The following is a 57,023-nucleotide window of genomic DNA, read 5'->3' on the forward strand; positions in this document are numbered from 1 at the left end:
CGCCCCACACGACCCAGCTCCAGCCCTGGCCGAACCACGCCTCGCCGACGACGTAGAGCAGGACCGCGAGGACGAACTGCGGGACGTAGTGCCAGCGGTCGAACCACCGCATCACCGGGTCGCGCAGGAGGTCGCGGGCGAACGCGCGCTCGGCGTCCTCGTCGGCGCGCATGAAGACCCACAGCATGTGGGCCCACAGCAGGCCGCGCCTCGGCGAGTGCGGGTCGTGCTCCTGATCGGACCAGCGGTGGTGCAGGCGATGCTTGCCGACCCACAGCACCGGGCTGCCCTGCCAGCTCAGGGTGCCGAACAGGACGATGACGTACGTCAACAGCCGCGGGACCGCGAAGCTGCGGTGACACAGCAGGCGGTGATACCCGAGGCAGATGCCGACGCCGCCGGCGAGCCACCAGAGGACGAGCGCGACGCCGAGGCCGCTCCACGAGAAGGTGAAGGGGGCCGCGACGACCGCCAGGTGCATCAGCCCGGCGCCGATCACGTGACTCCACATGAGTCCGCCGACTTCGGGCGAGCTGGTGGCCGGCGGAGGGACGAACTCTTCGACTTCGACTGCCGTGGACAAGGCGACCGCAGGCTAGCAGCCGCGAGCGCAGGTCTCGACGGCCGGGCCCTGCCGGCCGTGCGCGTCGACGCACGTCGGGTCCGCCGCCCGTGCCGGGCCGGAGGCGATGAGAGACCTCCCGTGCGGCCGGCGCCGATCGAGCCCGATGCCCGCGTCGGCGGGTTATTCTGCCGTCCATGCGAACTTCGTCCTCGCCCGCTATCGCGCTCTCCTGTCTGCTCGCTTGCGGCGACGGCGGCGCGGCCCAGACCGTCGGAGCCTCGATGTCCTCCAGTGACACAACCATGACGGACCCGTCTTCGACCTCGACGACCCTCGGGCCGACCAGTGCGACCTCGGAGGACACCGGGACGGCGGGCGAGTCGGAGTCGGGGACGCCGACGACGACGGCGCCGACGACGAGCACCAGCACGAGCACGAGCACCAGCACGAGCACCACCACGGGCACGACGGAGCCCGATCCGGGCACGAGCACGAGCACCGGCACGACGGAGCCGGTCGATTCGACCACCGCCGAGACGACGACGACGACGACGACCGGCGAGACCGGCGAGACGACCGACGACTCGACCACCGGCGAGCCCGAGCCGTGCGCCTGCCCGGACCTCGAGGTGCCGCTCGACGACGGCATCTTCGTGCTGTCCGACGACGCCGAGCTGTGGAAGTACTTCCCCGAGACGAACGAGTTCACGATGCTGGGCGCGATCGGCTGCGGCATGACCAATACGTTCTCGATGGCGGTCGACCGGCTCGGCTACGCGTGGGTCCAGTTCAACAGCACCGGCGCGCTGCGCAAGGTCGACGTCACCAACGTCGCCGACTGCAGCGACCCGGGCTTCGCGCTGAACCAGCAGGGGGTCAAGAATTTCGGCATGGCGTTCGTGTCGAACAGCGAGAGCGACAAGTGCGACCGGATCTACGGCAACACGTACAGCGGCTTCGGCGGCTACAGCGAGGGCCCGAACATCGGCGACTTCATCACTATCGACCCGAACAACCTGGGCCTGTCCAAGCTCGGCAAGACCAACTTCGACGGCGCCGAGCTGACCGGCACCGGCGACGGGCGGGCGTTCATCTTCGGCGGGCAGTTCCCGTCGAAGCTGGTCGAGGCCGACAAGGCCACCGGCGCGGCGCTGTCGGTGCTGCCGCTCAACGGGCTCGAGATCAACAACGGCGCGTTCGCGTTCGCCTTCTTCGCCGGCGACTTCTACTTCTTCACCGACAGCGACAACGACCTCTTCAACTCCGAGGTCACCCACCTCGACTATGACGACAGCGACATGAACGGCCAGCAGGACCTCACCGTGCTGACCGAGAACGCGCCGCTGCTGGTGGTCGGCGCCGGCGTGTCGACGTGCGCGCCGGTGATCCCGATGTGAGCCGAGGATGACGGACGCGAAGCAGCGGGCGGCGACGGCGGCGCTGGCTCACGTGTCCGAAGGGACAGTCGTCGGCGTGGGCACCGGGTCGACCGTGGCCCACTTCATCGACGCGCTGGCGTCCTGCAAGATCGCCGGCGCGGTGGCCAGCTCGGAGCAGACGGCCGCGCGCCTGCGGGCCCGCGGGATCGCGGTGCTCGACCTCAACGCCACCGGGCCGCTGCCGCTGTACGTCGACGGCGCCGACGCCTGCGACCCGCAGCGGCGCCTGATCAAGGGCGGCGGCGCGGCGCTGACCCGCGAGAAGATCGTGGCGGCGGCGTCCGAGCGGTTCGTCTGCATCATCGACCCGGGCAAGCGGGTGGCGCGGCTCGGCGGGGTGCCGCTGCCGGTCGAGGTCATCCCGATGGCGCGCGAGCTGGTGGCGCGCACGATCGCCAGGACGACCGGCGGCACGCCCGTGTGGCGCGAGGGCGTGGTGACCGACAACGGCGGGTGGATCCTCGACGTCCACGGCCTGGTGATCGACGAGCCCGCGGCGCTCGAGGCGGCGCTCGACCAGATCGCCGGGGTGGTCAGCGTCGGCCTGTTCGCCCGCCGGCCGGCCGACGTGGTGATCGTCGGCGACGACCCGCCGTGGTCGTGGTGATGGATGTGTTTTGGGGACATGTCTGAATCGACATGTCTGAAGAGACCTGGATATCGGGACACGCTCACTCGGGGTTGTCCTTGAGCCAGGCCTCGTAGGCCTTGAGGTCGACGTCGCAGACCTTGGCGTACTCGGCGGCGATCTGCTTGCGCTCCCGGGCGCGATCGGCCTCGGACCGGCCCTGCTGCTGGCGCAGGGCGTCGAGGGCCTCGAGCACGTTGCGGAAGTAGGTCCAGCGCTTGGGCTCGTCGACGGTCGGCGGCGGGGTGCCGGCGCAGTAGCGGGCCAGCCAGGCGCGGGCCTCGGGCAGCTTGCCCTGCTCGCGCAGGGCCGTGGGCATGGCGGGCAGGCAGCTCTGCAGCATCAGCGACACCCGGTCGGGGCCGCGCGCCTCCTCGGCGAAGCAGCGCTCGCTGAAGCGGGCGTGATCGCCGACGAGGAAGGCGTCGCGCACGTAGGTGTCGCGCTCGAACTCGGAGCGCGACGGCTGGGCGCGGTCGCAGCCGTACATGTCGACGAAGATCTTCTGCAGTCCCTCGGGACATGGCACTTCGTACAGGTCGATGATGTGGCCGTCCTTGTTGGGGCCGACGTTGCCGCGGCGGGCCCGCATGCCCTTGGGGATGTCGCCGTCGAACGGGCGAGTGCCGTCCTCGCACTCGGCGTCGGCGACCGCCACGTAGGAGCCGGTGGTGCCGCAGGTCGGCAGCGGGTGATCCTTCGACGAGCCGGGCGGCCCGGGGGGCGGCGCGGAGCGATCGGGGGCCTTCAGGTCGGCGATCCGCTCGCGATCCTCGGCCCGGCTGTCGCGGCCGGCTCGCGGCCCCCCGGGGTTGGCGAAGGCGCCCGACGTGGTGGTGGTCGGATCGAGGGGCGAGTCGTCCGCGCCGGCGATGGGGGTGCCGAAGGCGCCCGACTCGGTCGCCGCGGGGCCCTTCGCCCGGCCCGACCCCGACGTGGTGGCGGTCTTGCAGGCGGGCAGGCAGGCGAGGGCGAGGAGCAGGAGCGGACGTCGCATGCGCGGGCCAACGTAACACGGGGCCGGGCGAACAGCCCCGATGCGGGCGGGTGAGCCCGCGGGCGGGGGCGGACGGGCTCGCGCGGCGGAGCGCAGTCGCGGGGGAGCGGGCCTCGCCGGATCGACGCGTCGGGCGGGCCCGGCTGGCGGCTCGCATGGCCGCGAATGCGTCAATGCGGGTGCTGCGGCAGGTCGTCGGTGATGTCGTAGTAATCGCCCTTGTCGGCCACGTGGATGTGCATGGCCAGGCGGGCGTGCGTCGGCGGATCGAAGGCGCCCATGGCGACGGCGATCTTTTTGCTGTGGATGGGGTCCCAGAACAGCCACGAGCCGCAGGTGGAGCAGAAGCCGCGGCGCACCTTCTCCGACGAGCGGAACCAGGTCAGGCGGTCCTCGCCGCGGATCGTCAGGGTGGTGCGCGGGACGTCGGTCGACGCCCAGTAATGGCCCGACTGCTTGCGGCACTGCGAACAATGGCACGCGTTGGGCGGGGGCAGCGTCCCCGTGACCTCGAAGGTCACGGCGCCGCAGAGGCAAGATCCGTTGTGCATGGCGCTCCTGTCGTTGCGGCTCTCGTCTAGCACGGGCGACGGTCAATCGGGGCAGGCGGCGAGGTCGGCGATCCAGGCGTCGATCAGGGCCGCGCCCTCGCTGTCGACGACGCCGGAGCCGACGGCCGGCATGCGGGTGCTGCCGAGAGTGTGCATGCGGGCCGAGAGGATCGATCGCGCAGGATCGCCGGGGGTCAGCAAGGTGGCGTCCTCGAGGTCGAGGTCGCCGGAGCGCGGGGTGGCCTCGCACAGGTTCATCATCGCGGCGGGGACGTCCCGGCGGAGGTCGAGGCGGGCGCGGCCGCTGGGGGCGTCGGGGCGGTGGCACTGCGAGCAATTGGCGTGCAGGTAGGCGCGGGCGCGCTCGGCCAGCGGGGCGTCGCCGGCGGTCGCGGGCAGCGGCGAGACCGCGGGCGGGTCGGTCAGGACGCCCTTCGAGGCCAGCAGGAGCAGCTGATCGACCGGTTCGCCGTCGTCGCCGGGGACCTCGCGCGCGAGCTGGGCCAGCTCGAGGCCGAGGGTGCGGCCGGCGGCGCGCGAATGGCAGTACATGCAATCGGCGCGGTCGGGGAAGATCCACGTCCGGTCGCCGATGACCCGCGTCTCGCCGGCCTCGAGCAGGCGCGCGTCGCCGCCGTCCTCGTCCCAGGCGTAGCTGTAGCCGGCCCACTCGCCGTCGCCGTGGTGCACGAACAGGCGCGTCTCGATCGGCGCGCCGGCCAGCTCGAAGGTCTTGACGACCACGCTGCCGGTCGGCAGCGCGAGGTCGCCGTCCTCTGCGACCTCGGCGGCGCGGCCGGGCGGCAGGAACATCCACCGCGTCTTGTCGGCGCCGTCGGACCAGAACGGGACGTTGAGCGCGTAGGCGGCCGCGCCGGCCGGCGGGCGCCGCGGGTCGGCGACGTCGAGGCAGCCTGTCTCCGAGAGCATGTCCGGAAGGCCAGGGCCCGTGGACGGGGTCGCGGCGCGCAGGCGGTAGATCCCGCCGCCGTAGGCGAGGGCGTAGAGCTCGCCGTCCTGGTCCTCGGCGAAGGCGACGGTGCCGCGGACGCCGGCCTCGCCGAGCACGACCGGCGCCGCGCCCTCGGCGACGCCCCACAAGGTCTGGCCGTAGAAGTCGGTGTAGACGAACAGGCCGGCGGCTTCGGGGACGGCGGTGCCGCGGTAGACGAAGCCGGCGATGACGGAGGCGCCGCCGGTGTTGCGGTACTGGGCCACCGGATCGACGAGGCCGGCGCCGGCGCAGACGTCCTGGCCGAAGCAGTCGAGGCCCTCCTTGATGTTCCAGCCGTAGTTGCCGCCGAGGACGATCTTGTCGACCTCCTCCCACACGTTCTGACCGACGTCGCCGGCCCACAGCTCGCCGGTGGCGCGATCGAAGTTGAAGCGCCACGGGTTGCGCAGGCCGAGCGCGAAGATCTCGGGGCGACCGCCGCCGGCCGCGTAGGGGTTGTCGGTCGGGATGGCGTACGGCTCGCCGGCGTCGACGTCGATGCGGAGGATCTTGCCGAGCAAACTGTCGGGGTCCTGGGCGCGGTTCTGCGGGTCGCCGCCGGCTCCGCCGTCGCCGAGGCCGAAGTAGAGGAAGCCGTCGCGACCGAAGCCGATGTCGCCGCCGTTGTGGTTGGTGTAGGGCTGATCGACGACGAGGATCGACTCCTCGCTGTCGAGGTCGAGGCCGAGGCCGTCGTCGGTGTGGAAGCGAGACAGGCGCGACTCGAACACGGGGCCGCCCGGGCCGGTGTACGACAGGAAGAGATCGCCGTTGACTTCGTAGTCGGGGTGAAAGGCCATGCCCAGGAGGCCAGCCTCGCCGCCGTCGACGAGCTGCGCGGAGAGGTCGGCGAACAGGGTCGGCGCGGGCGGGTCGGCGACGTTGGGGAAGGTGTAGATTTGCCCGCTCTGGGTCGCGAGGTACCAGCGATCGCCGGTCGGGGCGAGCAGGAGGTCGACGCCACCCTCGATCGCCACCGAGGGGAACACCCGCGAGAGCTCGACGACGTCCCGCGAGGGCGGCCGCGGGAGGTTCAAGCATTCGGGACCACCGCTGCTCGAGCTGCAGGCGCTCGCCAGCGCCGCGGTCGCGAGCAGCAGCGACCGGGACCTACAAGCAAGAATAAGGAGCATGGCTCAGGATACGCCGGGCGCGGGCGTCGGCACAGGCCCGCGAGGGAGCGGTCGAGCCCGCGCCGGCAATGGGAGCAGGACAGGGAGCGTGATGCGAGCTGCGGACAGGCGTCGGGGATGGTCGGGCACACGACCGTGCTCACTCCTGTAGCGTCGATTGCGCGGCTGGAAATGCCGGCCTCGTTTTCCTATGTTCCGCGCCGCGTGACCCTCCGCGACCTCATCCCCCCATGTTTCACTCTGGCCGCGTGCCTGAGCCTTGCCTGCGCCGACGAGAAGGACCCGCTCGACTCGGCGACCAACCCGACCGTCGCGTCGACGAACCCGAGCGACGGCTCGAACGCCAGCAACGCGAGCAACGCGTCCAACGCCTCGAACGCGAGCAACGCGACCGACGACTCCGACGGCAGCACCAGCGAGGCGACCGACACCGGCGTCGACGAGACGACCGGGCCGACGACGTCGGGTGAGCCGACGGCCGGCACGACGGCGGCCGAGACGACGGCGGCCGAGACGACGGCGGCCGAGACGACGAGCACGACCGAGCCGGCGCCGACCGACGGCCCGGGCGTGCTGCCCGGCGAGGACGGCATGCAGGCGTTCTGCCGCCGCTACAAGGAGTGCGGCGGGACCTACTACGCCGACCAGCAGGAGTGCCTCGACGAGACCTACGGCTACTGGGGCGACTGCCCGTCGCGCAAGGCGGCCCTCGACGCGTTCGGCGCCTGCATGTCGGAGATCGACTGCGGCGACTGGAACCCCGACGCCTACAACCCGAACAGCACGCCGTGCGCCGAGCAGTGGGGCGAGGTCGGCGCCGCCGATCCGTGCTGACGGTCTGAAAGGACATGTCCCCCGGGACCGGTCCTCAGGGGCATGCCTCCGGGGACATGTCCGCTTCGCCATCTTCGATCCGGAAGCAGCGGAAGCCGCCGCCGCCGGCCCAGCCGGCCGCCGCGGTGACGCCGCTCGGGTCGCGGCCGTCGACCACCGCCCGCAGCCGCGGGGCGATCAAGGTGTCGCAGTGCTCGCCGCGCTCGACGAGGATCCACCGCCGCCGCAGCTTGTGGGCGACCGCGCCGGTGGTGCCCGAGCCGGCGTAGACGTCGAGGACCCAGTCGCCCGGGCGGGTCGACAGCTCGAGCACGCGGCGTAGCAGCGCCTCGGGCTTCTTGCCCTTGGGGAAGGCGACGCCGCCCTCGTTGTGCAGGTTGTTGGACAGCAGGTCGTCCCAGATGGTGGTGAGCGGCTCGCCGGCGACCCGCTCGCCGTCGATCAGCTTGAGCTTGGCGGCGTAGAAGAGGAGCCGCTCGCCGCGGACGAAGTAGAAGTCGTCGTGGTCGTCGCGCGCGAGTCGCAGCACGACGTCGGGCGCGGCCTTCGAGCGATCGATCATGGCCCGCGCGGCGGCGCTGACCGCCTGGTAGTCGGGCCGGGCGAGGCGGACGACGGCGTCGGCGTGGTCGCGGACGAAGCGGTCGAGGCGCTCCGGCTCGGCCCTGGCCAGCCGCTGGGCGGCGCGCTCGGACAGGCCGCCAGCGTCGGCGAAGGCGCGCATCAGGGTGACGAGCCGCCACTCGGCGTACGGGGCGTCGCGGTTGACGATGAACTGGGCGTACCGCGGGTCGCGCTCGCGGGCGGTGTACAGCCGCTGCGGGCTCCACTGTGCGCGGTCGCGGGCGTAGACGAGGACGAAGTTGGAGGTGGTGACGCAGCCGGGGTTGATCGCCTTGTGCCCGGTCGGCGCGCCCTGCTTGAAGGTGACGACCGAGGCCCGGTTGGCCCGGCCGAAGATGTCGTCGAGCAGGACGATCAGGTAGCCGAGCTCGTTGTCGTCGATGTGCACGAACAGGGTGCCGTCGGCGGCCAGCAGGCGGCGCAGGACCTCGAGGCGCGCGCGCATGTCGGCCAGCCAGCGCGCGTGCTCGATGCCGTCGTCGTAGTGGGCGAAGGCGCGGCCGGTGTTGTACGGCGGGTCGATGTAGACGCAGCGGATCCGGCCGGCGAACTCGGGCTCGAGCGCGCGCAGGGCTTCGAGGTTGTCGCCGCGGATCAGGCGGTTGTCGTAATGGTCGCCCGCCACCTCGGGACCGGCCGCGCGGTGGGACAGCGCGTGCTCCTCGACCAGGGGGCGCGGGTCCACGAGGCCGACGCTAGCGCACGCGCGCGGCGACGACAAGCTGGCCTTCAGGACAGGTCACTGGATCGCCACCTGGGCGGTGGCGCCGCGGCAGACCGGCTCGCATCCGGGCCCGTTGGGCCGCGACTCGACGTAGGTGGGGGTGATGTCGCCGGCGTAGATCGTCTCCTCGCCGCGCCGGATCTCGAGCTGGACGGCCGCGGGGCTGCTCGGGATCTGGATGTCCGCGAAGCCATGTTGCTCGGGCGGCAGGGCGCACCCGGATTCGCCGATCTGGACGCGGTCGGGGACGTCGCAGGTCAGCGAGGGGCCGGCGTCGCAGGCGCGCAGCGGCAGGGCGCCCTTGCAGGTGACGGGCACGCCGTCGAGCGCGAAGGCGAACGTGTAGTCGCCCGCCGGCCAGCCGCTGCTCGGCTGCAGCTCGATCCGCAGGCCGCCGATGCAGCCGATCTCCGTGCACACCTTGCCGCCGCCGCCGGGGTCGGTGGGCTCCACCTGGCCCTTGGAACATGCACCCAAGAGCAGGAGGGCGAGGACGGGGACGGGGGCGCGGAGCAGGGGCATGCCGGAGCTTGGCACGGGTCGCGGCGATGCGCACGCGCGCGGAGGCTTTACAGGCGTCGGCCCGGTCCCGTAGCCTGCGGGCGTGTCGCCCGTGTTCGCGCTGATCGCCCTGTACGGGCTGGTGTTCGTGCTCCACCTGATCGTGCCGGGCCGCCGGGTGACCGGCTACGTGCGCGACGAGGCCACCGGCGCGCCGCTCCGCTACCGCCTCAACGGCCTGCGGGTGATGGCGCTGACCGTGGCGCTGTACTTCGTGGCGGGGGCGACCGGCCTGGTGCCGTGGGACTGGCTGTACGTGCACCGGGCGGAGACTCTGGCCAGCGCGTGCGGGCTGGGGCTCCTGTTCACTCTGGCGATCGTGCTGCCGGCGGCGCCGCGGCGCGGCTTCCTGGCCGACCTGTACCTCGGGCGGCTGGCCAACCCGCAATGGCTGGAGGGCCACGTCGACGCCAAGATGTTCTTGTATCTGATCGGGGCGGTGATGCTGCAGCTGAACCTGCTGTCGTTCGCGGCCCATCACCTGCTGCTGTACCCGACCGACCCGTCGCCGGGGGTGCTGCTGCACGTGGCGCTGTTCTCGTTCTTCCTGTGGGAGTACCTCAACTTCGAGGAGGTCCACCTCTACACCTACGACTTCGTGGCCGAGCGCGTCGGCTTCAAGCTGGGGTGGGGCTGCCTGACGTTCTACCCGTTCTTCTACGCCGTCGGGCTGTGGACCACGGCCGCGCTGCCGAACCCGCACACGCCCGCGCCGCTCCTGGGGCTGTGCGCGCTGCTGTTCTTCTCCGGCTGGATGCTGGCGCGCGGGGCCAACATGCAGAAGTTCTGGTTCAAGACGCAGCCGGACAGACCGGCGTTCGGGTTGGTCGAGCCGGAGGTGCTGAGCGACGGGGAGAAGAAGATCCTGGTCAATGGCTTCTGGGGGCTGTCGCGGCACATCAACTATCTGGGCGAGATCACGATGGCGTCGGCGCTGGCGCTGTCACTGGGTCATCCCGGCGAATGGGGGCCGTGGCTGTATCCGCTGTATTACCTGGTGCTGCTGGTGCCGCGGCAGATCGACGACGACCGCCGCTGCCGGGTCAAGTACGGGGCGCTGTGGCACCAATACGAGCGGCGGGTGCGCTGGCGGATCGTGCCCGGGATCTATTGAGGAGTGCGGTGAATCGATGGACCCGCTGACGGTGGCCTACGTCGTCGGCGCCGGGATGTCGGCGTGGCTGGTGCATCGCTATCAGCGCGGGGTGGCGCGGCAGCTCCGCGAGCAGGAGCCGCGCTACGCGGAGGACGCGGAGGTGGTGATCGCGGTGGCCGGTCACGCGGGGTACTCCCGCGATCACCGGTTCCTGTGCCCGCTGCACGTGCTGTACGGGCTGCTGCAGGACCCGCGGATCGCGGCGGCGGTCGGAATCGAGGGGGCGGAGGCGGTCGAGGCCGCGGCGCTGAACGAACTCGACCGCGGCGAGCCGCCGCGGGCCGAGGCGGTGGCGCTGTCGCAGCTCCTGGCGCACGCGGACGCGGGGGCGCGGGGGCGCGGGGGCATCTCCTGCGTCGATCTGTGGGCCGGCCTGACGCGCTCGGAGACGGCGGCGTCGCAGTTGTTGAGGGGTTGTGGGGTCGACATGGTGGCGGTGCTGACGAGCCTCTGTCACGGCTCGGCCGAAGCGCCGGCGATCGAGGCGTTCGCGGGCTCGGTCGCGGTGGTGCTGCACGACGACGACTACACGCCGCAGGAGCTGGTGGTGGCGGTGTTGATGCGTCACTTCTCGCTGTCGCGCGAGAACGCGGTCGCCTGCATGCACGCGACCGAGGCGGCGGGCCGGACGGTGATCGGGCGCTTCGCGTCGGTCGAGGCGCAGCAGCGGATCGCGGCGGCGCGGCGATTCGCGCGAGAGCAGCGAGCGCCGCTGTGGATCGCGGCCGAGCCGTGAGGGGCGAGCGAGCCGTCGGGGGTCGTGGCTCGTCGCTACGATCGCGGCGAGAGTGCTGATTCGCGTCAGTCTCGCGCGTGGAGGCGGGCGGTCTGCGAGCCCATGAGGGCGACGGCCTGCTTGCGCGGGAACAGGCGCCCGAGGACGAAGGCGGCGAGCTTGTTGAGGCGGCCGGGGACGAGGCTGGGCGGGCCGCCGAGGGCGCTCAGGGCCTCGGCGACGACGGCGTCGGGCTCCATGGCGCGCGGGCCGTCGGGGCCGCTCGAGCGCTCGAAGCCGGGGGTACGGGTGGCGCCGGCGCAGCAGACCAATACGTCGACGCCGCGCGGGCCGAGCTCGTACCACAGAGCTTCCCCGAGAGACAGGTTGAAGGCCTTGGTGGCGCCGTAGGTGGCGACCAGCGGTGAGCCCCAGAAGGCGGTGAGCGAGGACATGAGCAGGAGGCCGCCGCGGCCGCGCCGGACGAGGCGCTCGCCGAACACGTGGGCGGCGATCAGCGGGCCGCGGCAATTGACGTCGACGACCTTGAGCTTGTCGGCCAGGGGGACGTCGAGGAACGGGCCGATCCGCGACAGCGCGGCGTTGTAGACGCAGAGGCCGAGGTCGAGGTCGTGGGCGAGCTCCGCGAGGCGATCGGCGAGGTCGGGGGCTGCGAGGTCGAGGGCGGCAGTGCGCACGTCGACGCGCGCGCGCAGGGGGGCGGCGACCGACTCGAGGACGTCGGCCCGCCGCGCGACGAGGAGGAGGTTGAGGCCGCGCTCGGCGAGGCCGCGCGCGAAGGCGGCGCCGAGGCCCTCGGAGGCGCCCAGGACGACCGCCCAGGGGCCGTACTTGCGAGCGAATGCGGTGAGATCGGTGGAGCGGCTGGACACGCGCGACGAGGAGACCACGAGGAGGGCGAGCGGGCAAGGGTCTGCGGCGGATGCGGTACGTCGAGCGCGACGAGGCGGCGGCCTCGAGAGCTGGCCGTGAGGGCATGTTCTTTAAAACATGCCTGAAAGAACATGGGGCTGCCGGGCGGCCCTGGAGAGCGCGTCGATTCAGGCCGAGACGACGACGAGGGTGAACATCTGCTCGGTGACGCCGCCGTGGCCGTCGTCGACGCTGAGGACGACGGGGTGCTCGCCGATGTCCTCGCTGGTGACCGACCACGACAGCACGTTGCTGACCGGGTCGAGGAGCATGTCGGGCGGGCCGGACACGAGGGAATAGGTGAGTTCGTCGCCGTCGGGGTCGGTGGCGACGAGCTGGTAGAACCACGAGACGGGCGGGTCGCCGGCGAGGACGGTGCCGGAGATGGCGAGGCCGAACGGGCCGAACAGGCCGGGGTCGTTGGCCGAGGTCAGCGGCTGGCCGTCGGGGGCGAACTTGAAGATGTCGGCCGGCAGGGTGCCCTGGCCGTTCTCGTAGTCCGCGGTGTAGATGTTGCCCTCGTTGTCGACGCGCAGCGGGACGGGGAAGGCGTCGTTCGGCTGGTCGAAGGTGCCGAGCTTGGCGGCGGTGTTCACGTCGTAGCGCACGAGGTCGCCGGCGGCGGCGACGAGCTCGCCGTTGGCGTTGAACTGCAGGCCCTCGAAGTTGCCGGGGTTGCCGGCGCCGCTGAGGGTGTTGATCCACGGGAACGAGTTGAAGTCGGCGAAGTCGGCGACGTGGATGGTGTTGTCGGTCTGGCTGGCGAGGTAGAGCCGACCCTCGCCGTCGAAGGTGATGCCGGTCAGCTGACCCGCGCCCGCCGGCAGCGGGATCTGCTGCTCGAACACGTAGTCCTCGGCGTCGTACTTGTTGAGCTTGTCGGTGCCGCCGGTGGCGGTGGTGGTGTAGAGATTGCCGCGCGGGTCGAAGATGACATTCTCGGTCGCCTCGCTGGCGATCTTCGGATACACCTTGTATTCGACGCCGTAGTCGCTGAACTCGACGAAGCTGCTGTAACCGGCGACGACCAGGTTGCCGCGCGAGTTGAAGGAGGCGCCGTTGGGGCCGTAGGTGTAGAGCGGCGAGTCGACCTCGCTGAACACCGGGTGGGTGAAGGCCTGGACGAACGCGAGGCTGTTGGCGTCGTAGACGCGGATCTCGTCGGTGCGCGAGGAGGCGAGGAAGATCTGGCCGGGGGCGAAGTTGCTCTTGTAGAGCTCCTCGATCACGATCTCGGGGGTCGGCTCGGACTCCCATACCGGCGGGTTGTTGACGCCGGAGTCGGTGGTGCTCGTGTCGGTGGCGACGGTGCCGGTGGTCGCGTCGGTGGTGGTCGCGTCGGTGGTGCCGGTCATCGTCTCGCCGGCGGTGCCGGTGGGAGCGGTGGTGGTCGGCTCGTCGGTGGCGCCGCCGGTGGTGGTGGTCGGGCTGTTGGTGGTGGTCGTCGCCTGCGTCGCCGAGCCGCTGTCGCTGGTGCGCCCGCCGTCGTCACCGCATCCGCCGAGCACCGCGCCTGCACACACGAGCATCCCCATCCGTCGCCTCACCATCGCGTCCTCCTTCGAGAGCGGCGAGGGTACCCGATCGCCGCGAGGCCGCTGCTGCGCAGGGGTGTTCGCGTCTGCAGGCGCGTCACCTCGGTCGCAGGACTAGGCGGTCGGCGGCGAGAGGTCGCCGACGGGGGCGTTCATGAGCCACTTCTCGATGCAGGCCAGCAGCTCGGCGAAACTCTCGGTGTCGAAGCTGGCGAGCTTGTGGTCCCAGTCGGGGTCGAGCAGGTCGACGCGATAGCCGGTGCGGTAGAAGCCGGCGTCGAGGTGGAGCTCGCGCCAGGGGCTGTCCGGGCCGGTCTGGTAGTCGCCGCCGACCGGCGGGAGCTTGACGAGCCACAGCAGATCTTCGCTGTCGTTGATGTCGAGGCTGCCGTCGGCGAGGCGACGGGCGTACAGGCCGTTGTGGCGCACGCCCCAGCTGCCGGGGATCCGCAGGGGGACGAGCTGCCAGTCGGGGCCGACGAGGTCGAGGACGTGCATGTGCCGAGAGTAGCCCGAGGCGCGGGGGTGCGCGCGGCTGTCGAATGCGCGAAACTCCGGACCGGAGGCCCGATGACGCTCATCACTCACGCGTATGTGCGCGAAGCCGACGGCGGGATGCGAACGCTGGACGCGGAGCCGCCGCGCAACGATCTCGCCGGGCCCGAGCGCTGGCGAGTGACCGTGTACGGCTCGGACGCCGCGCGCGCGCTGGGGCTGACGCTGCTGCCGACCCTGGCGACGGAGGACGTGTACGCGGAGGGAGAGGAGCTCGACGTGCTCGAGCGCGAGATCCAGGTGATGCTCGCCAACACCGCGCGCTGGCCGGCGATCGGCCTCGAGCAGCTGCGCTTCCGCTTCTTCAACATCCTCGAGGCGATCCGGCTGGCGCGGGCGGAGGCGCACGGCGGGGTGTACGTCGGTTGAGCCGGCGACCGGGCGCGGATGCGTCGCGGGGAGCACGAGGATTGGTTCTTCGAGACATGTTGTGGAGGACATGTCCGTAGGGATGGGCGACGGGCGCCGAACGGCCTCGAGTCGATTCGAGGCTGTTCGAGCGAATGTCTTCGAGGACATGTCCGAACGGAGGGGCCGCTCGGGCGTGTCACGTCATTGGCCCAGGAACCACGGGGTGGCGACGGCGGAGCGGCACTGCCAGTTGAAGCTGCGCATGTGCGGGACCTCGCCGAGGTCGCCGAAGCTGGCGGCCAGGTCCTCGGCGGTCTGGCGCAGCTCGGCGTCGGCGGAGCCGTCGTGGTAATAGGCCATGGCGATGACGTAGGCGCTCTCGCCCCAGTGCTCGTCGTAGTCGTCGACGGCGCCGTTGCCGTCGCCGACGCCCATCCAGTAGAACGGCTTGCCGTCGGGGTCGAGGCCGTCGCGGGCGATGACGCGGCCGAGCTTGACGATCGAGGCGCGGGCGGCGTCGGCCTGGGCGCCGGACGACTCGGTGGCATATTGATCGAGGCCGTCGGCCAGGATCGCGCTGAGCCACGGGGAGCAGCCCCAGAAGCCGAAGTCCTCGTCGGCGGCAGTGTCGGTGTGGGCGAAGCAGCGGGCGTCGGGATCGTCGTAGCCCGGCGGGTAGCTGTCCTGGACGTCGAGGTAGGCGGTGACCGCGTCGTCGGCGAGGTCGCGGAATTGCTGGGCCTGGTCGTCGGAGACGTTCATCGCCCAGACGTAGGCGAGGAGGCCGAAGCCGGCGTGGCGCTCGGTCCAGAAGCCGTCGTCGCCGTCGTAGGCGGGGTTCCACAGGTCGGCGTAGGCCTCGGCGACGTCCTCGGCGCTCTCGCGGAAGCGGTCGTCGCCGGTCATGAGGTAATGCAGGGCCATGTTCTGCGTATAATAGTACTTGGCGTCGCCGGTCTTGCCGGGCACGCCGATGCCGGTGTTCGGGCCCTGGCCGGTGAGGCCTTCGCGGTAGATGGCGGTCTCGAGATAGGCGGAGCGCAGGGTCGAGAGGTCGCCGCGGCGGGCGTGGCCGCGCCAGTGGATGGTGCCGCGATCGTACAGCCAGACGTCGGCGGAGCCCATGGCGCCGAGGAAGGCCTCGACGTCCCATTCGTCGTAGTCGCACTTGTCCGACCACGCCTGCCCGGGCGTGCCGTCGGCGGCGGCGACGGTGCCGAGCGGGCCGGCGAACTTGCTGGCGGTGAGCCAGTCGGCGGGCAAGAGGGCCCACACGCGCGGGCCGCTGTCGCCGTCGAGCGTGTCGGCGACCGGGACCGCGTCGATCGAGCCGGCCGCGGGCGCGGCGTTGAGGTCGACGTCGAGGTCGGTCTCGCCGTCGATCGTGAGGTCGACCTGGATCTGCACGCTGCGCCAGCTGCCGTCGGGGTGGCGCGCCAGGCCGCGCAGGGCGGTCGCCAGCTCGGTGCCGGCGTGCTGGACCCGGACCTGGGTGTCGTCGCCGAGGAGACCGGGGGCCAGCGGGACGGCGAAGTTGACGCGCTGGTCGCCGCCGACGCCCGCCTGCGGGACCAGGTGCACGACGAGGCTGGTGGCCTGGCCGCCGGTGGTGGTGTCGCCGGTCGTGGTCTCGTCGGTGGTCGTGGTGGTGGTCGCGGTGTCGCGGTGGTCACCGGATCGACCGTGGTGCTCGCGGTCGGACCGTCGGTGGGATCGGGCGGCTCGCCGGTGGTCGACGACGTCGGGGCAGGATCGTCGGTGGCGATGCCCGTCGGGGCGGTGCCGGTAGGCTCGGTGGCGGTGGCAGCGTCGGTGCCGGTGCCGGTGTCGGTGGTGTTGCCCGAATCGCCGGGGCAGGCGGCACAGAGGCTCGTCGCCGCGACGAGGGCGTGCATCGAGGTCCATCGATAAACTGGCATGATTTTTCTAAAACTCCGCGCGGCACCGTAGCCGATCGCGAAGCGGCGCGCGCGGGGCCTCGGGCCCCCCGGCGCGCATGTGCGCGGGGCATGCGGGGGCGGACGAGCACGCACGAGCGCAGCGGCGTCGCGGCGAACGAGCGTCGAGCGAATGACGCGGGAGAGCGCGGCGGAGCCCTGAAAGGGACGTACGGTCGCGCGGCGCTCGGCGACGAAGTCCGTGGCACCGAGGTGCCTGTTTCGGCCCGGCCTCGATTCAGTAGAACAGCCGGCGCCACTGTCCGCTGGCGAGGTCGAACTCGGAGTACGCGGCCTCGCCCGGGGTCTCCGTCACATAAATGCGGCCCTCGCCCTCGGCGATCGACCACGGGATGATGTCGTCGCGCAGCGTCTTCGGGCCCTCCGGCGTCAATTCGAGGACGCCCTGTTTCGTCGCGGCGAAGAACAGCCGGCCATCGACGCGACCCATGTCGATGATGGGCGCGTCGTAGCGCCCCAGCACCGAGAAGCCCTGCGTCGCGGACCCGCGCAGCACGCGTCCGCCGCGAGTCTTGCCGGAGATATACACCTCCCCGACCTCGTCGAAGACGATGCCCGACAGCAGGTCGCGCGTGTCGGGGCCGTCGGGATCGGCGATCCGTGTCCAATCGTCGCCGTCGAAGTGCAGCAGCGTGCTGCCGTAGCCGACCGCGTAGACGTCATTTGCGGCGCGGCCGCGGATGGCACCGATCGGCTCGCCGATGCCGGGATAGAATTGCGTCCAGTCGCGGCCGTTCCAGTGATAAAGCACGCCGCCGAAAGTGGCGATGTGGACATCTTCGTCCGACGTCCCCCAGATCGCCATCGGGTTGGGCCGCGCGCGGTTGTGCTCCTGTGCCGGCAGCGCGACGTGGTGCCAGCTCACCCCGCCTTCCGGCGCGTCGAATTCCAGATCCGGCGACATGACATCCGGCCAGGACACGGGGGCGCTGGTCCAGACCAGGCCGGTGCTGCTCGTCGTCCACACCTGGCCGTTCGGCGAGCACCACAGCTGGCGGAGCGTGTCGTTGGTGGCCAGGATGTTCTCGGCAGGCCCGTCGCTGCCGACAGGACGCCGGAAGACGTACCCCGCCGCGTTGCCCGAATCGCCTGGCGCGTAGGTGATCAACAGGAAATGCACCATGCCGCCGGTCTCCTGGACGACGACGATGTCCTCGACGAAGTCGTTCGAGGGAGCGGCGGTGGCATCGTGGGTGTCGGACATCGGAGCCCTTTCTTGAATCATGTTCTACGCCTGAGCGAGGCTCGCCGCACCCTTCGCAGCGACACATTCCGCGGGGCGCCTGGCCAGCGCTTCCTCGGCGCGACCGGGGCCGCAGGCGCGACCAGCTATTCCCGCGGCGAGGGATCGGGCTCACGGCGCCGCGGCTGGCCGCCGGCGCGACCGGGGTCTATGGTGCGGGGCATGAAGCTCCACGGATTTTGGCGCAGCACGGCGACCTGGCGGGTCCGGATCGCCCTGGCGTACAAGGGCCTGTCTTATGAATATGTCGCGGTCGATCTGCTGACTGCCGGCGGAGCGCAGCACTCGCCGGAGCACCGCCGGCTCAACCCGATGGCGCAGGTGCCGGTGCTCGAGGTCGAGGGCGGGCAGCACCTGACGCAGTCCGTGGCGATCCTCGAGTACCTGGAGGAGCGCTGGCCGACGCCGCCGCTGCTGCCGATCGCTCCGCTGGCGCGCGCGCGGGTGCGGCAATTGACGGAGGTGATCAACGCGGGGATCCAGCCGCTGCAGAACACGGGGGTGCAGCGCCACGTGCAGTCGCTCGGGGTCGATTCGACGGGGTGGATCCACCACTTCGTCGGCAAGGGGCTGGCGGCCCTCGAGGCGATGACGGAGCCGCTGGCCGGGCACTTCAGCGTCGGCGACGCGCTGTCGTTCGCCGATCTGGCCCTGGTGCCCCAGCTGGCGTTCGCGCGCCGGTTCGGCGTCGGCCTGACCGGGCTGCCGACGCTGCTGCGCGTCGAGGCCAACTGCGCCGAGCTCGAATGTTTCAAAAGAGCCCACGCGGACTTGCAGCCGGACGCGCCGGGGTAGCGTGGGACATGTCGTGGGGGGCATGTCCTCTTGGGCATGTTTTTCAGGACATGGATGAAGGTTCAGCTCTGGGCGCGGCGGGCGACGAGGGCGCTGATGCCGTCGAGGACGACGCCGAGGCCGAACTCGAGGCCGTCGGCGTCGCCTGAGCCGGCGACGCCGGCGGCGAGGACCTCGTGCAGGGCGGGGAAGCGGGCCGGGTCGCGCCGGGCGAGGGTGGCGGTGGCGGCGGCCCACTGCGGGCCGGTCAGGCTGCGTCCGCGTGCCTTGCCGCTGCTGAACTGGGCGGCGCTGCGGACGTGGCCGAGGACGACGAGGAAGGCCCGGTGGCGCTCGCCGGCGGCCAGGCCGGTGTCGGCGAGGGCGGCGAGGGCGGCGTCGGCCCACGCGAGCTCGAGCGGGCCCATGACGCGCAGGCGGTCGGTGGCGCCGAGCGACCACGGGTGACGGTGGAACACGGCCGACAGGGCGCGCGCCCAGGCGCTCAGGCGGTCGCGCCAGCCGGGCAGGCCGGCGAGGGGCGGCGGCGGGCCGAGGCAGGTGTCGATCATCAGGTCGACGAGCTCCTCCTTGCCGGGGACGTGGCGGTAGAGGGCCATGGTGGTGAAGCCGAGCTCGCTCGCCACGCGCTGCATCGACACTGCGTGGAGGCCCTCGGCGTCGGCGACGGTGATGGCGGCCCGGGCGATGCTCTCGGCGCTGAGCCCCGGCCGCGGACCCCGGCTCGGCCGCGCCCGCTCGCCCCACAGGAGCTCGACGCTGCGCGCCTGCTCGCCGAAGGGGGCGGGCCGGCGCGTGGAGGGCTTGCGGGGGGGCTTGTTGACGGCCATGGGCGGACTGTGTATAGCATACACAAAACTGTGTAGCGGATACACAGTGAACGGAGGGCGACATGTTCGGGAGCATCCTCGCCGGCGCGGCCGGCTTGACTGCGGCGTCGCTGATCGCCGGGCTGGGCTGGCGGCGGACGGCGCAGCGGCGGGTGGCGAAGGGGCTGGAGACGCGGTCGCCGGCGGCGATCGTCGAGGAGGGGTTCGTGCGGATCGGGGCGATCGATCAGTGGATCGGGATCCGCGGCGAGGACCGCAGCAACCCGGCGCTGCTGGTGCTGCACGGCGGGCCGGGGGCGCCGTTCTCGATGTTCACGCCGGTGATGCGGGCGTGGGAGGACGACTTCACGATCGTGCAGTGGGACCAGCGCGGGGCCGGCAAGACGTTCGGGCGCAACAGGGCGGCCGGCTGCGCGCCGCTGAGCTTCGCGCGGCTGGTGGCGGACGCGATCGAGGTGGCGGAGCACGTGCGCGCGCGCCTGCAGCCGGCGCCGCTGGTGCTGCTGGCGGGCTCGATGGGCAACATGATCGGGCTGCCGCTGGCGCGGCGCCGGCCCGACCTGTTCGCGGCCTACGTGGCGACCGACATGGGGGTCGATCTGCGCAACGAGACGCGGTCGTACGCGCAGACTCTGGCGCGCCTGAGCTCGGCCGGGACGCGCCGCGGGGTGAGGGAGCTCGAGGCGATCGGGGCCGACCCGTCGCGCTGGGACCTGCAGGCGTGGCAGCGCAAGCAGCGGTGGATCATGAAGACGGACCGACGCATGCGCGCGGTCGGACGGACGCTGCTGATGCCGTCGATCCTGACCGCGCCGGGCTACACGCTGCGCGACGTGCTCGACCTGCAGCGCGGGATGGAATTCTCGGCGGCGCAGCTGTTCGCCGAGTTCATGCGGTACGACGCGCGCCGCGAGGGGACGCGCCTGGGGCTGCCGTTCTTCCTGTTCCAGGGCGACGACGACATCTTCACGCAGGCCGAGCCGGCGCAGGAGCTCTTCGCCGAGGTGGCGGCGCCGCACAAGGAGTTCGCGCTCATCCGCGAGGCGGGGCACTTCGCGGCGTTCACCCGGCCGCAGCAATTTCTCGAGGAGCTGCGCGCGCGGGTGCTGCCGCAGATCCGGGGTTGAGGGGGCCGCCAGCTATCGGTCGAACGGCAGCGGGTAGGCCCACAGGCCCGGATCGGGGCCGTGGACGTCGAGGTAGACGATGCCCTCGTCCGGGAAGACGCGAAGGTCCGCGATCCGGTCGGCGATCGGGGTCACGCTGCCGGTTGCGCTGTCGACGAGTCGAAGGTCGACGAAGAGATCGGAGTGCAGGCGTCGGGTTAAATAGAGGGTCTCGTCGAGCGGGAGCGGATAGCTGCCGATGTCGGTGAGCAGCTCGGTGGCCTCGCCGGTGGCGAGGTCGCGCCGCCACAGGCTGCCGGTGTTCCAGTCGCCGACCTGCCGGACGAAATAGTCGAGGCGGTCGCCGTCGAGGGTGTACGGTACGGGCGTGCGCTCGACGGGGCCGCGGTACCACTCGCGTACCGAACCCGTGAGGGGATCCCACAGGGCCTCGATGTTTTCGTCGCCGTCGCCGACGGTGAGGCGATAATGATCGGCGAACCCGCCGCGGACTCGCCGGTGCGGCGGGATGTCGACGAACTCGCGGGTGTCGAGGCGGAGCGCGACGACGAATGGCCCGCCGGGGCCGAGCATGGCCGCGACGCCGCCGGGGCTGGCGTACCAACGGCCGGCGTCATGATCGTCGAGGCCGCCGCGGTTCCACGACAGGGCCGCGAAGTCGTTGACGGCGATCTGGAGGTCCTCGCCGGTGTCGAGGTCGTGGAGGTAGACCGGCTCGGCGACGTCGTCCCCGATCGCCTGCCAGACGAGGCTGCGGTCGCTCACGAAGGCGACGTGGCGGGCGCCGTCGAACAGGAGCTCGCGCTCGGCGGTGGTGAGATCGACGCGGTGGAGCTCGCCGCTGTCCTCGTGCACGAGGATGTGCGAGTCGTCGAGCCGGCGCTGGTAGATCAAGGTGTCGCTGAGCTTCAGGGCGGGCGCTTCGGGGTCGCCGTCGTGGACGTAGAGGCTCGAGGTCTCGCCGCCGAGGCCGGCCGCAATCACGACCGGGTGCTCGGCGTCCTGCGCGCGGTGTGTCACGTAAAACGGGGCGTGGCGCGAGCTCGGCAGCACGGGCTGGGGAAATGCGCTGTCCGGCAATCCGAGCACGGGGCGAGCCTCGTCGGCGCCTGGCACGTCGAGGCGGTCGAGGACGAACGGGCGACCGTCGTCGTCGGTGGCGTAGAGGACGCGGCCGGCCGCGGTGTTGATGACATAGGGATCGCGCAGGCCCGGGGCGAGCGAGGGGTAGGGCTCGAGGTCGCCGGTGCAGCGATTCAAGTGCCAGTATTCGCGGTCGGGGTCGTCGGCGCGATCGAAGGTGAAGAGCAAGTCGTCGCCGAAGCCGTGGAGGTCGTACCGGGCGTCCGCGGCGGGTTCCAGGCCCGCAGGCGCGGCGACGAGGCGGGTCGGCGCGAGGATCGGGCACGCAGCCTCGCCGACGGGCTCGGGGGCGGGACTTTCGGGCCCGCAGGCGGGCACGGCGAGGAGCAGCACCGAGGCGACGAGGGCGGGCGAACGCACCCGCGCAGGTTACTCGCGCGCGGGTCGACGGCAAGCGGAGACGCCCTGAGCAGCGATGGGGAAGGCGAGGCGACGGTTTTGGTCCTCGGGTCGCGCCGAGGGGCTGCGGGTGGTTGCGGATGAGCGTGTGTCGCGCGCACAGGTCCGCGCGCTCCGCGGGTGTGCACGACGAAATGTCGGCACTTGGAATCGGCGGATCAGCGGGCGGGGCCGCGGACCATCACGCGGCCCCGCGGGGGCTCTGCGGCGCCGGATTGTTGGCAGCGCGGACAATAATAGGTGGTGCGGCCAAGGGCGCCCTGGCGGCGCATAGCGATCGGAGTGTTGCAGCGCGGGCACAGCTCGCCCGAGCGGTTGTACACCCAGGTGTTGGCGCGGCCGGCGTCCCATCGGGTCTTGCGCGGGCCGTCGCCGAGGTTGCGCCGGAGCCACTTGCGACCATTCTCCAGCAATCGCCGCAGGGTCGAATCATCGTAGTCGCCGACCGGCTTGAACGGGTCGAGCCGCTCCATGAACAGGAGCTCGCTCTTGTAGACGTTGCCGAGGCCGGCGACGAGGCGCTGGTCGAGGATGGCCTCGCCGAGCGGCCTGCGCGGGTCGGCGCGCAGGCGCTGGAGGGCGACGTCGAGGGTCTGCTCGGCGTCGTCGGGGCCCAGGAGGTCGGGGCCGAGGGCGGCGAGGACCGGGTGGTGCTCGACCTCCCAGGCGCTGAGCCACTCGACCACCGGCGCGTAGAAGCAGACCGCGAGCCACGATTCGGTGGCGATCACGGCGCGGGCGGCGGTGGTTGGCTTGCGCCACGGGGCGTCGGGTCGGTACAAATGCCAGCTGCCGGCCATTCGCAGGTGGGTGTAGAGCGCGTGGTCGGCGTCGAACCAAATCAGGAGATTCTTGCCGCGGGCCTCGACTGCGGTGATCGTGCGGCCGACGAGGTCGAGGTCGGGGATCACCGATTGAAAGCGAGTGACTGTCTGGCCGACCATCACGCGCAGGCGGGCGGCGACTTTATGAAGTGTGTCGCCCTCGGGCATGAATCACCGCCTCCTCGCGCCGAGGCGCGGCTCGTCGCGGCGCAGCAGCAGGCCGTCGTGGGTGGGGCGGAAGCCGACCGCGGTGAATGTCGACACTTGCGGCCAGGCGGGGGCCGGGTGATCGTCGATCTGCTCGAGCAGGACGTAGCGCTGGCCGGTGACCTCGGGCAGCAGCGACAGGGCCTCGGCGAGGGCCGCGACGGCGCGCCCGCGCTCCGGCTCATCCTCGGGGAGGTGGGTGACGAGGGTGCGAGCGCCGCGGCCGAGGAAGCCGATCAGCCGGCCGTCGCGCAGGACCACGCGGGCGCCGGCGGCTCGCTCGAACCTGGCCTCGGGGACATCCGGCCACGGCAGCGCGGCGCCGTACGGATTGGCCGGATCCGTGGCGGCGAGCAGGACCGTGAAGGGCGCGTCGTCGTCGGCCTCCCGGACGTCGCGCAGGCGATCCTCGGCGCCCGGGAGGGCGAACTGGGCGGCGCCCAGGCCGGCGACGAAGTAGCCGCGGCGCACCCGGCCGGCCTCCTCCATGGCCTTGAGGACAGGGTACACGGCCGCGAAGCCGCCCTCGTGATCCTCGGCGGCGACGGCCTCGCGGGTGAGGACGCCGTGGCGGGTGAGGAGCTGGCGCGCGCGCGCGGCCCTGCGCTCGGTGTCGTCGGCGAGGCGGGGGACGACGAGCGACCAGCGGCCCTCGCTGCCCGGCGGTCCGCTGCGGCGGCCGCGGCCCTCGCCGGCGAATCGTAGGAGTGGTCGCGGGCCGCGGTCTCCGCCGGCGAGGCGGCTGCGTAGACAGGTGAGGGTGTCGTTGGTGACCTCGCCGGCCCACACGAGGTCCCACAAGGTCTCGAGCAGGTCGTCGGCGGCGGCGCGGACGATCGGCAAAAGGTCGGCGAAGAACGAGGCGCCGCGGGTCTGCAGGGCCTCACGGACGCGCGCGGCCAGCTCGCTCTCGGCGGGGGTGGGGTCGGGCGCGAGCGTGGCGGCGTCGTCGGCGAGGTACAGAGCGACGTAGCCGTCGGCCTGGCCGAGCGGCCTGACGCCGCGCCAGACGACGTCGCCGGCGCCGCACAGGACGTCGAGATCGGTCGAGCGATAATTGGCGACCCGCGCCGGCAACACCTCGCTCTCGAGCACCGACGCCGGGATCGCGACTCCTTGCAATTGCTCGATCGCCTGCAGCACCGCCTCGAGGCCCTCGCGCTCGCCGCCGACGCCCTGCCAGGCGAGGAGGAAGCGGCCCAGCACCGCCTGCTCGACCGGCTCGACCTCCTCGCGCAGGCGCGCCAGCGACATGCGCTTGAGCCGGCGCAGGACCTCGCTGTCGCACCATTCGAGGCCTGAGCCGCGCGGGAGGAATTCGCCCTCGACGAGCTTGCCACGGGCGGCGAGGCGGCGCAGGGCGCCGGTGACGAGGGCGGGGCCGACGGCGAAGCGCTGGGCCAGCCATTCGGCGCGGAACGGGCCGTGGGTGCGCGCGTGGCGGGCGACGAGGTCGGCCAGCGGATCTTCGACAGACTCGAGGAACACCGCCGGGAGGCCGGGCGGCGAGACGACGCCGAGCGCGTCGCGGTAGCGGCCGGCGTCCTCGGCGGCGATGTAGCGCCAGCGGCCGCCGAGCTTGACCCGGACGACGCGGCGCGTGTGGGTGAGCTCGGCCAGCCAGCGGTCGACGTCGTCCTCGCCGAGGCCGGCGCGGGCGACGAGCGCGTCGCGGTCCTGATCGCCGAGGGCGAGGAGGAGGTCGTGGATCTCGTCGGGGTGCGTCAGCTTGCGCTCGCGTCGCTGCAGCGCGGCCTCGAGCTCGGCGATGGCGTCGGCGTCGAGCAGGTCGCGCAAGGCGGCCTCGCCGAGCAGGGCCTTGAGGCGCGCGTGGTCGATCGTCAGCGCCTGGGCCCGCCGCTCGGCCAGCGGGGCGTCGCCCTCGACCATGAAGTTGCCGACGTAGGAGAACAGCAGGGCCGCGGCGAACGGGCTCGGGGTGCGCGTCTCGACGTCGACGATCTTGATCGCGCGCTGCTCGACGCGCCGCAGCAGGTCGACGCAGCCGGGCAGGTCGAACACGTCCTGCAGGCATTCGCGGTAGGTCTCGAGCAAGACGGGGAAGTCGCGGAAGCGCGAGGCGGCGGCCAGCAGATCGGCCGACTTGCGCCGCATCGCCCACAAGGGGCTGCGCTGGCCGGGCCTGCGCTTGACGAGCAGCAGCGCCCGGCCGGCGTTCTCGCGGAAGCGGGTGGCGAACAGCGAGGTCTCGGCCAATCGCGCCACCACGCGATCTTCGAGCTCGTCGGCGCGCGGGAAGAAGAGCGAGGGATCGGGGGCGCGCTCGGCCTCCGGCAGGCGGAACACGATGCCGTCGTCGGACCAGACGACGTCGAGCTCTGTCGAGTATCGCTCGAGCAGGGCGCCGCGGACGGCCATGGCCCACGGGGCGTGGACTGCGGCGCCGAACGGCGAGAGGATGCAGACGCGCCAGTCGCCGATCTCGTCGCGGAATCGTTCGACCACGATCGTGCGATCCGTGGGCAGGGCGTCGGCGGATTGCTGCTCCTCGCGCACGTACTGCAGCAGGCTGTGGGCCGCGGCGGGATCGAGGCGGTGCTGCTCGACGAGTCGAGCCTCGGCCGCGGCGTCGGGCAGCGCGGCGAGCTCGCGGACGAGCGCGCCGATCGCCTGGCCGAACTCGAGCGGGCGCCCCGGGCCGTCGCCGCGCCAGAACGGCAGCTTGCCGGGCTCGCCCGGGGCCGGTGAGACGAGGACGCGATCGTGGGTGATCTCTTCGATGCGCCACGACGAGGCGCCGAGCACGAAGACGTCGCCGACGCGCGACTCGAACACCATCCCCTCGTCGAGCTCGCCGACGCGCCGGCTGCTGCTCGCGCTGCCGGCGAGGAACACGCCGAACAGGCCGCGGTCGGGGATGCTGCCCGCATTGGCGATGGCGACCCGCCGCGCGCCGTGCCGCGCCGTCAATTGGCCGGTGACGCGGTCGTAGGTGACGCGCGGGCGCAGGTCGGCGAAGTCCTCGCTCGGGTAGCGGCCGCTCAGCATGTCGAGCACGCCCTCGAACGCGTCGCGCGGCAGCTCCGCGTACGGGGCGGCGCCGCGGACCCGGTCGTACAGGGCCTCGGCGGCCCAGTCGTCCATCGCCACCGCGGCGACGACCTGCTGCGCGAGGATGTCGAGCGGATTGCGCGGATAGCGGGACGACTCGACCTCGCCGGCGAGCATGGCCCGCGCCGCGGCGGCGCACGGCAGCAGGTCGCCGCGGTACTTGGGGATGATGACGCCGCGCGAGCGGCCGCCGACGTGGTGATTGGCGCGACCGATCCGCTGCATGCCGGCGGCGATCGAGGGCGGCGAGGCCAGCTGGATCACGAGGTCGACCGCGCCCATGTCGATGCCGAGCTCGAGCGAGGAGGTGGCGACGATCGCCGGCAAGCTGCCGCGCTTGAGCTGCTCCTCGACCGCGGCGCGCACGTCCTTGGCCATCGAGCCGTGGTGCGCCAGGGCGAGCGGCTCGCCGGCGAGCTCGTTGAGGGCCGCGGCCAGGCGCTCGGCGAGGCGGCGGCTGTTGACGAACAGCATCGTCGAGCGGTGGGCGCGGATCAGCTGCACGAGGCGCGAATGCAGCGCCGGGCTGCCCGGGCGCGGGAGGCCCGAGATCGCGGTCGGGCCCTCGTTCGCGGCCGGCGGGACGTCTTCGGCGGGCGCCGCCGGATCGTCGACCGGGAGCTCGATCTGCAGGTCGAGCGGCTTCACGTGGCCGGCGTCGACGATCGTGACCGGCCGCGGCGCGACCGCGTCGCCGGCGACGATCGAGCCGCCGAGGAAGCGCGCCACCTCGGACAGCGGGCGCTGGGTCGCGGACAGGCCGATCCGCTGCAGGGGCCGCTTGCTGGTGCGCTGCCAGTCGAGGCGCTCGAGCGAGAGGGCGAGGTGGGTGCCGCGCTTGCTGCCGACGAGGCTGTGGATCTCGTCGACGATGACCGTGTCGACCGATCGCAGCATCGCCCGCGATTCGCTGGTGAGCAGCATGTACAGCGATTCGGGGGTGGTGATGAGAATGTCGGGCGGGTGGCGCTGCATGTGCGCGCGCGCCCGCTGCGGGGTGTCGCCGCTGCGGATCGCCACGGTCGGGGTGTGCACGTCGAGGCCGAGGCGGTCCGCGGTGGCGGCGATCCCGGCCAGCGGCGAGCGCAGGTTCTGCTCGATGTCGACGCCGAGCGCCTTGATCGGCGAGACGTAGACGACGCGGCAGCGCTCCGCCGGCGGCGGCACCGGCGCGAACATGACGCGGTTGATCGCGCCGAGGAACGCCGCCAGAGTCTTGCCCGAGCCGGTCGGCGCCAGCAGCAGCGTCGATTCGCCGGCCTCGATCGCCGGCCATCCTGCGACCTGCGCGGCCGTGGGCGCGTCGAAGCAGGCCTCGAACCACGCGCGGGCTGCCGGGTGGAGGAACGCGAGCGGGTCGCCGGTCACGCCTCAATGTGGCCGAGAATGCTGCACATGCAAGCAGCGCCGCCAGCGAGCCCGGCCGTGAATGAGAGCAGAGCGGGGTGCACGTCGAGGTGTCGCCCGCGCGGGCGCGGCGTCGTGTTCCTCACCCGCGGCGTCGCGATGTGACGCGCTCAGGTCTTCTTGGCGCCGGTCTTGTAGCGCGGGTTGCTGTCGTGCCACTCGAACGCGCCGCCCATCCAGGCCCGCAGCGCGCGCAGGAACCGCTGGAGCTCGACGCTCGGGACGGGCAGGAGGCTGCGATGGCTGGCCTCGAAGTCGCGGACGAGGTCGTTGTGGACCTGGACGGTGACCTCGGCCGCCTCGTCGATCGAGCAGCCGCGATCGGCGGCGACCTGCAGGACCATGTTGCACGGCGGCTTCGCGTCCTCGAGGTCCTTGGCCACCGAATAGAGGTCGTTGACGAGGACGACGGCGGTGCCGGCCTGGAAGGCGGCGCGGCGGACCCGCGAGTCGTAGAAGAGCTCGGCGGGCAGGCGATAGCCGCCGATGACGTCGCACAGGGTCATCGAGGTGTAGAAGCTGTCGTGCTGGCGCGCGGCCAGGTACTTCCACGCGGGCGGGTACTCGCCGGTGTGCCGCCACGCCGCGTAGGCGCTCCACGACACGAACATGGCGAAGGTCGAGTAGCAGGTGCGCTGGATCTGCTCGTGCGTCGCGTAGCGGCCCATGTGCTCGAGGCCCGAGCGCAGGGCGACGAGCACCCGCTCGGCGTCGATCGCCTGCTCGAGCGGGACGCTGAACTCGCCCATGCGCGGCAGCGGATCCATGGCCGCCATCGCCAGGACGAGGCGCGGCGGCAGCTGCTCCGGCACCGCCCCGAGCGCGCTGTCGTCGGCGTAGTAGTCGTCGGCCGCCCACCACGCGGCGTTCATCTTGGCGCCGATCAGCAGCCGGTCTGGATCGTCGCAGTCGGCGTGGGTGAGCATCACCAGCCGCCCGAACCGGGCCTTGCGGATCTTGACGATCTCGTCGTCGTCGAAGCCGCACTCCTTGGCCCAGGCGGCCAGCCGCTCGTCGACCTCGTCGGCGAGCGGCTCGTTGATCCGCTCGGTGACGGGGCAGTACAGCGGCGTCCCGCTGCCGTCGCCCCAGGGCCGCAGCGCGTAGGCGGGATCGAGGCCCGGCTGCGGCGGGTCGAGGTCGCCGGCGCGGGCGCGGCTCAGGAGTTGGGCGAGGCGTGCGGCGGACGTCCCGAGGCCGGTCGGCCCGGCGAGGAGGGCTGATACATCGTTCGGATCCGTCATGCGCTTTGCCTCCGTCATCGCTGGTCTGGTGCCGGTGTCGCCGCCGGCGATTCTATCACACGACGCGCGCCGGCCGGCATGCGCGAATGTTCATACCGGCCGGCGGTCCTGCCGAGGTCAGCGGACGATCCGGTCCGCGACGATGAGGAGGTAGTGGAAGCTGCCCTCCTTGTACGCGCGGAGGAACGGATCCTCGACGCCGGTGGCGACCGAGCAGCGGGTGCGGAGCTCCCAGTACGGGATCGTGTCGAGCGTCAGGTCGGTGACCTCGATCGGCACCAGGTTGTTGGCGGCCATCGCCTTGAAGTACTCGCTGCGCGGGTGGATGTTGCAGATGTACTTGGCGTCGATCTCGCTGACGGCGCGCGAGCGGCCGCCGGTGATGTCGTTGTAGCAGCCGGTGATGCAGACGTAGCGCCCGCCGTCCTTCAGCAGCCGCGAGAACTCGGCGTACAGCTTGAACAGGTCGACGTACATCGTGGTCTCGTTGGTCCAGATGGCGTCGACGGAGCCGGTCTCGAAGCCGGTGTCGAGCATGTTGCGGAAGTGGTACTTCAGCTTGTCGCCGAGCCCGCGCTTGGCGGCCTGCTCGTTGGCGAAGCCGACCTGGTACTCCGAGATCGACACGCCGTCGACCTGGCAGCCGAAGCGCTCGTGGGCCATGAGGCTGGTGCCGCCGCGGCCGGAGCCGGCGTCGAGCAGGCGGTTCTCGGGCTTGATCGGGCCGAGCTTCTTCAGCAGGTGCTCCGCCTGCGCGTGCTCGAGGCGGTGCAGCTCGCGGATGATCGCGTCGTCACGCGTGGCCTCGGGCTGCTCCAGCACCTGCCAATTGACGGCGCCGATTCCGTAGTGGTGGTGGTAGTAGCCGTCGACGTGGCCGAGGAGCAGATTGACCGGGTCGTTCTGGTTGGTGTTCCAGTAGTTGGCGACCGACTTCTGGTATTCGCTGCGCAGGACGGGGGTGGCCGTGGTGGGCATGTTCATGGTCGTTTGTTCTCTTTCGTTCCACTGTCACGAGGCGCCGCGAGGGCGGCGCCTGCCTCGGCGAGGGGCGATCAGCGCCCGAGCTCGATATTTTCCAGGATCCCGAGCGCGTCCGGGATCAGGACCGCTGCGGAGTAGTACGTGCTGACGAGGTACGAGGCGACGGCCCTCTCGTTGGTCCCCATCTTCCGAACGGACAGACCAGGCTCGCGTTCGTCGGGGATGCCGGTGCGGTACAGGCCGATGACGCCCTGGTGATCCTGGCCGACGCGCATGGCGAGGATCGAGCTGGTCTGCGTCTCGGAGATCGGGATCTTGTCGCACGGCAAGATCGGCACGCCGCGCCAGCCGGCGACCACGGAACCCTCGTACTCGACCGACGGCGGGTCGAGCCGGCGACGGGTGCACTCGCGGCGGAAGGCGGCGATCGTCCGCGGGTGGGCCAGGAAGAACTTGGTCTTGCGGCGCCGGCACAGCAGCTCGTCGAGGTCGTCGGGCGTCGGCGGGCCGCTGCGGGTGTTGATCCGCTGCTTGTAGTCGGCGTTGTGGAGCAGGCCGAAGTCGCGGTTGTTGATCATCTCGTGCTCCTGCTGCTCGCGCAGGGCATCGATGGTCAGGCGCAGCTGCTCCTCGAGCTGGTCCATCGGATCGTTGAACAGATCCGACACCCGCGAATGCACCTGCAGGATCGTCTGCGCGAGGCTCAACTCGTACTCGCGCGGCGACGCCTCGTAGTCGACGAAGGTCCCCGGCAAGGTGACCTCGCCGTGGTGGCCCGCCGTCAACTTGATCGCCGCCTGGCCGTGCTTGTCCTGCGGGGCCTTCAGCAGCTGCTTGTAGCGCTCGACGTGGGCCGCGAGCTTGGGCGAGCGGCCGATCAGCTCCTCGAACACCGCCTGCGGCAAGGCGAGGACGGTGCACGGCGTGACCGCCTTGACCGTGTAGTCCCAGGCGTCGTCGTCCTGCACGATCGCCTGGTCGCCGAAGTGCGCGCCGTCGGCGATCACCTCGAGCATGGTCTCCTCGCCGTAAGCGCCCAGGCCCAGCTTGTTGGCCTTGCCGTGGACCAGCAGGTACACCTGATCGGCCGGCTTGCCGCGCTCGGCGATCAGCTGCCCGGGCTTGAACTCGGACTGCACGAATTTGCCGGCCAGGTGCGCGAGCGCCTCCTCGTCGTCGAACCCGCGCAGGAGCGGCAGCTCGCACAGCTCCGCCGGGATCACCTGCGCCCGCGCGCCGATGTTGGTGAACTCCACCCGCCCGTCCCCGACCGCGAGGCTCATGCGGCGGTTGACGCGGAAGGTGCCACCGGGGACCTCGACCCATTGCAAGGAGCGGAGCAGCCACCGCGGCGTGCGCCCCTGCATCTGCGGCGCCGTCTTGGTGGTGGTCGCCAGCTGGCGCGCAGCCCGGGTCCCGAGGCTCGTCAGCTGCTCATGGTTGTCACGGCCGGACTTCTCGTAGCTCGACATGTCGTTCGCCTCCGCGCGAGATCAGGGAAAGCAGCGCCCCGGACCGCGCGGACCGGGGCGCCGTCAGGTTGCGCGGCTCTCGTCAGTCGGCGCGGCCGATTTCGACGCTCTCGAGGATGCCGAGCGCGTCGGGGATCTGCACGGCGCACGAGTAGTAGAGGCTGACGAGGTACGAGATGATCGCCTTCTCGTTGATGCCCATGAAGCGGACCGACAGGCTCGGCTCGATCTCGTCGGGGATGCCCTTGTGCTGCAGGCCGATCACGCCCTGGTTCTTCTCGCCGACGCGCATGAGCAGGACCGAGGTGGTGCGGCTCTCGGAGATCGGGATCTTGTTGCACGGGAAGATCGGGACGCCGCGCCACGAGGGGACGTGATGGCCGCCCAGATCGACCGGCGTCGGGTAGATGCCGGCGCGGTTGCACTCGTGGCCGAACGCCGCGATGGTCCGCGGGTGGGCGAGGAAGAAGGCCGGCTCCTTCCACACCAGCGACAGGAGGTTGTCCATGTCGTCCGGCGTCGGCGGGCCGCTGCGGGTGTGGATCCGCTGCTTGAGGTCGGCGTTGTGGAGCAGGCCGAACTCGTGGTTGTTGATGAGCTCGTGCTCCTGGCGCTCCTTCAGCGCCTCGACGGTCAGGCGCAACTGCTCCTGCGTCTGATTCATCGGGTCGTTGAACAGGTCGGCGACGCGCGTGTGGACCTGCAGGACGGTCTGGGCGACGCTGAGCTCGAACTCTCGCGGCGAGGTCTCGTAGTCGACGAAGGTGCCGGGCAGGACGGGCTCGCCCGTGTGGCCGGAGGCCACCTCGATCGCGGCCTGGCCGCTGTTGTCCTGCTTCTTCTGCGAGCGCGCCTTGAAATCCTCGACGTGCTTGCGCAGCGACGGGTGCTGCGCGACGAGCTCCTCGAAGGAGGCCTGCGACAGCGTCAGGACGCTGCCGGCGGTCACTGCCTTGGCGGTGAACGTCCAGTAGTCCTGGGACTCGAGGATCGCCTGGTACGAGTAGTGGTCGCCGTCGGCGAGGGTCTCCAGGATCGTCTCGTCGCCGTACTTGCCGGTGCCGATCTTGTTGACCTTGCCGTGGGCGATGAGGACCATCTCGTTGGCCTCGTTGCCCTTCTGCGTCAGGACGTCGCCCGCCTTGAACTCTTTCTGCACGAAGCGGCCGGCGAGGATGTTGAGCACCTCGACGTCCTCGTAGCCGCGGAACAGCGGCAGCTCGGCGAGCTCCGCCGGGACGACCTGGATCTTCGCGCCGGTGTTGTAGAACGTGACGCGCCCGTCACCGACGGCGTAGCTCAGGCGACGGTTGAGGCGGAACACCCCGTTGACGTGCACCCACGGCAACAACTTGAGCAGCCAGCGGGACGAGATTCCCTGCATCTGCGGCGGGGACTTCGTCGTAGTGGCGAGCTGCCGCGCGGCCGTTGTCGAGAGACTCGTCTGCTGATCATTTCCCGGCTTACCTGCGATCGACATGACAATCCTTTTTCACCGACAGCTCCGCTGCCGTTTCCAATCCTCCGCTCGAAGGAGAGCCGTGTCGGCGAACATCGGCTCTTGGCGGTTCGAGCTCGCGGCGGAGGTTACGCTCCGTCAACTCCAGGCGTCAAGCCAAATTCAAGTGTCGAAGATTAAATCAACATTGCATTTATGGCTGGAAATTGAGCGCTCGAACGCGCGGTGCGGCGAAGAAGCGCGCGGCGCCGGGTCGCGCATTGCGAGTGGGGCCGAACTACTGTCCGGCAATAATACGTGTTCCATGCCGCGATGACGGTGCCGCGGTGTAATCCTTGGTGCGTGGAGAACTCGTCGTGGTGGCGATTTCGGCCAGCCGCTGATTTCGCGGGCCGGCCGAGGTGCACATGGATGAGTGCGTTGCGGGAGATTTTCGCATATTCGTGACACGATTGGCGCCGATTCCGACCGGGCCGCGCGAGCCCGCACCCGGCCCGCGGGCAAGAATGGCAATTGTTTGCCCGCTCGCAATCGTGCGTGAGCGCGACAGCGCTCCGAGGCGTCGAGCGGCCCGCGGGCCGAATCATGGTCCCGCGGCGTCCCTTCCGCCGGCGCGTCGCCGCACCCGTGCGATTCCTCGCCGTCTGTACGTTGTTCCGAGGCGTTGGCGATCTTCTTTAATAGTGCCGTCGCGTCCGACGATTTCCGCGAGCTCGACGCCGCGACCCGGACCGGCCGGCGAGCCGGGCGCGCGAACGCGAGGCGGAAGCCCGGGGGCCGGAGCCGGGGCGCAGCCGATGGCCCTGCGGGGGTGAGTCGCGCGCCGGCGGCGGGACCGCCAATGCGACCCTCGAGGCTCGAGTGCCGCGGCTCGTGGTCGTCGGGCGGGCCGCGCCGCGGAGGCGGGGCCATGCGGCGCGAGCTCGAGGCGGCGAGATTTGAGCCGTCCCCGGAATCATGCAAGGAGGTCCATTGGGCAATGGCCGCTGCCGGCAACAGGGGAATCGTCGGCTCGTAGCGAGCGTGCGCCCGCGTCGAGCGGTGTCCATTCAGGACACCGCCGCGCTCACGCGGCGAACGAGCACGGGCCCGCTTTACGGGTCACGACGGCCGCGGTGAAGTCGCGCGATGCTGGCGATGCCGGCCTCCATGCGCGCCCGGGCGGCGGTGTTGGCGGAGTGGACGGCGATCGCGGGCGGGACGAAGTCGCGGGTGGCGACGGCCTCCTCGAGCCAGAGGACGACGTCGTAGCCGGTGCCGCGGGCGTCGTCGCCGAGGTCGTGATCGAGGCTGAGGTCGGTCACCGCGCCGGTCTGCAGGAGGGCGATGACCTCGTCGGGCCAGCGGACGAGCCGCCAGCCCGGCGGGGCCGGGCGCTCGTCGTCGAGGTAGAGCTTCACGTCAGCCCGGGATGATGAAGCACTGGATGCTGGTGTCGATGCGGAAGTTCGACTCGCTGGTGTGGCGCTCGGCGTGGAAGATGTCCATCGAGTAGGTGCCGTTCAGCTGGATGCCGAAGTAGCCGGCGTTGGCGTCGAGGTCGATCGAGTCGCTGAGGGCGCCGTGGACGCCGCCGAGGTCGATGGCGAGCTTGCCGTTGATGAACAGCCACAGGTCGTCGTCGCCGGTGAAGGTGAACACCTCGCCGCCCGAATAGGTGAACTGGGTGTGGATCTCGGTGGTGAAGTGGAAGTTGTGGTTGTTGCCCTGGTTGCCCCAGCCCTGGTCGTCGATCGGGAAGAAGTCGTTGTTCTGGTAGGTGTATTGACCGGGCATGGTCTCGGTCAACATGATGTCGATCTGGAACGATTGATTGACGTCGGCGACGTCGTTGTACCACTGGGCGAACTCCGCCGGGCCGGTGGTGACCGAGGTGCCGCCGGCGTGGGCGTAGACGGGCTTCTTGTCGGGCCCGAGGTCGGTCTGGACGAGGCCGTCGACGGTGCCGCCGTAGCTCTCGAAGTCGGGGTGGCTCTCCTTGAAGTCGCGCACGGTGGCCTTGAGCACGGAGACACAATCCGGCGGCCGCTCGCCGGTGGTGGTGGTGCTCGTGGTGGTCTCGGTGGTGGTGGTCGTCGTGGTGCCGGGCTCGGTGGTGGTGGTGGTGGTCGAGGGATCGACGGGACCGGTGGTGGGCTCGGCGGTGGTGGGCTCGACGGTGGTGGGCTCGACTGTGGTCGCAGCGGTGCCCGGCTCGGTGGTGGCAGGGTCGGTGGTGCCCGGCTCGGTGGTGCCGGTGCCGCTCACGCCGGTGATGTTGGTGATGTCGGTGGCGGAGCTGCCCTGGACGTATCCGGAGTCGCCGCAGGCGGAGGTGGTCAGGACGAGGGCCGAGAAGGTGAAGCTGTACTTGAAGACATGTCGCATGGGACTCTCGCGGGCTGGGCCGGCCGAAGATCTCATACCACGCCGGGCTCGACACGGCGCCCGGGATGTCCCGCCGGGCGCGCCCCGGTGGGCCGGTGAGCGCGCGCGGCAGGCCGCGACGGCGAACGCGAGAGCGCGGCGCAGATCCGCGAGTCGGGTCGGCGGTCCGCAGGCGCTCCGGCGGCAGACCGCGAGGCTGGGTCCGGTGCCGGGCGCGCCGCCGCGAATGTGCGCTCAGGACGGGTGGTGTGAGGGATCGTGGCGGGAAGATGTCCCTCGAGACATGTCGCCGGCGGTGGACAGGGCGAGGCCGGAGCACTAGCCTCCGCAGCCGATGTTCGCCCGCGCGCTCCCGCTGGTCACCCTCGCGTCGCTCGTGCTGTCCACGCCGGCCTGCGTGCCTCACTCGTCGACGCCGATGACGGGCCGGGTCGAGGTGCCGCTGGCGGAGCGACGGATCGGGCAGTACATCTCGTCGGGCTGGTCGTTCGACACGTCGAGCTTCTGGATCGAGGGACCCGAAGGGTTGGTCGTGATCGACGTGCAATTCCTGCCTTCGGTGGCCGCCGAGGTCATCGCCGCGGCCGAGCGCGTGACCCGCAAGAAGGTGGTGGCGGCGATCGTGCTGCACGCGAACCCGGACAAGTTCAACGGGACTGCGACGTTCCAGGCCCGCGGGATCGAGGTGTGGACGGCCGAGCAGGTGCTGGCGCGGATCCCCGAGGTGTTCGCCAGGCGCACGGAGGCGTTCGCCGAGCGCTACGCGCCCGACTGGCCGACGGCGGTGCCGCAACCGCGCAGCTTCGGCGCGGCGACGACGACGCTGAAGCTGGCAGGCCTCGAGCTGAAGGCGCACGTGCTCGGCCCCGGCTGCAGCCCGGCCCACGTGGTGATCCAGTGGGAAGACCACGTGTTCGTCGGCGACCTGGTGGCCAACAAGGCCCACGCGTGGCTCGAGATCGGGGAGGCGGAGGAGTGGCTGAAGCGCCTGGCCGAGATCGAGGCGATGAAGCCGAAGACCGTGCACCCGGGCCGCGGCCGCTCGGGCACGCTGGAGCTGGTGGCGAACCAGCGCGAGTACTTGCAGACGGTGCTGTCGCTGGTGCGAGCCGAGAAGCCGACGCTGCCGCCCGACGAGACGGCGATCCGGCGGGTGCGCTCGGAGCTCGAGCGCCGTTACGAGGGCTACCGCTTCCCGGTGTTCCTCGAGATCGGGCTGCCGGCGGTGTGGCGCCGGCTGGCCGCAGAGAACACGACGGATGGCCCGGCAGAGGGCGCAGCGGAGGAGCCGGCTCAACCGGCCGGGTCGAACCCGACGTCGCAGCCGTAGCGGACGTCGAGCTTGGCGGCGCCGTCGGCCTGCACCTCGGCGCAGGCGGCAGGGCAGAGGATGACGGTGGCGTTCTCGATGTAGAAGGCGTCGGCCTCGCAGCTGGCGAGGTCGACGACCTGATGGAAAGCCTTGGCCGGGGGCACACCGCCGACCTGGTAGTCGATCTCGATGGTGTTGGGATCGATGGTGCCCATCGGCGGGGCGGGGATCGGGAAGGAACAGGCGATCGGGGTGGTCTGGACGACGTCCTTGGCGATCTCCTGGAAGAGGACGTCGAAGGAGTCGGTCTGCGACAGGGGGAACCGCCAACCACCGGTGATGACGCTGACGCGCTGGATCGAGTCGCCCTCTCCCTGCAGCGGATCGGCGGGCAACCACGGGGCGTCCGGCGGGTTGTTGGGGCTCATGGTGATGATGGTGTGGAAGACGTAGTCGCGCGCGCCAGGAGTGCCGAAGTGCGGCGGGTCGAGGGCGAGCAAGGCGGCGTCGAAGGCGTCACCGTCGGCGTCGGTGGCAGAGGCGCTGCTGCCGTCGGTCATGGCGAGGATGATCTTGCGGGTGCCGTCGCGCAAAAAGTCGCGGTAACCGCCGGGGGCGAGGCCGTGCGGGTCCGGGGCGGTGTACCAGGCGAGGATGTTGGCGAGGAAGGCGCCCGAACCAGTGATGGCGTCGTAGTGCTTGTAACGCTCGGTGACTGCAGGGACGGCCGGCGGGGGGTTGCAGTCGGTGCCCGAGAGCGGAGCGCTGATGCAGATGTCGAGCTGCTCGCCAGGGGGATAGTCGCCGAGGACGATGACGCGGTAGTCGACGTTGCTGGCGCCGAGGATGGCGGCAAAATCGTTGTTGATGCTGGCCTCGACCGCAGCGATCGCTGCCTGCATGGAATTGGAGGTGTCGACGACGACGACGATGTCGACGCCGATCGACTGGACCTGGGGCTCGAGCATCTGAGCGGCACACTCGCCAGTGGTGGCTTCGCCCTGGTCCGGCTGGGCGCCGAGGTCGAGCTTGGGAGCGCCGGAGGTGGAGGTGGAGGTGGTCGGCGCTTCGGTGGTGCTGCCGTCCGTGGTGGTGCCGTCGGTGGGGCCGACGGTGGAGGTCGGACCAGGTCCGCTGGTGGTGGTCAGGGTGGCGTTGGCGGTGTCCTGGGGCCGGCCGCTGTCGCCGCAGGCGACGAGCAAGGGAGCGCACAAGAGAAGCGCAGGGAGGCGATTCATGGGGCGATGGTACTTCATGAGCGGGCGCTGTCGGTGCGCGCGAGGCTGCGCGCACGGCCGGCGATCGCGGATGGTCTTGTTCCCGATGAGATGGCCGATGGGACAGGTCATGCGGCTGAGCTCGGCGTGCGCAGGATCCCGGATCGATGCGGAGCGAGGAGCGCACGGCGCGAGTGGGTGCCGGATCGATGGGTCGCACGGCGCGAGTGGGGTGCCGGATCGATGCGCGGTGAGGGTCGCACGGCGCGAGCGGGTCCCGGATCGATGCGCGGCGAGGGTCGCGGGGCCGGTGTCCGGGACGCCCTGTCCCCTCAAACAGTTGCTCGGACTTCGTGAGGGGTAGGGTGCTTCGAGGCGAAGTTTGCCTCGTCCTGCGCAAACTCGGTGCCAGGGCGTCCCGGCCCCCGTCCTTCGGGAGCTCTCTTGGAACGGGGACGGTCGACTCCGTCGAGATCCGGGACCCGCTCGCGCCTGAACGGCGAGCGAGGTCCGCGGCGAGTGGTGTCGAGGAGGAGAAGCTCGCCGGTCGCGGTGGATGACCTGGCGGTGGGCATCGAGGGTGCCTCCGATTTATTGAGTGGCACGGTCGAGTCCGCCGAGAACGGGGACTGCGTCGCGTCAGAACGGCGAGCGGGGTACGCGGCGAGTGGGGGCGAGGAAAGGACCCCGCGTGTGAATCGAGGGGGCTCCGAATTGTTGGGGGGGACGGTCGACTCGTCGAGAGACGGGAGACGGTCGGGCTTGAACGGCGGGCGGGGTATGCGGTGAGTGGTGGTTCGAGGAGGCGAAGCCCGCGGGGGGAATCGAGCGTGCGCCGAATTATTGGGGGGAGACGGTCGACTCCGTCGCTAGACGGGAGACGGTCGCGTCTGATACGGGAGTGAAGTGAGGGTCGCTCGCGTTCGTTGTGGGGAGTCGGTCACTTCGGCGAGCGCTGCTTCGAGGTGCCGCCCGCGAAGGTGTCCTCGCCCCAGAGAATACGCGCCCCTCGCTCGAATTGCCGGCGAGAGCGGGCGGTCAGCGATTGTTCGCGCGCGAAGTAGAACCAGGGGAGGCCGTCGCGCTCGAGGGCGGGCTCGTGCGGTTCGTACATGTCCTTCGCGCCAGGTGTGCGAGAGAGCCGATTGCACGGGCCGAAGATGCAGCCGCAGCCGCCGTCGGGGAAGGACACGAAGGCGTCGACGTCCGCGAGTGCGTCGGCGAGAGAGGCATAGACGCGCCCGCTCATGTTGGCGAAGCTGCCGGGGGGCTCCCAGTGGAAGCAGTATTGTTCGGGGCAGAGGTCGAGGCGAGGGCGTTTCTTGGGGTCCCACATGGGTGGAGGTCGGGACGGCGCGGATTGGTCGGCGACGAACCCGATCGCAGGTTATCATGATACCGGTAGGTGCGATCGAGCGGCGGAACCGGGTGCCTGCGTCGGTTGTGCGGGGGGCCGGAGGTGTGTTAGGCGTCGAGGGCGATGTTGCATTGCATTCTGTGCGGGGCGCCCTTCACGTCCTTCATCGAGGAGCCGACGGAGGGCGAACATCACGAGACGATGGTCTGCGCGAAGCACCCTGACGAGACGCTGCTGGAGCCCGGAAAGCGGGAGCTGTGGGGCGGTGAGGATCTCGAGACGTCGCCGGCGTTGTTCTCGGGGCGAGAGGTCTGGATCGTGGAGGCGTGGCAGTGGCTCGGCTTCGGGTTCTATGCGCTGCTGAGCGACGGCGACTTGCTGATGATCGTGTGCTGGGGCTCCTCCGATGTCTGTGTGGTCCGGGTCCCGCGGAGCGAGCGGGCGCTCGAGCGCCCGGTGGGGCTCCCGAGCTGCAGGGGCGAGCCGTTGGCGACGGCGATCCGCGAGGGCTGGACGTTGAGCGCGGTGCGGCGGTTCGGCGCCGAGCACGTGGTGGTCGAGTTTCCGGGGAAGGGCGAGTTCGCGTTCAACAGCTGGATGGAGAGCTGGGGCTCGCTCGGGGACGGCCGCTATTTCATCTACGAGACGTGGCTGTCGGACTCCGACGATCCGCAGGTGCCCGCGAGCGAGATGAGGGCCTGGCCGCGTTAAATCTCCCGCCGAGTCGGGTGGCGCTCACAGGCCGGGGAGGAATGAGGGGGCATGTCCCATGGGACATGCTCGATGGGTCATGTCATGCGCGCGTGAGGCGGACGATGAGCTGGGCGGTGGCGCCGGCGGCGAAGGGGAGGAGGCAGGAGGCGGCGATTCGCAGGAGGGCGAGGCGGGCGCCGTAGATGCCGAGCTCCATCGGCACGCGCAATAGTGGCAGGAGGGCCATGCTGGTGAGGTAGGTGACGAGGATGCCGACGCCGGCGCCGGCCTTGAGGAGGCCGGCTGCGAGGGGCATGCCGAGGAGGCCGCCGCCAGGGGTGAGGGCGCCGGCCAGCCAGGCGAGGAGGTGGCCGCGGACGCCGGCGCCGTCGCTCAGCCAGCGCTCGACGAAGCCGGCCGGGAGGAGCGCCTCGGCCATGCCGGCGAGCAGGAAGGCGACTGCGAGGATCGGCATCATCGAGAGGAAGGTGCGGCCCGATCGCTGGAGGCCGTCGACGAAGACGCCCTGCACGGCGGCGAGGATGCCGAGGAGGACGAGGGCGGCGCCGAGGAGGATGAGGGCGAGCTTCACGACGCGGCCTCCTCTGCGAGGATCTCGACGATGCCGCGGCTGCCGTCGACGCGCAGGCGCTGGCCCGACTTGAGCCGCTTGGTGCCGTCGCCGACGCCGACGACGGCGGGGATGCCGTACTCGCGGGCGATGACGGAGCCGTGGGTCATCATGCCGCCGACGTCGCACACGAGGCCGGCGGCGTGGACGAACAGGGGGGTCCAGCCGGGATCGGTGTAAGGGGCGACGAGGATCTCGCCGGCGCGCAGGACCTGGGCGGCGGGATCGAGGACGACGTGGGCGATGCCCTCGACGACGCCGGCGCTGGCGCCGAGGCCGGCGAGTGCCCCTTCGGGCAGGTCCTTCGGGACAGGCCGCGCGGGGACCTCGCCCTCGCTGGTGACGAGGAGCGGGGCGTTGAGGTGGCGCGCGTGCTCGTGGTCGGCGCGGCGCTCGGCGACTCGCGGGCGCGGGTCGAAGGCGCCAGGGTCGGCGGCGAGGTCGAGCAATTCGTCGTAGGTCAGGAACCACACGCCGTCGACGGCGGCGAGCCGACCGGCGCGTACGAGGGCGTCGGCGGCCTCGAGGACGGTGCGCCGCACCACCGCGAAGCACTGGACGAACAGGTACTTGGGGTGCTCGCGGACGCCGAGGCAGTGACGCACGCACTGGACCTGGCGGCGGACGATCCAGCGGACTGGCGCGGGGGCGGCGGCGATCAGTCGCCCGGCGGCGGCTTCGCCCTCGGCCTGCAACCTGGCGAAGTGCTCGCGGTGCAGGCCGGGCCTGTCGCCGTGGGCAGCCATGCCGCGGATGCTGGTGAGCAGGAGGCCGGGGTCGTCGGCCCAGCGCGGTCGACTGATGTCGATCTCGGCCTGGCCGCGCATGCCGAAGCGGTCGAGGAAGGCGGCGAATGCGTCGAGGAAGGCGGGGCCGCCGGCGAAGGTGCGGAGCGTGTGGAGCTCGCCGGGGCGCACGTGCTCGAGGGCGGCGCGCAGCTCGGGGTAGGGGCGCACGAGGTCGGCGAGGTCGCCGACGCGCAGGTCCATCTCGGTGGTGACGTTGCCGACGAGGCCGCGCTGGAGGGCCTCGACGTCGGCGGCGTGCGGGGTGTCGGCGAAGCGCCGGCGCAGGCGGCCGAGGCTCAGCATGCCGGACACGAGGCGCGGGGCGATCTTCGGCATGACGCGGAAGACGCCGGTGAGCTGGTGCCTGGCGGCGCGCAGGCGGGCGACGCCGGGGGGCTGTGATTCGACGGCGGCGCGGAAGCCGGCGACCCACCCGGCGATCAGGCGATCGGCCCAGGCGGGCTGGGCGTCGAGGCGGGCGCCGAGGAGCATCCAGGCGATGTCGAACGGGACGCGCCACATGAGCCGGGCGAACAGGCGCAGGGCGGCGGGGCGCGGCCTGGCGGACGCCTGGATCTCGGGGCGGTCGACCAGAGTGGCCAGGCGCTCCGCGACGTCGGGGTAGACCGCGCGCAAGATCCGGAACGCCAGGCGGCGCGTCGGGGCCAGGCGCAGCATCGGCGTGATGTCGAGGAAGATCCGGCTGCCGGCGTCGACCATGGTCGTCGCGCCGCGCGGGATCTCGTCGAGGCGCGTCTTGCCGATCGGGAACACCGCGCGCCACAGGTCGCGGGCCATCGGCGTGATCGGGTCCATCATGTTCTGGGCGTGGCCGAAGCTGAGGTAGAGGTGGACGCCGTCGTCGTCGGGGCCGGGCGCGGGCAACGGGTAGAGCGAGGTGATCGGCCGCGCCTGCACGAGCCACAGCCGGTCGCCCGCGAGGCACCACTCGAGGTCCTGCGGGACGCCGCCGTAGTGGGCCTCGACGCGGACGCCGAGGTCGGTCAAGGCGGCGACGGCGGCGTCGTCGAGGACGCGGGCGCGTCGCCTGTCCTCGGGGACATCTTCGGTGACTGTGCCGCCGCCGGGCACGGGGCGGATCGCCACCTGCTTGTCGCCGACGCGCAGCTCCTTGAGCGCGCCGCTGCGGCGATCGACGCGGTAGAGGTCGGCGGTGACGAGGCCGCTGACGAGCGCCTCGCCGAGGCCGTAGCCGGCGTCGATGGTGAGGGTGCCGCGGTGACCGGTGACCGGGTCGGCGGTGAAGAGGATCCCGCTGGCGTCGGGTAGGACCATTCGCTGGACGACGACGGCGAGGGCGACCTGGCGGTGGCCGAAGCCGTTGCGCGCGCGGTAGAGGATCGCGCGGTCGGTGAAGAGGCTGGCGAAGCAGCGGCGGACCGCGGCCTGCAGCTCGTCGCCGCCGCGGATGTTGAGGTAGGTGTCTTGCTGGCCGGCGAACGAGGCGCCGGGCAGGTCTTCGGCGGTGGCGGAGGAGCGCACCGCGTAGGCGTGCTCGCGGCCGAGGTCGCGGTGCGCGGCCTCGAGGTCGGCGAGCAGCGCGGGCGGGAGCGGGACGGCGAGCAGGGCGTCGCGCACTGCGGCCCCGAGCTCACGCGCGCCGGCGACGTCGTCGGGGCCGAGCGCGTCGAGGCGATCGAGCCACAGGGAAAAGGTGGGACAGCCGGCGACGAAATGGTGATAGGCGGCGGTGGTGACGCAGAAGCCCGGTGGGACGGGGAAGCCGGCCCGCGTCAGGGCGCCGAGGTTTTGACCCTTGCCGCCGACGCGCGCGAGGTCGTCGGGGCCGATGTCGGAGAATGACAAGATCAGGACGGTCACGTTGCACCTCGTTTCACACCGCGGAGGAAGAAGGCGACGACGGTTCGGGCGTCGCGCTCGGGGTCGCCGTCGCCGGGCATTCCCCACAGGCCGCCGAGGATGCCGAATGCGAACAGCATGCCCTGGAAGGCGCGCGCGAGCCGGTAAGGGTCCTCGTCGACGAGCTCGCCGCTGTCGATGTAGCGGCGGAGCACGGCGGCGAGGCCGTGGATCGATCGATCGGGGGCGTCGGAGAGCTCGCCGAGGAGGCTGCTGCCGCGCAGCCGCTCGACGAGGATGATTCGCATGAGGGCCTCGTCGTCGCGCATCTGGGTGAGCGCGGCGAGGGCGAGCCGCTCGAGGTCGACGGCGAGGTCGCCGGAGGGCTCGCGGGCGGTCCCCCAGACGACCTGGCGAATGTTCATACTCTGCGCGAATGCGCGGAGGAGGCCCTTCTTGTCGCCGAACTGGCGATAGACGGTGGCAGTCCCGACGCCGGCGGCCTCGGCGATGGCCTCGATGGTGGCCCCCTCCAAACCCTGGCGCGAGAAGACTTCGCGCGCGGCAGCGAGCACTTTCTCCCGCGCGTCTCCGCGCATGGGGGCGTCGACCCCCGCCGCTGCGAGCTGCTGCACGAGCGCCTCACGGCTGCCGACGAGCCGGTAGGCTGAACTGCGTGAGATGCCCGCAGCCTCGGCCAAACGGTCCATGGTGAGCGCTTCAGGCCCAGCCTCGTCGAGCAGACGCCGCGCGACTTCGAGCAGCTCCGGGAGGGTGAGAGGCCCTTGGGATGGCACGAGAGATATGTGAATCAATCGTTCCGTCTCGTCAAGGGGGCGTCACGGGAGCGCGACGAAATTTGTTTCGCGCGGGGCGAAAGCGCGCGTACGCGCGAGGCGCTCGGGACGGGCAATATGTGTCGAGGGACGCGCCCCTGCGCATCATGGTCCCATGATTCGTGTGATGCTGGGGGATGAGATTATGTCCCAAGGGACATGCTTCCGTGAATTTCATGGTCGCATGATTCGCGGCGATGCATCGGCGCGAGAGATCGACCGCCTGGCCGATGCCGCTGCGGCTCGACGAGCCGGAAGAATTCAGGCCGGAGATGCGAGCCGGGCGCGAGCCGCGTCGCGCGGCTCCCAGATCAGGCGTGTGCCGGTGAACGAGCCGGCGAACAAGAAGACACCCGCCTCGTCGAAGACCTCGAGCCAGCCGTCGTCGCCGTCGGTGCCGACGTACACGAAGAAGACCTCACGGGCGCCGATGCGCTGGCGGTGGACCCACGCGCCGCCCCAGTCGAAGCAGGCGCCGGCGTAGAAGGCCCGCGCCTCGGCGACCGAGGCGGGGATGGTCGCTTCGGCGGCGAGGGTCGCCCGCAGCGGGAATCGCGTGGGCGATGGCTGGGCCGCGCGCCCTTCCGCCGCGGTCGCCTCGAACCATGCGCGGAGCTCGTCCATGGCTCACCCTACCGCAGCTTCGCGGGCGCGCGGCGCGAATCGTGGCTGTTTGGCGTCACTGAGTGCGGCGGCGCTCGATGAGGCGAAGGGCGCGCAATCGGAGCTTCGGATCCTGGCGGATCCGGTCGGCGAGGTCTTTCTTGCGCCGCTCGTCGCCGAGATAGGCCCTCACGGTCACAGGCGACAGCTTGAGGAGCTTGGCGATCTCGTCGATGGACAGGCCGCGTTCGCTGTCGCCGAGCATCGTTTCCCGCAGGTGACGGCGCTGGTACGGATCGTCCTCTGCTTCCTCCGTCGCGTCGTCAGTGTCGTCGGCGTCGTCGTCCTCCTCCAGGAGTTCTTCCTCGAGCTCCTCTTCCTCGTCGTCGGCGTCGTCGTCGTCCGCGAGCGCGGCGGCCTGACGCTTCAACATGTACTTCAGGGCGCGTTCACGAAGCTTCGGATCCTCACGGATCCGGTCGGCGAGCCCCTTGCGGCGCTCCGGGACGCTCAGATAGTTGCGGACGGTGAGCGGGGACAGCTTGAGCAGCTTGGCGATCTCGTCGACGGAGAGGCCCTTCTCTTCGTTGCCGAGCAGGCTGGCGTAGAGGCGAGGCGCGGGGGCCAGTTCCTCGGCTTCGTCCTCTTCCTCTTCTTCCTCTTCGTCGTCGTCCTCCTCCTCCTCCTCCTCGTAGTAGTCCTCGTCCTCGTCCTCGTCGGTGCCGACGTTCTCGGTCCGAGCGTCGCCGAACTGCTCTTCCGCGAGAATCGACAACTGCGGCAACTGGGCGTATCGCACGCCGATCTGGTGCTCCTTGCAGATCCGGACCAGGGTCTCCCCGTCGATGAGATAGACGACCCGCTGGTTCTGACCGGGCTTCGCCTCGTTGCGCGCGTCTTGGGTGAAGGTCGAGGTGGTGACGATGATGGCAGTATCCTGCGGGCCCTTGATGCCGCGCATCATCCGGACCTCCTCGACGCTGACCGGCCGTGCCCAGTGCTTGGCCGACACGAGGGCCTGGGCGTCGACGAGGCCGCGCCGATAGGCCGCGGTGGCGTCGTATCCGCCGTCCCGCGAGGCCTGGGTGATGACGACGTCCTGAAAGCCGAGGGCCTCGAGCACCGCCCTGAGGAAGTTGCTCTCGAAGGTCCGCCAGCTCATTCGTGCCAGCCGCTGCCGGAGCTGCTCGTCGAGCTTGTGATTGGCCTCGTAGATGGATTCCTCGATCGATTTGGCGGCGGATCCGCGAGGGTACTGTGAACCGGTCTCGAGCCGGATCCATCCTCGCTGTTCGCCCTCGCGGTACGTATGGAAGCGCTTGCGCTCGCCGCTGGCCTCGGCCTGGCGGTTGGCGTTGTTGACGGCCACATAGATCGCACCCGACGACAGCTCGTCGTTGCCCTCGTCTTCGCGGAGCCTGGCTGCAAGGTCGCCGGTCCGGGCTCGGCCGCCCATTTCTCTCAGTAGCCGCTCGATCCTCTGTGCGCGTCGTTCTTTCACCGGGTGTCGTCCAGGACGGGTGTTGAGGCCGTCATGGTACCGGGAGGCCCCCGTCGCGCGATACGTCCGGCCGGCCCGGGCGAAAGCGGGCGAGATCGCGCGAACGTGCTCAACCCCGAGCTCGAGTTCGCGTTCGTGGCAGCGACACGTGGGGCTTACGCGCAGGTGCCTTTCGGCGTGCCGCATTCGCCGGCGTCGGCGCAGGTGCCGCTGACGCACTCGCCGTCGAAGCGGCAGGGCTCGCCGGTCTGCAGGGAGGCTTCGCAGTAGGAGTCGCCGCATTCGCTGGGGAACTCGGCCTCGCGCTGGTTGTGCGGGGGGAGGACGACGACGCCGCCGGCGTCGAGGTCGTCGACGGGATCGGCGGGGCCGCTGCGCTCGGCCTCGGCGCGCTCCCACATGCGCACGAAGGCGTCGGCCGAGTCGCGCAGCGGGGTGGTGTCGGTGCCGAGCTGGTCGAGGTCGGCGAGGAGGTCCGGGATGAGGCCGATGTGGCCGAGGCCGGCCTCGTCGAAGAGGGTGGCCAGCGGGGCGGGGCCGCCGGCGAGCTCGTCGCGGGCCTGGCAGCGGCCCTCGGTCGGGAAGGAGGCGGAGCAGGCGTCGACGCCGAAGCGCGGGCGGACCTGCTGGATGAAGCCGTTGAGGTCGGAGCCGAGTGCGACCGCGATCTTGAGGCCGAGCCGTCCGAAATCATAGGACTGCGCGAACGAGCGGCTCGAGCCGTGGCAGGTGTTGGCGACCTCCGAGGGCTCGTAGGTGTTGACCTCCTCGTGGCCGGTGCGGATGCCGAAGATCCCGCCGACCTGGCGCAGGTGCTCGATGATCCACACGGGGGTGGTCTTCTCCTCGCGCGCTTTTTCGGCGGGGAGCATCTCGCGGAAGTGGCCGTGCGAGATGTAATAGGGGTAGTAGTCGCGGGCGATCGAGAGCTCGTGGAGGTCGCGGACGCCCTGCTCGGACAGGTGGGCGGCGTCGACGAGCATGCCGCGGTCCATCATGGCGTCGGCGAGCTCCTTGCCCTCGGCGGTGAGGCCGAGGGTGTTGCGGCAATCGGCGTCGACGTCGAAGCCGAGAGTGACGTTGCCCTGGGTGATCCCGCAGTCCATGTCGATGTGGCAATTCTCGGCGTACTGGGCGATGTGGAAGATGTTGTTGTGCGGGGCGGCGCCGCCGAAGCGGTTGTCGAGCTGATGGACGGGCTGCAGGGTGCGCACGCCGAGGGCGTAGAGCTCGTCGAGCTGCGGCTTCCAGTCGCCCTGGTTCATCAAATGCGAGGCCTCGACGCTGAGGACGAGGGCGAGCCGGTCCTCGCCGACGATCCGCCGGGCGTCGGCGGGGGTCAGGGCGATCTCGGCCCAGTCGTGGGTCTTGACGAATTCGTGGGACAGCTCGAGCTGGATCTTCACGTCCTCCATTTCGTCGCACTGCGGCCGCTCGAGGTTCTCCTCGGCGATGGCGCGGCACAGCCAGTCGTTGGAGACGGCGGAGATGACCTCGAGGCGCAGGCCGGCCATGTAGGCGGCGTGGAGGTGCTCCTCCCAGACCTGCTGGTGAGCGATGGCGTCCCACCGCGGCCAGCCCTCGAAGCCGGGCCAGCCGTCGACGCGGGCCTTGTGCTCGCCGGTGTCGCCGGTGGAGCCGGGGATCTGGCTGACGAACTCGCTGACGACCTCGCCGCCGCCGGGCGCGGCGATGACGGAGACGAGCGGGACGAGCTTGGCCAGCTCCTCGAGGGTCATGCCCTCGCACTGGCCGAGCAGCGGGGCGAGGTCCTCCTTGAGCCGGCCGTGGTCGCCGGGCTCGCCGCCGTCGCACGGGGCCAGGGCGTCCTCGCCAGGGCCGGCGTGGCTGCCGTGGAACCACCCGCCGCCGAAGGCCTCCTCGGCGAACATGTGGAGGTGAAGGTCGGCGATGCCGTGCAGCGGCGGGAGGTCGGGGCCGCCGGTGGTGGTCGGGGCGTCGGTGGTGGTCGGCGTGTCGGTGGTGGTGCCGGTGCCGGTCGTGGTGGTCCCGTCGGTGGCGGCCGGGGTGTTGCCGCCGGTGCAGGCGGTCAGGAGGGCGAGGCTCGTGAAGGTGAAGGCAAGACCCCGGATCATCGTTCCAGGCACGCTAGCGAGCGCGGCTGCGCGGGTCAAGGCGGGCGCGATCGCGGCGGGCGGCACCCGCCGTGGGGGGCGGGTCGACGAGGGGTCGACGAGGGCCGGGTAAACTCTTCGGGACGCGGTGGAACCCCGATCGGCGGGGTTGATTCTGCCCGGAGCCCGACCGGGGCTGCGGGACCGCGTTCGTCGTCCTCGACGGGCCCCGGTGTCACCACGGCTCGCCGGCCGCGGCGTGGATGGTCCGAGGGACATGCTCGATGGGGCATGTCTCCATGAGCATGTCCTGGAGTTCAGATGTGGGCGATCGTGACGAGGTAGCCGAACGCGGGGCGGTTGTTCGGGAGGCCGCAGCTGAGGTCGAGGCCGACGCGGGTGTGGGGCGGGGCGCCGAGCAGCCAGCAGGGGAACACCTTGCTGCCGTACGGCGAGTCGGGGACGAGGTAGCGGCGCAGCTCGTCGTAGGTGACGGGGACGGGCTCGCGGGTGCCGGCGGGGCTGCGGGTGCCGAGGGCGTTGGAGACGGGGCCGAGGCCGCCGAGGGCGACCAGGACCGGCTGCAGGCGCTCCAGTAGCTCGTCGAGGCTGGCGAGGCCGTCGACGTCGAGGTCGGCCCGGTTGAGGTTGCCGTTCCAGGCGGTGAAGTGCAGCTGGCCGAGGGCGCCCAGATCGCGGGTGAGGCGGTCGTTGGCGACGTCGAAGCGGAGGTCGGGGCGCTCGCGGTGGAACTCGGCCAGGGCGACGCGGCCGAAGGCCCGGGCCTCGGCGGCGAACAGGCCCTCCTGCGCGGGGACGACGAGCTGCGGGCCCGAGGCGGTGAAGCCGGCCGGCCGGGGCGGAGGCGTGCCGGCGACCCGCGCGGCCTCGAGGCTGTGGAAGGCGGCGAGGTCGAAGGCAGGAGCGCCGCCGGCGGGACGGGCGGAGGCCGAGGCGTTGGCGGTGGTCGAGGCGTTGGCGGCCGCCGGCTCGTCGTCCCAGCCCTCGTGGATGCCGTCGAGGGGGTCGAGGAACAGCGAGAGGGGCTCGGTCGGCGGGATGTGCCGGAGGGTCGGCTGGGGGTGCAGGGTGACCCGGGGGCCGGCGCCGAACATGGCCTTGAGCTTGCCGAAGAAACCCTGCGGCGCAGGGGCGCGCGGGGCCTTGGCCTCGGGGACGCTGCCGTAGGTGCGGCGCAACAGGTCCTCGAGCTCGTCGGCGGATTTGGGCGGGGCGATGCCGAAGTTGGTGGTGACGCGGCCGTCGGCGGCGATCTTGATCTCGATCGAGGTGAGGCGATTGCCGCTCTCGTAGCGCGAGAGCTGCTCGAGCATGCGGCGCGTGTCGGCGGTCAGCGGCGGGAGCGACATGGACCGCAGCTCGCCGTCGATCGCGTGCAGGACCCGGCCGGCCTTGACGACCTCGCCCGGGTGCGGGAAGTGGGCCATGAGGACGACGGCCTCGATCTTGGCGCTGAGCGGGATGATGTGGAGGAGCTCGGCGGCGATCTGCTGCGTCAACGGGAGGAGCGCGGCCTCGTGCTCGCCGGGCCGGGTCCGACCCGGCCGGGCGGGCTTCGCAGGCGCGGGCGGCTGGGCAGGGGCGAACAGGTGAGGGTGCTGACTCTGCAGCAGCTGCTGGAACTTCTCCGGCGAGACGCGTACGGGCGCTTCCTCGTGCTCGTGCTCGGGGCCGGCGATCGGGCCGGGGACTGTGCCCTTGAGCCAGGCGACGTGGCGCGCGAGGTCGCATTCGAGCCAGGGGCACGGCAAGGTCGGGCCGTCGTAGTAGTCGACGACGGCGATGTCCCGCCACACGCGCTCGCCGGTCGAGGTGTCGCGCAGGACGAGGCCCATGGCCTCGAGCTCGGCGGCCAGGTCGCGCGCGCCCATGTCCATGAAGGCGACCGCGAGCAGGTGCTCGTCGTGCCAGGAGGGCGACCAGCGAGCCGTGAGGGCGGCGACTCCGTCGGGGGCGACGGCGGTGAGTCGATCGATGCGAACGAGGAGGGTGGTGAACTGAATCCGTACGGCCATGGCGGGGGGGACGCGGAGGATATCGCCAGGAAGATCGGCGCTCCAGCGCGGTCCGCCGATGTCGATGTCTCGGGCAGGCCCCGGGCTGCGGCGCCCGGGCGGGTCGATGCACTGCGCGGGCAGGGCGGGCGCGCATGGCTGGGCTTGAGGACATGTCTTAAAAGACATGTAATAGCGAGCGCGGCTGAAGGACTCGATGGGTTCCTCTGCGGGGTTGGACAAGGTTCGGAGGTCGCGGGCCGCGGATGGCGTGCGCGGGATGTCCTCCGGGGAGGACACCTGCGACGAGGGCCTTCAGTGCTGGAACGTCGATCCGGACACCAGCGTGGGGACCTGTCTGGCGATGTGCACAGGCACCTGGGACGCGCCGAGTTGCCCGGGTCAGGGCCAGGAGTGTGTCGCCTGGTACGGTCCGGACCAGGCCCCGCCCGGCTACGAGAACGTCGGGCTTTGCGGCGTACCCCCGTGAGACCGAGTGCCTTCCGGCCGCGAAGCGGGTTCGGGCGCGACGACGTCGACGGCTGCGACCGGACGGAGACGACGAAAAAGGACATGCCTCGGCGAAGACCCGCGCTGCGGGTCTTCGGGACATGTCCGAAGAGATAGGCGGAGAGCTCGCGCAGGGGCCGGCGGTGCGCCGACGACCGCGCGCGGGCTCACGCGCCCGGAGCGGGCGGGTTGGGGTTCAGGATCGGGGTGGTGTCGCCCGAGGCCGACTGGATGACGCCGCAGGCCAGGCGGGCGCCGGCGTTGCCGGTCGGCTGGCCGAAGTCGTCGGGCTTCTCGTGGATGATGATCGCGCGGCCGAGGACGCTGTAGTCGCCGCCGGCGATCGAGAAGTGGGCCGGGTCCATCGTGAGCGTCAGCGTGGCCTTGCCGTCGGCGCCGGCATCGAGGTTGCCGAAGTCGCCGGGGTGATGGGTGGTGCCGCCGGGTGACCCGTGGTCGACCATGTCGGGGTTGAAGTGACCGCCGGCCGATTCGCCGTCGGGCGAGGTGCAGTCGCCCCACTGGTGGACGTGGATGCCGTGCTGGCCGGCCGAGAGACCGGAGATTTCGGCCTCGACCTTGATCTTGCCCTCGGTGAGCTGGGTGAAGTTCACGGTGCCGCTCACCCCGCTGTCCATCAGCGGAGTCAGGGTGGCCGTGGCGTCGGGCGAGGGCTCTTCGTCCGGCGTGCAGCCGGGCGCCCCCAGCAACAGCGGGAGCGAGGCGAGGGTGAAGGCGAACCGGGTCATGGCGGGACTCTGATCGAGATCCGGCTCCGGTGCAAACGCGCCCGCTGCAACGCGGCAGCCCGGCGCGCACCGGTGATTCACGAGCGTGCCTCGCAGGTCGCCCGAATGCGTCACCGGGCCGACCGCGAGGGCGCGGCTCAGGGCGCGCAGGTGCCGGTGCGCCGGTACTCCCAGGTCTTGCCGACCTGCTGGGCGGGGTCGCCGTCAGGGTTCGAGATGGTGGCCGTGAGGCGATCGCCGGCGACGCGGTAGACGAGCCGGCGGGGGAAGTCGTGTTCGGGGTTGACCCAGATCCACACGCGCTCGCCGGGGGCCGCGACGACTGCGGGGTCGCGGGTCTCGGTGAAGTCGGTCGGGGCCTGGCCGGAAGGCTCGGCGTGATAGCGGGTGCCGCCGCCTTCGAGCTCCGTGAGGGTCATGTCCTCGAGCTCGACGATCTTGCCGCTGGGATCGGCGGTGGCGCTGCGACCCTGGAGGCCGCCCCTCATCGGCCACCAGTGCTCGGTCACGGCATGGCCGTCCTCGTGCACCCAGGTGCCGCACAGCGGCGCCAGCGCCGGATCGACGGCCGGGGCGTGCGCGCAGCCGAGTTCGGCCGCAAGGGCGAGGGCGAAGATCGGCGAGGCGCGGCGCATGGCGCGAGCATAGCCGGACATGCGGCGTTCCGTCTCGGCCTGTCCGTGGGCCGCCCCGAGGCCGCTCACGGCGGGGCGGCGCGAGCGAGGCGCTTCGCTGTGCGATCCTTCGGATCGTGGCGCGCGCCCTCGCTCGCATGACTCTCGGGACATGTCTCTCGGCGCTAGTCGCGTGCAACGAGATATCGCCGCCGGGCAGCACGTTCGCGGTCGAGGTGGGATCGACGACCGAGGGGACGTACGGCGAGACCCTCGCCGGGCAGGACGGCGAGACGCCGGCGCACCTGACGAACTCGACGACCGAGGGGCCGACGTGTGGTGACGGGGTGATCGATCCGGGCGAGGGCTGCGACGACGGCAACCTCGCGCCCGAGGACGGCTGCGACGCGACCTGCTCGCAGGAGGCGGCGGTCGAATGGACGTACACCCACAACGGCGGGGCCGGCCAGGACGACATCGCGTGCGGGGTGGCGATCGACGGCGAGGGCCGCGTGTTCGTGGTCGGCGCCGAGCTGGTGCAGTCGCGTGACGCGTGGATCGTGGCGCTGGCGCCCGAGGGCCACGAGCTGTGGCGCAAGACGATCGATTCGGCCGGCTTCGACGACGCGTTCGCGGATGTCGCGGTCGACGAGGCCGGGCGGGTCTACGCGGCCGGCCACGAGGAGCTGACGGCAGGGGTGCGGTCGCCGGTGATCCGCGCGTTCACGGGCGAGGGCGCCGATCTGTGGAAGTTCAGCGAGGCCGCAGTGGCGGCCGGCGGGAGCGGGATCGACGGGCTGGCGCTGGCCGACGGGGCGCTCTACTCGACGGGCTCGCAGGCGGAGACGCAGGTGAGCCTGGCGATTCGTCGCCACGATCCGGTGAGCGGCGCGGCGGCGTGGAAGACGACGACCGTCGCCGGGGCGACGAACGCGTTCGCGGGCGGGATCGCGGAGGCGGGGACGCAGCTGCTCGCGGCGGGTTCGGCCGAGGTGGAGGGCGTGCTCCATCCGCTGCTGGTGCGGGTGGGGCACGACGGGTCGCTGGTGACGACGCAGGTCGAGGCTGCACACGCGGGCGCGTGGTCGGACGTGGTGGCGATCGGCGGCGAGGGCGAGGTGCTGGTGAGCGGACGGATCGAGCCGACGCCGGGGGCGGGCTTCGACGTGGCGGTGCGCCGGATCTCGGGCCGCGACGTGGTGCGCTGGTCGCAGACGATCGATCACCTGGCGGGCTTCGATGTCGGTCGCGGGGCGGCCGTCGGCGCCGGCGAGGAGGTGTTCGTCGCGGGCTCGGTGACGAGCGCCAGCGGCGACCTCGAGATCTTCGGCGCGCGCCTGTCGGGGTCCGGCGAGCTTCGCTGGACCCACGTGAACGCCAACCCCGGGCTCGGGCTCGACGACCACGGCGCGGCGGCGGCGTTCGGCCCGGGCTTCGTGGTCCTCGCGGGCGACGAGCAGGTGGCCGGCGAGGGCGCGAACGTGTGGGTGCGTCGCTTCCGCGCGGAGTGAGTCGCGCTCGAATTTCACGCCGTGTCGTGACGCGCTCCACGGGCCTGGGCGTCGCGTCTGGGGCCGAGGTGGATGCGCGGGGTTCGAGCGCGGGGCGACGGATCGTGGCGAACTTCGCCGGTGCTTCGCCAAGGTCCGATCGTGGGCGACGGATCACCGCGAATTTCAGGCGCTCCGCGCTGCGCGGGGTTCGATCGCGGGGGACGGATCACGTGAAGTCGCGGGCGGATGGCCGCAATTGATCGGAGGTCGCGGGGGCACTCTCCGCGAGAGAGGCACGCCATGTCTTCGTCCGTCTGTTTGCCCTCGCTGCTCGCGCCCTCCCACGATCCGCTGCCGGACGCGCAGCGGATCGCCGAGACCTGCGCGATGACGGATCCGGTCCAGCGCAACCTGTGGATCACGTACGTGTATCACCGCCTCGAGGTGGCGCTGGCGAGCCGCCTCGGCGGCGACGACGTCAGCTGGTGCGCGTACGGGACGTGGGCGTCGAAGAGCGCGGGGCGGTTCATCCGCGGCGAGGCGGTGCTCGAGGCGCTGCGGCCGTGGATGGCCCGCACTGCGACGGTGGGTCGGATGGTGGCCCGCATCGACGGCGAGGTGCGCGAGCGGATCGCCCGCGGCAACCTGCTGGTGTTCACCGAGCTGGCGCCGCTGTTCCGCGCGCTCGTCGATGTCCTCGACCTGCCGGGCGCGCAGCGGCGAGCTGCGGCGGAGGCGGCGTTCGCCGGGCTGACGGAGGGGGCGACTTCCGAGGGGGGGCAGACGCTGCTGCGGCGGGCGTTCGCGGCCTACGTGACCGCGGCGGAGACGGGCGAGGCGAAGGCGCGCGCGGAGCAGATCCTGCTGGCGAACACGCTGGTCGGGTATCACGAGCAGATCCGGCTGCAGCCGACGATCGCGGCGGCGCTGTCGGCCCCGCTGGCGGTGCTGGTGTCGGCCGACGCGGCGCCGCTGCGGCGGGCCCTGGGCGAGCGCCTCGGCGAGGTGGCGCGCTCGCTGCTGACGCGCTGGATGATGACGATCGATCTGCCGGAGGGGGCGCTGGCGCTGGGCCGCGACGTGCCGGCGACGCGCGACGGGCGGATGTTCCCGGCCGCGTTGACGCAGATCGAGGACGCGGAGCTGCGGACGGTGCTGGACGAGGTCGACCGCACGCCCGACACGACCGAGGGCAGCGCGGCCGCCGACTGGGCGGCCCTGGCCGACCGCATGAACTTCATCGTCGACCTGTTCCGCTCGCGCCAGCGCGACCCGTCGCTGCGACGGACGCCGTTCCGCCCGGACCAGGTGGCGGCGATGCACCTGGGGCTGCGGCCGCTCGGGCCGCTGTAATGGTGGGTGTTCGATCGGACATGTTTGAAGGGGAATGTCTTATCGGGCATTCTCTGTTAAACATGTCCTGAGAGGCTTCACGGCTGGACCCACCGCAGGACGGCGTCGGCGGCGGAGGTCGGCGAGGTGCTGAAGCACAGGCGGGCGCCCGGGGCGAGGGCGTGGATCAGGTCGACGATCCGCTCGAACAGGAGCAGCTGCGTGGGATCGGTGCGGATGCCGGCGCCGATCATGACGGCGGCGTAGTCGCGGGCGGCGAGCCGGGCGCGCAGGACCGGCTCGGCCTCGTGCCACTCGGCCGTGATCAGGCACCACTCGGCGTCGAAGCCGGCGGCCGTGGTGGCGTCGAGCGAGACCTTGAGCCCGGCGACGAGCTTGGGCTCGTCGAGGCCGGGGAATTTGTTGAAGTCGACGACCTTCGGATCGAGGCCGAGCAGCAGGACTGCCTTGCGCGCGGAGGAGGGCGGCTCGAGGGGGTCGAGCAGGACGAGCTCGTGTGGGGCGGCCAGGGCGGCGCGCAGGGCCGGATCGGCGAGGAAGGCTCGGGCCCGGGCGGCGGTGGGGAAGGCGAGGGCGAGGGCGACTGCGTCGGGAGCGTCGGCCTGGCGATAGCGGCGCGCGCCGGTGCACCCGTGCGCGCGCGCTGCCGCGGCGAGTTCGTCGTGGAGCGACGACCAGAGGTCGGTGGTTCGGTGGCGGACGAGGAGGGTGGTCATGGCGTTCGAGTCCTTGTCGAGAGGCGAGGGTCCCGAGAGACAGGGGCGCTCGCCTGCCGGGCCAGGTGTCCCGAGAGATCATGTAGGAAGGGGCCCGGGATGGTTGGGCGAGGTGTCCCGAGAGACAGGTCGATAGGGGGGCCCGGGGTGATTGTTGCGAGGGCGAGGTGCGCGAGAGAGATGTCCTGAGAGACAGGCGAGTGCGGGCATCGCTCGAACGGCCAGGCTCGGGGCACACGCGGCCGACGCCCCACGCGGGCGTCGGCCGAGCGTCCTCCGAGGTCTCAGCGCCAGAACCACTTGCGCTTGCGCGGCGGGGGCTGCGGGGCGACGCCGCCGTCGCCGGCGAGCTCGCGCAGGGCGGCGAGGATCTCCTTCAGGATCGGCAGCAGGCGGCCGACGATCAGGGCCTCGCGCAGACGATCGACGATCGGGGCCAAGCGCGCGGCCAGGGCGTCGAGGCCGACGGTGCGCAGATCCTCGAGCAGCTCGCTCAGACGCGCGACCGGCAGCTGCGCGGCGGCGTCGGGCGTGGCGGCGCCGGCGGCTCGCTCGAGGTCGTCGACGACGGTGAACAGGCGCGCGAGGTACGGCGCGGGATCGAAGCCGGCGCCGTCGCGGGACTCCGACTTGGCGGCGGCGCTGGCCTGCGGCGCGGGGGCCGGTGCGCGCGGCGGCGAAGGGGGCGGGGCGCCGACGGGGCGGGACGCGGAGCCGGTGGCTGGGATCGAGGACGCGGAGCCGCCGGCACGCGGCGCAGATCGGGCGTCACCCTCGGCCGCAGCGGGCGGCGGAGCTGCGCTCGCGCGGCGGGGGCCGGGAATGATTTGTCCGCTCCCGGACCTGGGTGCGGGCGCACCGGGACCGGCGGCCATCGGTGCGGAGGGGACTACCGGTGCTGACTGCCTGGCGCCGCGGAGGGTGTCGAGGGAGAACAAGCAGTCGGACAGGTCCGACGGAACTTCGCCCAGCGGCGCGGGCTGTGCGGCGCCGAAGCGGTCGTCGGTCCATCCGGCCGGGGAGTCGACGGGCTGGGTGAGCGTCCGCGGGTTGCCGCCCGGGTTGACGATGTCGCGGTCGACGGCGACGAAGGCGGTGAAGCGCGACAGGACGTGGTGTCGCAAGGACACTGCGAGGATCGATCGCTCGAGCGCGGCGCGGTCGCCGGGGGTGGTGACTGCGGCGTAGCGATCCTCGAGGTCGCGGAGGTGGGCGCGGGCCCACGACTGCGCGAGGGCGGCGCCGGGACGGGCCGAGTCGAGGTGGAGGCGCTGGGTGTATTCGGTGCCGGCGGGCAGTCGGCCGCGCAGCTCGAGGGTGGCGCCGGGGCGCGGGCGGCCGCGCCAGCGAGCGTGGACGACCAGCGGGGCGCCGGCGAACACCGCGGGCAGGCGGCGCGGGGCCTGGGTGGCGAGGTCGAGGCCGTCGCCGTTGAGGCTGACGTCGACGAGGACGGGGGTGGCGATCCGGCGGTGGATCTTGGCCATGACCTCGTCGAGGCGCTCCTCGCTCTCGACGAGCTCGCAGGCGCCGCCACCGACGGCCGCGAGGCGGCGCAGGAAGCCGGCGTTGACGGCCTGATCGATGCCGAGGGTGAAGACCCGCACGCGCTGGAGGTGAGCGCCATGGCGGCGCAGGAGCTCGTCCTCGTTGCCGACCTGGCCGTCGGTGACGAGGACGAGGACGCGGTCGCGGTCGTCGTGGCCGGCGAGCAGTCGGGTGGCGAGCTCGAGCGGGCGGGCGAGCTCGGTGCCGCCGCGGGCCTGGACGCCGGCGAGGTACTCGACGGCGCGGAAGCGGTGGCGGTCGCTGCCGGCGACGAGCTGCTCGCCGAGAGTGGGCGGCGACTCGACGGCGTCGTCGAAGGCGAGCACCGCGAAGCGGTCGCGCTCGCCGAGAGTGTCGACGATCCG

Annotated in this window: 48 protein-coding genes (2 of these 48 cut by a window edge); 14 read left to right on the forward strand and 34 right to left on the reverse strand. The window is 71.4% G+C overall.

The features are described 5' to 3' along the window. Positions 1-583, reverse strand: the 5' portion of a protein-coding gene (locus tag O0S08_RS17565) for an acyl-CoA desaturase (protein ID WP_269040317.1). Its footprint begins 290 nt before the window's first position; only the first 583 of its 873 coding nucleotides appear in the window; its start codon is at positions 581-583; its stop codon lies beyond the left edge, outside the window. A gap of 284 nt (positions 584-867) precedes the next feature. On the opposite strand from O0S08_RS17565, the gene O0S08_RS17570 reads away from it, so the two are divergent. Next, complete coding sequence (locus O0S08_RS17570) at positions 868-1,962, forward strand: hypothetical protein (RefSeq protein ID WP_269040318.1); 1,095 nt, start codon at positions 868-870, stop codon at positions 1,960-1,962. Positions 1,963-1,969: 7 nt separating this feature from the next. Beyond that, a complete protein-coding gene (rpiA, locus tag O0S08_RS17575; RefSeq protein WP_269040319.1) occupies positions 1,970-2,611 on the forward strand; it encodes a ribose-5-phosphate isomerase RpiA in 642 nt (213 codons plus the stop codon). A gap of 64 nt (positions 2,612-2,675) precedes the next feature. On the opposite strand, the gene O0S08_RS17580 is transcribed toward rpiA, so the two are convergent. The 3 genes from O0S08_RS17580 to O0S08_RS17590 form a co-directional block, all read right to left on the reverse strand. Continuing rightward, complete coding sequence (locus O0S08_RS17580) at positions 2,676-3,629, reverse strand: hypothetical protein (protein WP_269040320.1); 954 nt, start codon at positions 3,627-3,629, stop codon at positions 2,676-2,678. Between the two features lie 170 nt (positions 3,630-3,799). Then, positions 3,800-4,180, reverse strand: a complete 381-nt coding sequence (locus O0S08_RS17585; protein WP_269040321.1) for a GFA family protein — start codon at positions 4,178-4,180, stop codon at positions 3,800-3,802. Positions 4,181-4,222: 42 nt separating this feature from the next. Continuing rightward, positions 4,223-6,211, reverse strand: coding sequence for a PQQ-dependent sugar dehydrogenase (locus O0S08_RS17590; protein ID WP_269040322.1), 1,989 nt, complete (start codon positions 6,209-6,211; stop codon positions 4,223-4,225). Between the two features lie 300 nt (positions 6,212-6,511). Between O0S08_RS17590 and O0S08_RS17595 the strand changes: the two genes are divergently transcribed. Next, entirely contained in the window at positions 6,512-7,141 is a 630-nt protein-coding gene (locus O0S08_RS17595; RefSeq protein ID WP_269040323.1) for a hypothetical protein, read from the forward strand. Between the two features lie 34 nt (positions 7,142-7,175). Here O0S08_RS17595 and O0S08_RS17600 read toward each other — a convergent pair whose 3' ends face one another. Together O0S08_RS17600 and O0S08_RS17605 are read right to left on the reverse strand one after the other, a co-directional pair. Beyond that, a complete protein-coding gene (locus tag O0S08_RS17600) occupies positions 7,176-8,450 on the reverse strand; it encodes a site-specific DNA-methyltransferase (RefSeq protein WP_269040324.1) in 1,275 nt (424 codons plus the stop codon). A gap of 54 nt (positions 8,451-8,504) precedes the next feature. Continuing rightward, on the reverse strand, positions 8,505-9,011 hold the full coding sequence (locus tag O0S08_RS17605; RefSeq protein ID WP_269040325.1) for a hypothetical protein: 507 nt from the start codon (positions 9,009-9,011) through the stop codon (positions 8,505-8,507). 82 nt (positions 9,012-9,093) lie between these two features. On the opposite strand from O0S08_RS17605, the gene O0S08_RS17610 reads away from it, so the two are divergent. Both O0S08_RS17610 and O0S08_RS17615 read left to right on the forward strand, forming a co-directional pair. Then, positions 9,094-10,164: a phosphatidylethanolamine N-methyltransferase family domain-containing protein gene (locus tag O0S08_RS17610; RefSeq protein WP_269040326.1), complete on the forward strand. Its 1,071-nt coding sequence runs from the start codon at positions 9,094-9,096 to the stop codon at positions 10,162-10,164. A gap of 16 nt (positions 10,165-10,180) precedes the next feature. Continuing rightward, complete coding sequence (locus tag O0S08_RS17615) at positions 10,181-10,942, forward strand: ATP-dependent Clp protease adaptor ClpS (protein WP_269040327.1); 762 nt, start codon at positions 10,181-10,183, stop codon at positions 10,940-10,942. A 65-nt stretch (positions 10,943-11,007) separates the two neighbouring features. Here O0S08_RS17615 and O0S08_RS17620 read toward each other — a convergent pair whose 3' ends face one another. From O0S08_RS17620 to O0S08_RS17630, 3 genes are all read right to left on the reverse strand, one after another. Further along, positions 11,008-11,814, reverse strand: a complete 807-nt coding sequence (locus O0S08_RS17620) for an SDR family NAD(P)-dependent oxidoreductase (RefSeq protein ID WP_269040328.1) — start codon at positions 11,812-11,814, stop codon at positions 11,008-11,010. 168 nt (positions 11,815-11,982) lie between these two features. Then, positions 11,983-13,404 carry a hypothetical protein gene (locus tag O0S08_RS17625; protein WP_269040329.1) on the reverse strand — a complete coding sequence of 474 codons (1,422 nt, stop codon included), beginning with the start codon at positions 13,402-13,404 and terminating at the stop codon, positions 11,983-11,985. 99 nt (positions 13,405-13,503) lie between these two features. Further along, positions 13,504-13,887 carry a hypothetical protein gene (locus O0S08_RS17630; RefSeq protein ID WP_269040330.1) on the reverse strand — a complete coding sequence of 128 codons (384 nt, stop codon included), beginning with the start codon at positions 13,885-13,887 and terminating at the stop codon, positions 13,504-13,506. Positions 13,888-13,959: 72 nt separating this feature from the next. Between O0S08_RS17630 and O0S08_RS17635 the strand changes: the two genes are divergently transcribed. Beyond that, positions 13,960-14,313, forward strand: coding sequence for a hypothetical protein (locus tag O0S08_RS17635; protein WP_269040331.1), 354 nt, complete (start codon positions 13,960-13,962; stop codon positions 14,311-14,313). Positions 14,314-14,496: 183 nt separating this feature from the next. Here O0S08_RS17635 and O0S08_RS17640 read toward each other — a convergent pair whose 3' ends face one another. Continuing rightward, on the reverse strand, positions 14,497-15,876 hold the full coding sequence (locus tag O0S08_RS17640; protein ID WP_269040332.1) for a hypothetical protein: 1,380 nt from the start codon (positions 15,874-15,876) through the stop codon (positions 14,497-14,499). On the opposite strand from O0S08_RS17640, the gene O0S08_RS17645 reads away from it, so the two are divergent. Beyond that, positions 15,871-16,206, forward strand: a complete 336-nt coding sequence (locus O0S08_RS17645) for a hypothetical protein (protein WP_269040333.1) — start codon at positions 15,871-15,873, stop codon at positions 16,204-16,206. The genes O0S08_RS17640 and O0S08_RS17645 overlap by 6 nt on opposite strands. Positions 16,207-16,470: 264 nt before the next feature. On the opposite strand, the gene O0S08_RS17650 is transcribed toward O0S08_RS17645, so the two are convergent. Next, positions 16,471-17,457 (reverse strand): beta propeller repeat protein, encoded by a 987-nt coding sequence (locus tag O0S08_RS17650; protein WP_269040334.1) that lies wholly within the window; start codon positions 17,455-17,457, stop codon positions 16,471-16,473. 201 nt (positions 17,458-17,658) lie between these two features. Between O0S08_RS17650 and maiA the strand changes: the two genes are divergently transcribed. Beyond that, positions 17,659-18,291 (forward strand): maleylacetoacetate isomerase, encoded by a 633-nt coding sequence (maiA, locus tag O0S08_RS17655; RefSeq protein WP_269040335.1) that lies wholly within the window; start codon positions 17,659-17,661, stop codon positions 18,289-18,291. A gap of 62 nt (positions 18,292-18,353) precedes the next feature. Here maiA and O0S08_RS17660 read toward each other — a convergent pair whose 3' ends face one another. Next, positions 18,354-19,121, reverse strand: a complete 768-nt coding sequence (locus O0S08_RS17660) for a TetR/AcrR family transcriptional regulator (RefSeq protein WP_269040336.1) — start codon at positions 19,119-19,121, stop codon at positions 18,354-18,356. Positions 19,122-19,183: 62 nt separating this feature from the next. On the opposite strand from O0S08_RS17660, the gene O0S08_RS17665 reads away from it, so the two are divergent. After that, the gene (locus O0S08_RS17665; protein ID WP_269040337.1) at positions 19,184-20,248 is read left to right on the forward strand and encodes an alpha/beta fold hydrolase; all 1,065 of its coding nucleotides are present in this window, start codon (positions 19,184-19,186) and stop codon (positions 20,246-20,248) included. Between the two features lie 12 nt (positions 20,249-20,260). Here the strand turns inward: O0S08_RS17665 and O0S08_RS17670 are convergent, their stop codons facing one another. The 9 genes from O0S08_RS17670 to O0S08_RS17710 all read right to left on the reverse strand — a co-directional run bounded on the left by O0S08_RS17670 (position 20,261) and on the right by O0S08_RS17710 (position 34,826). Next, the gene (locus O0S08_RS17670; RefSeq protein WP_269040338.1) at positions 20,261-21,751 is read right to left on the reverse strand and encodes a hypothetical protein; all 1,491 of its coding nucleotides are present in this window, start codon (positions 21,749-21,751) and stop codon (positions 20,261-20,263) included. 197 nt (positions 21,752-21,948) lie between these two features. Continuing rightward, positions 21,949-22,782: an Fpg/Nei family DNA glycosylase gene (locus tag O0S08_RS17675; RefSeq protein ID WP_269040339.1), complete on the reverse strand. Its 834-nt coding sequence runs from the start codon at positions 22,780-22,782 to the stop codon at positions 21,949-21,951. A 3-nt stretch (positions 22,783-22,785) separates the two neighbouring features. Further along, positions 22,786-27,261: an Lhr family helicase gene (locus O0S08_RS17680; protein ID WP_269040340.1), complete on the reverse strand. Its 4,476-nt coding sequence runs from the start codon at positions 27,259-27,261 to the stop codon at positions 22,786-22,788. 149 nt (positions 27,262-27,410) lie between these two features. After that, entirely contained in the window at positions 27,411-28,544 is a 1,134-nt protein-coding gene (locus tag O0S08_RS17685) for a family 2 encapsulin nanocompartment cargo protein terpene cyclase (protein ID WP_269040341.1), read from the reverse strand. Positions 28,545-28,661: 117 nt separating this feature from the next. Continuing rightward, complete coding sequence (locus O0S08_RS17690) at positions 28,662-29,522, reverse strand: geranyl diphosphate 2-C-methyltransferase (protein ID WP_371879547.1); 861 nt, start codon at positions 29,520-29,522, stop codon at positions 28,662-28,664. Positions 29,523-29,599: 77 nt separating this feature from the next. Continuing rightward, entirely contained in the window at positions 29,600-31,000 is a 1,401-nt protein-coding gene (locus O0S08_RS17695; RefSeq protein WP_269040343.1) for a family 2B encapsulin nanocompartment shell protein, read from the reverse strand. Between the two features lie 82 nt (positions 31,001-31,082). Continuing rightward, entirely contained in the window at positions 31,083-32,480 is a 1,398-nt protein-coding gene (locus tag O0S08_RS17700; protein ID WP_269040344.1) for a family 2B encapsulin nanocompartment shell protein, read from the reverse strand. A gap of 1,073 nt (positions 32,481-33,553) precedes the next feature. Further along, positions 33,554-33,859: a cyclic-phosphate processing receiver domain-containing protein gene (locus tag O0S08_RS17705; RefSeq protein ID WP_269040345.1), complete on the reverse strand. Its 306-nt coding sequence runs from the start codon at positions 33,857-33,859 to the stop codon at positions 33,554-33,556. A 1-nt stretch (position 33,860) separates the two neighbouring features. Beyond that, positions 33,861-34,826, reverse strand: a complete 966-nt coding sequence (locus O0S08_RS17710; protein ID WP_269040346.1) for a fibro-slime domain-containing protein — start codon at positions 34,824-34,826, stop codon at positions 33,861-33,863. A gap of 334 nt (positions 34,827-35,160) precedes the next feature. Between O0S08_RS17710 and O0S08_RS17715 the strand changes: the two genes are divergently transcribed. Beyond that, the gene (locus O0S08_RS17715) at positions 35,161-36,156 is read left to right on the forward strand and encodes an MBL fold metallo-hydrolase (RefSeq protein WP_269040347.1); all 996 of its coding nucleotides are present in this window, start codon (positions 35,161-35,163) and stop codon (positions 36,154-36,156) included. On the opposite strand, the gene O0S08_RS17720 is transcribed toward O0S08_RS17715, so the two are convergent. Both O0S08_RS17720 and O0S08_RS17725 read right to left on the reverse strand, forming a co-directional pair. Further along, positions 36,120-37,376, reverse strand: coding sequence for a hypothetical protein (locus O0S08_RS17720; protein ID WP_269040348.1), 1,257 nt, complete (start codon positions 37,374-37,376; stop codon positions 36,120-36,122). The two genes, O0S08_RS17715 and O0S08_RS17720, sit on opposite strands and share 37 nt — an antisense overlap. Positions 37,377-38,295: 919 nt before the next feature. After that, positions 38,296-38,691 carry a hypothetical protein gene (locus O0S08_RS17725; protein ID WP_269040349.1) on the reverse strand — a complete coding sequence of 132 codons (396 nt, stop codon included), beginning with the start codon at positions 38,689-38,691 and terminating at the stop codon, positions 38,296-38,298. 144 nt (positions 38,692-38,835) lie between these two features. Here O0S08_RS17725 and O0S08_RS17730 point away from each other — a divergent pair, with 144 nt between their 5' ends. Continuing rightward, positions 38,836-39,423, forward strand: a complete 588-nt coding sequence (locus O0S08_RS17730) for a hypothetical protein (RefSeq protein WP_269040350.1) — start codon at positions 38,836-38,838, stop codon at positions 39,421-39,423. Positions 39,424-39,505: 82 nt separating this feature from the next. Here O0S08_RS17730 and O0S08_RS17735 read toward each other — a convergent pair whose 3' ends face one another. The 7 genes from O0S08_RS17735 to O0S08_RS17765 form a co-directional block, all read right to left on the reverse strand. Beyond that, positions 39,506-39,997 carry a hypothetical protein gene (locus O0S08_RS17735; RefSeq protein WP_269040351.1) on the reverse strand — a complete coding sequence of 164 codons (492 nt, stop codon included), beginning with the start codon at positions 39,995-39,997 and terminating at the stop codon, positions 39,506-39,508. Further along, on the reverse strand, positions 39,994-42,666 hold the full coding sequence (locus tag O0S08_RS17740; protein WP_269040352.1) for a phosphoenolpyruvate synthase: 2,673 nt from the start codon (positions 42,664-42,666) through the stop codon (positions 39,994-39,996). The genes O0S08_RS17735 and O0S08_RS17740 overlap by 4 nt, the downstream gene beginning before the upstream one ends. Continuing rightward, a complete protein-coding gene (locus O0S08_RS17745) occupies positions 42,663-43,442 on the reverse strand; it encodes a TetR/AcrR family transcriptional regulator (RefSeq protein ID WP_269040353.1) in 780 nt (259 codons plus the stop codon). The genes O0S08_RS17740 and O0S08_RS17745 overlap by 4 nt, the downstream gene beginning before the upstream one ends. A gap of 300 nt (positions 43,443-43,742) precedes the next feature. Further along, positions 43,743-44,105, reverse strand: coding sequence for a hypothetical protein (locus O0S08_RS17750; protein WP_269040354.1), 363 nt, complete (start codon positions 44,103-44,105; stop codon positions 43,743-43,745). A 55-nt stretch (positions 44,106-44,160) separates the two neighbouring features. Further along, positions 44,161-45,585: a restriction endonuclease gene (locus O0S08_RS17755; protein WP_269040355.1), complete on the reverse strand. Its 1,425-nt coding sequence runs from the start codon at positions 45,583-45,585 to the stop codon at positions 44,161-44,163. A 155-nt stretch (positions 45,586-45,740) separates the two neighbouring features. Then, positions 45,741-47,681 (reverse strand): amidohydrolase family protein, encoded by a 1,941-nt coding sequence (locus tag O0S08_RS17760; protein ID WP_269040356.1) that lies wholly within the window; start codon positions 47,679-47,681, stop codon positions 45,741-45,743. A 296-nt stretch (positions 47,682-47,977) separates the two neighbouring features. After that, positions 47,978-49,696 (reverse strand): hypothetical protein, encoded by a 1,719-nt coding sequence (locus tag O0S08_RS17765; RefSeq protein ID WP_269040357.1) that lies wholly within the window; start codon positions 49,694-49,696, stop codon positions 47,978-47,980. A gap of 259 nt (positions 49,697-49,955) precedes the next feature. Here O0S08_RS17765 and O0S08_RS17770 point away from each other — a divergent pair, with 259 nt between their 5' ends. After that, positions 49,956-50,165, forward strand: coding sequence for a hypothetical protein (locus O0S08_RS17770; protein ID WP_269040358.1), 210 nt, complete (start codon positions 49,956-49,958; stop codon positions 50,163-50,165). A 187-nt stretch (positions 50,166-50,352) separates the two neighbouring features. On the opposite strand, the gene O0S08_RS17775 is transcribed toward O0S08_RS17770, so the two are convergent. Next, complete coding sequence (locus tag O0S08_RS17775) at positions 50,353-50,934, reverse strand: superoxide dismutase family protein (RefSeq protein ID WP_269040359.1); 582 nt, start codon at positions 50,932-50,934, stop codon at positions 50,353-50,355. Positions 50,935-51,071: 137 nt separating this feature from the next. Continuing rightward, positions 51,072-51,569, reverse strand: coding sequence for a DUF6265 family protein (locus O0S08_RS17780; protein WP_269040360.1), 498 nt, complete (start codon positions 51,567-51,569; stop codon positions 51,072-51,074). A gap of 116 nt (positions 51,570-51,685) precedes the next feature. Here O0S08_RS17780 and O0S08_RS17785 point away from each other — a divergent pair, with 116 nt between their 5' ends. Continuing rightward, positions 51,686-53,059 (forward strand): DUF4215 domain-containing protein, encoded by a 1,374-nt coding sequence (locus tag O0S08_RS17785; RefSeq protein WP_269040361.1) that lies wholly within the window; start codon positions 51,686-51,688, stop codon positions 53,057-53,059. A gap of 282 nt (positions 53,060-53,341) precedes the next feature. Further along, positions 53,342-54,394 carry a hypothetical protein gene (locus O0S08_RS17790; protein ID WP_269040362.1) on the forward strand — a complete coding sequence of 351 codons (1,053 nt, stop codon included), beginning with the start codon at positions 53,342-53,344 and terminating at the stop codon, positions 54,392-54,394. Between the two features lie 77 nt (positions 54,395-54,471). Here the strand turns inward: O0S08_RS17790 and O0S08_RS17795 are convergent, their stop codons facing one another. Both O0S08_RS17795 and O0S08_RS17800 read right to left on the reverse strand, forming a co-directional pair. Then, entirely contained in the window at positions 54,472-55,110 is a 639-nt protein-coding gene (locus O0S08_RS17795; RefSeq protein WP_269040363.1) for a hypothetical protein, read from the reverse strand. Positions 55,111-55,394: 284 nt separating this feature from the next. Then, on the reverse strand, positions 55,395-57,023 hold the 3' portion of the coding sequence (locus O0S08_RS17800; RefSeq protein ID WP_269040364.1) for a VIT domain-containing protein. The gene runs 975 nt beyond the window's last position; the window shows 1,629 of its 2,604 coding nt (coding positions 976-2,604); its start codon lies beyond the right edge, outside the window — the gene reads right to left on this strand; its stop codon occupies positions 55,395-55,397.

Origin of the sequence: Nannocystis punicea (genome assembly GCF_026965555.1) — a bacterium.
In the GTDB taxonomy this organism is placed as follows: Bacteria; Myxococcota_A; Polyangia; order Nannocystales; family Nannocystaceae; genus Nannocystis; species Nannocystis punicea.

Excerpts from the sequence above, each read along its gene's own strand:
- O0S08_RS17570 (WP_269040318.1), top strand. The coding sequence starts at position 868 with ATGACGGACCCGTCTTCGACCTCGACGACCCTCGGGCCGACCAGTGCG.
- rpiA (WP_269040319.1), top strand. The coding sequence starts at position 1,970 with ATGACGGACGCGAAGCAGCGGGCGGCGACGGCGGCGCTGGCTCACGTG.
- O0S08_RS17580 (WP_269040320.1), bottom strand. The coding sequence starts at position 3,629 with ATGCGACGTCCGCTCCTGCTCCTCGCCCTCGCCTGCCTGCCCGCCTGC.
- O0S08_RS17585 (WP_269040321.1), bottom strand. The coding sequence starts at position 4,180 with ATGCACAACGGATCTTGCCTCTGCGGCGCCGTGACCTTCGAGGTCACG.
- O0S08_RS17605 (WP_269040325.1), bottom strand. The coding sequence starts at position 9,011 with ATGCCCCTGCTCCGCGCCCCCGTCCCCGTCCTCGCCCTCCTGCTCTTG.
- O0S08_RS17615 (WP_269040327.1), top strand. The coding sequence starts at position 10,181 with ATGGACCCGCTGACGGTGGCCTACGTCGTCGGCGCCGGGATGTCGGCG.
- O0S08_RS17625 (WP_269040329.1), bottom strand. The coding sequence starts at position 13,404 with ATGGTGAGGCGACGGATGGGGATGCTCGTGTGTGCAGGCGCGGTGCTC.
- O0S08_RS17630 (WP_269040330.1), bottom strand. The coding sequence starts at position 13,887 with ATGCACGTCCTCGACCTCGTCGGCCCCGACTGGCAGCTCGTCCCCCTG.
- O0S08_RS17635 (WP_269040331.1), top strand. The coding sequence starts at position 13,960 with ATGACGCTCATCACTCACGCGTATGTGCGCGAAGCCGACGGCGGGATG.
- O0S08_RS17650 (WP_269040334.1), bottom strand. The coding sequence starts at position 17,457 with ATGTCCGACACCCACGATGCCACCGCCGCTCCCTCGAACGACTTCGTC.
- maiA (WP_269040335.1), top strand. The coding sequence starts at position 17,659 with ATGAAGCTCCACGGATTTTGGCGCAGCACGGCGACCTGGCGGGTCCGG.
- O0S08_RS17660 (WP_269040336.1), bottom strand. The coding sequence starts at position 19,121 with ATGGCCGTCAACAAGCCCCCCCGCAAGCCCTCCACGCGCCGGCCCGCC.
- O0S08_RS17665 (WP_269040337.1), top strand. The coding sequence starts at position 19,184 with ATGTTCGGGAGCATCCTCGCCGGCGCGGCCGGCTTGACTGCGGCGTCG.
- O0S08_RS17675 (WP_269040339.1), bottom strand. The coding sequence starts at position 22,782 with ATGCCCGAGGGCGACACACTTCATAAAGTCGCCGCCCGCCTGCGCGTG.
- O0S08_RS17685 (WP_269040341.1), bottom strand. The coding sequence starts at position 28,544 with ATGACGGATCCGAACGATGTATCAGCCCTCCTCGCCGGGCCGACCGGC.
- O0S08_RS17690 (WP_371879547.1), bottom strand. The coding sequence starts at position 29,522 with ATGCCCACCACGGCCACCCCCGTCCTGCGCAGCGAATACCAGAAGTCG.
- O0S08_RS17695 (WP_269040343.1), bottom strand. The coding sequence starts at position 31,000 with ATGTCGAGCTACGAGAAGTCCGGCCGTGACAACCATGAGCAGCTGACG.
- O0S08_RS17700 (WP_269040344.1), bottom strand. The coding sequence starts at position 32,480 with ATGTCGATCGCAGGTAAGCCGGGAAATGATCAGCAGACGAGTCTCTCG.
- O0S08_RS17710 (WP_269040346.1), bottom strand. The coding sequence starts at position 34,826 with ATGCGACATGTCTTCAAGTACAGCTTCACCTTCTCGGCCCTCGTCCTG.
- O0S08_RS17715 (WP_269040347.1), top strand. The coding sequence starts at position 35,161 with ATGTTCGCCCGCGCGCTCCCGCTGGTCACCCTCGCGTCGCTCGTGCTG.
- O0S08_RS17720 (WP_269040348.1), bottom strand. The coding sequence starts at position 37,376 with ATGAATCGCCTCCCTGCGCTTCTCTTGTGCGCTCCCTTGCTCGTCGCC.
- O0S08_RS17725 (WP_269040349.1), bottom strand. The coding sequence starts at position 38,691 with ATGTGGGACCCCAAGAAACGCCCTCGCCTCGACCTCTGCCCCGAACAA.
- O0S08_RS17730 (WP_269040350.1), top strand. The coding sequence starts at position 38,836 with ATGTTGCATTGCATTCTGTGCGGGGCGCCCTTCACGTCCTTCATCGAG.
- O0S08_RS17750 (WP_269040354.1), bottom strand. The coding sequence starts at position 44,105 with ATGGACGAGCTCCGCGCATGGTTCGAGGCGACCGCGGCGGAAGGGCGC.
- O0S08_RS17760 (WP_269040356.1), bottom strand. The coding sequence starts at position 47,681 with ATGATCCGGGGTCTTGCCTTCACCTTCACGAGCCTCGCCCTCCTGACC.
- O0S08_RS17765 (WP_269040357.1), bottom strand. The coding sequence starts at position 49,696 with ATGGCCGTACGGATTCAGTTCACCACCCTCCTCGTTCGCATCGATCGA.
- O0S08_RS17770 (WP_269040358.1), top strand. The coding sequence starts at position 49,956 with ATGTCCTCCGGGGAGGACACCTGCGACGAGGGCCTTCAGTGCTGGAAC.
- O0S08_RS17775 (WP_269040359.1), bottom strand. The coding sequence starts at position 50,934 with ATGACCCGGTTCGCCTTCACCCTCGCCTCGCTCCCGCTGTTGCTGGGG.
- O0S08_RS17780 (WP_269040360.1), bottom strand. The coding sequence starts at position 51,569 with ATGCGCCGCGCCTCGCCGATCTTCGCCCTCGCCCTTGCGGCCGAACTC.
- O0S08_RS17790 (WP_269040362.1), top strand. The coding sequence starts at position 53,342 with ATGTCTTCGTCCGTCTGTTTGCCCTCGCTGCTCGCGCCCTCCCACGAT.
- O0S08_RS17795 (WP_269040363.1), bottom strand. The coding sequence starts at position 55,110 with ATGACCACCCTCCTCGTCCGCCACCGAACCACCGACCTCTGGTCGTCG.